Origin of the sequence: Spongiimicrobium sp. 3-5 (assembly GCF_046557915.1) — a bacterium.
In the GTDB taxonomy this organism is placed as follows: Bacteria; Bacteroidota; Bacteroidia; order Flavobacteriales; family Flavobacteriaceae; genus JBHEBG01.
Genome location: NZ_JBHEBG010000002.1, coordinates 630,931 through 688,601 on the forward strand (window position 1 = coordinate 630,931; position 57,671 = coordinate 688,601).

Sequence of the window (57,671 nt, forward strand, 5' to 3'; positions counted from 1 at the left end):
CTGAGGTTTGGGAAAACCGCACACCGCGGGTGTGGGGTGCAATACCTTTATAATTGGCCCTAGCACATCTTCCTTAACGGTTCCGTAAATTAAGTTCCGTAAATGCCATACCCCTCCGGCCCTAACAGATTCCAAGGGAGCCACGGTGAGGTCTGTCACCTTATCTTTTAAAACTTCCGTAATGTATTGGGTAACCAATTTTTGTTCTTCCAGTTCTTTTTGTCCCCATGTAGGTTCTTCTTTTTCCCTAAAAGGAACGGTACCAGCCAAGGACATGGTAGATAGTCTTTTGTTTTGAATGTGCAACAACATTTCTGGTGTAGCTCCTAACCAGGTGCCCACCTTGGGATGGTGCCATAAGTAGCAAAAAGCATCGGGATAACTGGCCAATAGATCTTGTAACAATACCAAAGGATCTTTGTTGGAAGGTACTTTCAGTTTTCGTGAAAGTACTACTTTGGACATATGTCCTTCCCTAATGGAGGCTATTGCCTTGTTTATTAAACCGGTATATAGTACCTCTTGTTCCTTTTGGGGCAGTAGTGTCCTTTTTTTACTGAAAACGGGCACCTCAATTTTAATTTGGCATCGATGGCACTGATCTGGTTTTAATAAAACTGCCGTTTCCGACGCATTAAAAGGTACAAACACAAAACCTGCTTCGTTGAAGTCTTTCAAATGGTTTAGTTTATCGTCCTTTTGAAAGATAGCGGTAACCATACTTTCTTTAGGTTTTCTGTAAACGACAAAAGGTAAGTTTGCCAAATATTGAGCCTCAATTTTAGAAAGTAAATCCGAAAGCATATTAGGTCTTAGGTAATGCTATGGTAGTAAGCTTACAAACCGAAACAAGTGCGCCTTCCGCATCGGTGATCTTTATTTCCCAAAGCTGGGTGGTACGACCTTTATGTAAAATCATGGCCTTGGCGAATACCTCCCCTTCCCGAATACCTTTTACATGATTGGCCGCAATTTCTATGCCCCGCACATAAAATTTTTGTGCATCCAAAAAGATGTAGGAAGCGGCACTGCCAACGCTCTCGGCCAATGCAACGGAGGCTCCGCCGTGCAGTACGCCATCTGGCTGATGTACCTTTGGTGTTACCGGCATTTTGGCCACTAAAAAATTTTCCCCAACATCTATATATTCAATTCCCAAGGTTTCCATTAAAGTACCCTTTGTAATATCATTACAGACCTTAAGGATTTTTTCTTTGTATTCGTTCATGTACCTATTTTTTGTAAAATTAAGCAATACTATCTCAATGGAATCTATTATATTTGATTTTATTTTAACGAACGTTCAATAAAATGCCAAGAATAAAAACATCCAAAGAAGCCGTACTGGAAAAAGTAATCCATACCATTCGTAAAAAAGGTATTGGTAATAGTAGTATGAGTGAGCTTGCACACGAGTGTGGCATTCAAAAATCGCATTTTTACTACTATTTTGACAGTAAGGAAGATCTCATAAAAGACGTGTTAGCCACAGTAAACAGCTATATGGGGTATAACATGAACAAAATATTGAGCAACAGTTCCTTGTCCACGAAAGAAAAATTACAAGCCTTGGACAAGCTGATATATAAACTTTTTCTTAAGAACGATGGCGGTTGCGTAATGGCCAATGCCGCCCTGGAATCTGCCCATGCCAATCCCCTATACTTTGATGAAATAAAGCTTTTTTTTGAAAATTTTATTGCTGGAATAAAACAATTATTGGAGGAGAACCAAGGGGTACAACAGACCCAAGAACTGGCCGAGCAGATTGTACAGGACATTGAGGGTGGTATTCTTTTGATGCGGGTCTATAACAACGCCAAGTACCTTAAGAATGCCATAGCACGAATGTATAATCTAATTCTTCAGTAGATAGGTCGCAATCAGTAAATTCTAAAAGGCATTCTTATATATTCCTTTCCGTGCACACGAACAAACAGTATGAAAAAAATCAAAATTATAACCGCAGATAATTACCAAATAACCGCACATAGGTTTGGAGACTTGCCACATACCGACAAGACCTTTGTAATTGCGGGTGGCATTGGCCTGCCACAATGGTTCTTCTTCAATTTTGCCGAATGGTTATCACACCAAGGATGCACGGCTTACATTTTTGATTATAGGGGAATTAGCATGTCCAAACCCCCTACCTTAAAAGGTATGCATGCTACCCTCCACGATTGGGCCACCAAAGATTTTGTCGCGCTAACGGATTATGTTAGAAAGGAACATCCAAATAGTACCTTGTTCCATGTTGGACATAGTTTTGGCGGTAATAGCTTGGGAATGGCAACTGCATATAGGCATTACACCAGATTTCTGATGGTAGGTTCGCAATATGGCTACTACAAGAACTTTCCCTTGCATATGCAACTGAGTATTTTTCTGGGATTTGGTTTCTTGGTACCTTTTCTATCCCCACTCTTGGGGTATTTCCCATCTAACCGGATAGGCTTGGGACACCCTTTACCTAAGCGAGTAGCATTGGATTGGGCGACACTATTACTAGATAAAGGCTCTGTTTTTACCGTAGCCGAACGTTATGGTGAAAACCACTACCACAATATTACGCAACCCATATTGGCCATAAGCATAGATGACGATACCTTTGCCCCCAAGAAATCGGTAGATGTTTTGGCGGAAAAGGGATTTGGAAATGCAGCTGTTACCCGCTTGCATTTGGTACCCGATGATTACGGAATAAAACGTCTGGGGCATAATAACTTTTTTAGAAAAAAATATAAAGAGCAACTTTGGCCAATAGTAACGGAGTGGTTTCAGATTTAATAATAACAACTATGGATGCAGTATATTTAGAACCAACCTATTTTATAGACAGTGATCACCCTAGAATTATTGCCTTTTCCGAGGCAATTACGAAAGATCGTATCACAGAACGAGAAAAGGTAATTGCACTCTTTAACGCAGTACGCGATGGTCTTTTTTATAATCCGTATTACTTGGATTTTAGAAAAGAAGCTCTTGTAGCAAGCGCTATCTGTAATAAACGTACCGCCTATTGTATAGAAAAAGCGATTTTGCTCTGTGCTTGTCTACGCGCTACAAAAATACCGGCTAGATTAAATTTCGGAAATGTGCGCAACCACATTGCGGTTGATAGGTTAACCGAGGTTTTAAAAACCGATGTTCTGGTTTTCCATGGGTGTACCGAAGTGTTTTTGGACGATAAATGGATAAAAATAACCCCCGCATTTAACAAAAGTCTATGTAACAAATTGGATGTTCCGGTATTGGAGTTTGACGGTTATACCGATGCCGTCTTTCAACAATTTGATAACGACGGACGTACATTTATGGAATATTTACACAGTTATGGTAGTTTTGCAGATATGCCTTACGAGCTAAGTCTTTCTGAAATAACCAAGCATTACCCTCATTTACCGATACCGGATAATTTAATTTGGGATTTTACCAATTAGGCAATGAAGCATCAAGAAAAACAGGTTACTTATACCACAACCAACTCCTACGCTACCTTAAACCAATTGTCCAAAAAAACAAAATACGTTTGGTTGGTTTGCCATGGCATCGGTTATTTAAGCAAATATTTTTTAAAGTACTTTGAAGGGTTACCACCTGGGGAAAACTATATCATTGCACCCCAAGCCCCATCCAAATACTATCTAAATGGCGAATATAGGCACGTGGGCGCCAGTTGGCTTACCCGCGAAAATACGGCTACTGAAATAACCAATGTGGTGACGTATATCAGTGCCGTATTGACTGCAGAGCGCCTTCCTCTACATTGTAAGCTTATTGTTTTTGGGTATTCGCAAGGGGCTGCCATAGCAGCCCGCTGGGTAGCCAGAACACAGCAAAAGTGTCATCAATTGGTATTACATTCTGGGAGTATTCCTAACGAGCTGGTACCTGCCGATTTCGATTTTTTAAAGGAAAACAATACCCAAGTTACCATCTTGGTTGGCAATAAGGACGAATATCTTAATCCGGAGCGTATGGAACTGGAATCAAAAAAAATAGATACCCTCTTTCAAGGAAGGGCAAAACAAGTTATTTTTGAAGGGAAACACGAGGTAAACAAAAAACTGATCAACTCCCTGATTTAATGCAAAATACCATTACCCTAGAAAACGATTTTGTAAAGGTATCGCCTTTAACCTTAGACAATTATCATCATTTAATACCTGTGGCCTCCCAACCTGGATTGGTGAAGTACTCCCCTACGGATATAGAAACACCCGAATCGCTCAAAGACTATACTGAAACAGCTTTACTGCACTATAAACAGGGTAGTTGTATTCCTTTTATCATTTATAATAAAACAGCCCAAGCCTATGCCGGTTGTACCAGATATATGAACATAGATCAAAGAAATAAGGTATTGGAAATAGGCTCTACCTGGATTGGTAAGGAATTTCAGGGCAGCGGGTTAAACGGCCACATAAAAAAATTGATGCTAGACCATGCTTTTGGCCCTATGGGTTTTGAGAAAGTTGAATTTAGAGTTGATGAAAGGAACATTAGGTCTAGAAAAGCCGTAGAGAAATTAGGATGTCGGTTAGAGGGAATCTTAGTTAAAAATGTATATCTGCTCGATGGTTTTAAGCGGAATACCTGTTGCTATGGTCTGTTGAAAGAAGAGTGGATTAAAAATAATACAGCTTAAAGGCCTGCTGCATGAAACAAAAAATAGCAACCATAAGTTTGGTAGTAGAGGATTATGATAAGGCGATCGATTTTTATACCAATAAGCTCAACTTTGATCTTGTAAGCGATATTGTCTTGGATGCGGGCAAGCGATGGGTAGTAGTAGCGCCAAAAGGATCGGAGGAATGTGGTTTATTGCTGGCGCAAGCTGCAAATACCACACAAAAAAAGGCTATTGGAAACCAAACCGGTGGAAGGGTTTTTCTTTTTTTGCATACCGATGATTTTTGGCGAGATTATGATCGTATGCTTAAAAAAGGTGTTCAATTTAATGAAACCCCGCGTGAAGAGGTATATGGTACTGTTGCCGTTTTTCAGGACCTCTATGGTAACCTTTGGGATTTGTTACAACCCAAATCCTAATCTTCGGCCTTTGCCTCTTCGGGCTCGTAGTATACAATCCTCCTTGTGGTATAGGCATTGTCCGGAGTAATAATCTGCTTTATCCAGTTTCCTGTTTCCCCGTTATCAAATTGATAGATATACTCTTTGGTTTCCGTTAAATCTCCTTTCTTTGTAGCTACTTTAGAAATTAGACCCCTATCATCATACACATAGGTAGTAAGTGTTTCCGGAACAAATGATTTTTTTGCGTTGTCATATACAAATTGCTGGGCCGAAACCAACTTTTCCTTGGCATCAAAGACTTCTTCCAAAGCTTTATGGGGTTGTCCTTCCAAAAACTCCTTGGTGAGTCGTATATGCCGAACACCATATCGCTTACTCTTTTTGGTAGAATTGCGAATGGATTTCTGAATAACCTCATTTAAAAAATAGGTCTTGGTGGTCTCACCTTTGTAGGCCGCATATTCTATTACAGTCTCATCATTTCCATCATTATTGCTGCGTCGTATCCTTGTTACCTTTCCTTCCTCATCGAACAGGTATTCGTATTGATCCAGAAAATCTTTGTTATAGGAGAATATCTTCTCTGTTATCTTTTTGGGGGCCGTAGTATCAATTTCATAAAAATTGGCAATTGAGGTTAGCTTATCAAAGGCGCCATCTCTATAATTTTCCAATCTTTTTTCCAGTATATCACCATCGTTGTATTTGTAATAGGTGATGTCGTAATCAGAATCATTATATCGGGTAACAGATTTGGTCAACATACCATTTCTATTAAAATCGAACTCCTCCTTACCATAATCGGTAACTACAAGGCAAGATTTTACGCTGTCCTTTAAATCAAAATCGTTTAAAGTGAAGACCTTGAGTTCCTGGGCATTGGTTGTAGCAGGTAATATACCGTTGGCAGCGGCAATTAAAAAAACGAAAATGTAGGTTAGGTAGTTTTGTTTCATATATTCAAAATTACTTTATATTCTTACAAGACAAAAACAAATAACATACCAAAAATAAAAAGGGACGGTAAATACCGCCCCTTTTCTATATTATGATACCATTATGGTAACATCATTTACTTTACCTCTTCAAAATCAACATCTTCTACATTGTCACCATCTTTGGCTTCTGCATCTGCTGTTGCTTCTCCGTTGGCGGAAGGATCTGCTTGTTGGGCTTCTGCCTGCGCTTTGTACATTTCTTCCGAAGCAACTTTCCAAGCTTCGTTGATTTTCTCCAAAGCAGGTTCTATTACTGCAAGCTCCTTGCTCTCATAAGCCTTCTTCAACTCTTCCAGAGCTTCTTCTATAGGCTTTTTCTTATCGTCCGATAATTTATCGCCAAACTCTTTCAGTTGTTTCTCCGTTTGGAAAATCATACCATCCGCTTCGTTTAATTTGTCGGCGGTATCCTTGGCTTTTTTATCGGATTCTGCATTGGCTTCGGCTTCGGCCTTCATCTTTTGGATTTCTTCTTCCGTTAAACCAGAAGAGGCTTCTATTCGTATATCCTGCGTTTTATTGGTTGCCTTATCCGTAGCAGATACTTTAATGATACCATTGGCATCGATATCAAAAGTAACTTCAATCTGAGGCGTTCCCCGTGGTGCAGGTGGAATTCCATCTAAATGGAATCTTCCTATCGTTTTATTGTCAGCTGCCATAGGACGTTCCCCTTGCAATACATGGATCTCTACTGAAGGCTGATTATCAGCGGCAGTAGAAAATACTTGCGATTTTTTTGTGGGGATCGTGGTATTGGCATCTATTAATTTGGTCATTACACTACCCATGGTCTCAATTCCAAGGGAAAGCGGAGTAACATCTAACAAGAGTACATCTTTAACGTCTCCTGTAAGCACCCCACCTTGTATGGCGGCGCCTACTGCTACTACCTCATCTGGGTTAACTCCTTTGGAAGGTTTCTTTCCAAAAAATTTCTCTACCGCTTCTTGTACGGCAGGTATTCTGGTAGATCCTCCAACAAGGATAATCTCGTCAATATCGCTTTTGGATAGGCTTGCAGCTTTCAAGGCTGTTTCACAAGGTGCAATAGTCCTTTTTACCAAATCTTCGATCAATTGCTCAAACTTGGCTTTGGTAAGCGTACGTACCAAGTGCTTAGGTCCAGAAGCCGTTGCGGTTACGTAAGGTAGGTTTATTTCTGTCTGTGCAGAGGAAGACAATTCTATCTTCGCCTTTTCGGCAGCTTCACGTAAACGTTGCAATGCCATGGCATCATCACGTAAATCAATGCTCTCGTCCTTTTTAAACTCTTCTGCCAACCAATCAATGATCTTTTGATCTACATCATCACCACCTAAATGGGTATCCCCATCTGTAGAAAGTACTTCAAAAACACCGTCGCCCAATTCCAAAATGGAAACATCGTGTGTACCTCCACCAAAATCGAATACTACAATTTTTTGGTCGGTATCTTTTTTGTCCATCCCATAGGCCAAAGAGGCTGCCGTTGGCTCGTTTATAATTCGCTCAACGGTAAGTCCGGCTATCTCACCGGCCTCCTTGGTGGCTTGTCTTTGTGCATCGTTAAAGTAAGCAGGTACGGTAATCACCGCTCTACTTACGCTTTGTCCCAAGTAATCTTCGGCGGTCTTCTTCATTTTTTGAAGAATCATGGCCGAAAGTTCCTGTGGTGTATACAAACGTCCGTCTATATCTACCCTTGGGGTATTATTATCTCCTTTAACCACTTTATAAGGTACCCTATCCGCTTCCTTTTTGGATTCGGAAAATTTGTTCCCCATAAAACGTTTAATAGAGTATATCGTGTTGTGCGGGTTGGTCACTGCCTGTCTTTTGGCAGGATCCCCTACTTTTATTTCACCACCTTCAACAAAGGCAATTACGGATGGTGTAGTTCGTTTACCTTCTGCATTTGGGATAACTACAGGCTCGTTACCTTCCATTACGGAGACACAAGAGTTGGTAGTTCCTAAATCTATTCCAATAATCTTACTCATTTTTTATAACTTAAATATTAGTGTTTGCATTTTCAAATCGCTTATTGAATGACAAACAACATGCCAAGCCGAAAAAACTGACAGGATGTCACGATACATCTTGTTCGTTCGGAGTTTAAGTCGAAGATTAATAACCACACCTTAGCATCCCCATTTTTGAAATAACACTTTATTTTGAACAAATCTCCTTACATTTATCCGAATTAAACGAAACCCAATGTCCGTAGTAAAAAAAGAATACAAAAGAGTTACCGTAAAATCCTTGGTAGACATGAAGCAGCAGGGCGAAAAGATATCGATGCTAACCGCCTATGACTATTCCATGGCCAAGATAGTGGATGCCGCCAATGTAGATGTTATCCTTGTTGGCGATTCGGCCAGTAATGTAATGGCCGGGCACGAAACCACCCTGCCCATAACTTTAGATCAGATGATCTACCACGCTTCTTCCGTTATCCGGGCCGTAAAACGTGCGTTGGTTGTGGTAGACATTCCCTTTGGTAGTTACCAGAGCGATCCCAAGGAGGCACTCCGATCCGCCATCCGTATTATGAAAGAAAGTGGCGCCCATGCCGTAAAAGTAGAGGGTGGCGCAGAGATTAAAGAATCTGTAAAACGTATCCTTGCCGCTGGTATTCCGGTAATGGGGCATTTGGGGCTTACCCCGCAATCTATCTATAAATTTGGAACCTACACGGTAAGGGCCAAGGAAGAGGAAGAGGCTAAAAAACTGTTGGAAGATGCCAAAATTTTGGAAAAACTGGGTTGTTTTGGCATTGTACTAGAAAAAATACCCGCAGCGCTCACCAAAAAAGTCTCCGAAAGTATCTCTATCCCAACAATAGGTATAGGAGGCGGAAAACATGCAGACGGGCAGGTACTTGTTATCCATGATCTGTTGGGAATGACACACGAGTTTAACCCAAGGTTTTTGCGCAGGTACATGAATCTGTACGAAGATATGAGCAGTGCCATTTCGCAATACGTAGATGATGTAAAAAGTAGGGATTTCCCAAGCGACGAAGAGCAATATTAATGGCCATACCAATGGTACGATCGCACCCAAATAACCTCCTTGTGCTCTATGAGGATAATCACCTAATTGCCATAAACAAAAGACCGGGAGATATTGTGCAGGGAGATAAGACCGGAGATGCACCCCTGAGCGAGGTAGTAAAACAATACCTAAAAGAAAAATACCAAAAGCCGGGTAATGTATATCTAGGGGTTGCCCATAGATTGGACAGGCCAACATCGGGCGTTGTAGTATTTGCCAAGACTTCCAAAGCCCTACCCCGCTTAAACAAACTTTTTGCCGACAAAGAAGCTAAAAAAACATACTGGGCCGTTGTAAAAAACCGACCCGATAACACCAACGATACCCTTGTGCATTGGTTGAAAAGAAACCAGAAACAGAACAAATCCTATGCGTACAAAAAGGAAATACCAGACAGCAAACGAGCCGTGTTGGAGTATAGCGTGATTAAAACATTGGAAAATTATTTTTTGCTGGAAATAGATTTAAAAACGGGCAGACATCATCAGATTAGAGCACAATTGGCTACTATGGGGTGCGCTATTAAAGGAGATCTAAAATACGGTTTTGACCGAAGCAATAAAGACGGGAGCATACACCTGCACGCCAGATCATTGGCATTCATACATCCTGTAAAAAAAGAACCTGTACAACTTACGGCACCACCACCATCCGAAGATGCCATTTGGAAAGCGGTTCTATAATGCCGTTATCGAATTAGTGCCACGGCCTTTTCACGGATGATCTGCCCTACGGGTTTGTTCTGCAAATGACTTTCTAACCAGGACAAAATATCTAGATATAGAAAAGCCCGCTTTTCATATGGGTGGTCTTCATATTTCTTTAGTTCCACATATAATTTTTGGAACTCGTTTTGTAATTGGTGTGGGTAAATATCCCCCAAATTTCTAAGGAATTTGATCATTTCCTTTTGTACGGCATGCAGGTCGTTCATCTTCAATAAGAACTTGTACGTACTTTTTAACTGTACCTCTAAATGGTAATCCATTCCAGCTTCGTAGTGCGCCACCAAACTCAGTACCCGCGCAAAGCACATAAGGTCTTCGCGCATTTTAAGGTTTTTGTTATTGATAATCTTTTTTAAGTACTGAATACAGGTTTTGTTATCCCCAATACCAAAATACAGACAGGCAATCTTATAATAAAACACCATAATGTGATGCTCATCTATTCTATCCTTGTGTTTACCAATACCGTATTCGATAATTTTTACCAAATACAGGCCCTTGTCAAAAGTACCTTCTAAAAAATGCAGGTTCAATTTATTGGAATTGATGTAAAGAAAAGCCAAGGAGGTAATGTTGTCGTTTTTAGGAAAATCCTTGGCATTCACTATGGTCTCTAACTTATCCAAGGTTTCCTTAAACTGTGAGCTATACTTCACATAAAACAGCGATTCTAACAAATAATGGTTGCCCTTAAGAAAAAATACCGGATTAAGGTAGATCATCTCTTTCTGCTCATAAAAAAGATCTACCCATTTACTGGCGTACCTATAACAAGATAAAAAGTCTTGTGTTAAAAAGCTATACCACAAATGTGCTTTGTACAACCAAAGTTTTTCCCTAAACCCTAGGTCTTCCAACTGATATTTTGGCAAGTGTTTCTCAAAATATTGCTGTACTTTTTGAAAATCCTCATCGTTTCTTACATAGCCCACTTTTAACATCATGCCGTATAATTGTAAGGATAGATTAGACAGTTTGCTGGTCATTACATTCTGCGCGGAAAGCGCTTTGGCCTGCACAGCAAGCTCATTGGCCCTATCGGGAATGCTACGCGTAATGTATTGGGTCTCAATTATCTTCTCTAACTCTACAATTTCATAGGCAATATTCTTTTCTTCATTTTCAATGGCGATGGCCTTAACCTTGTCCAAAATTTTAAGGCTTTGTTTATACAACCCTTTTTGATAGAGTATGGTAGCAAAATCTAATTGCTCGCGTATTTGTACCCTAATGTTCTGGTTTACGGGATTTAATCTTAGACTCACCAATATCTGTCTGTAGAGATGGGCTTTGAGGTTGGAAAGCTGCATTTTTTTAACGATTCCACTACCCAAAATCACCTTTTCATCATACCTTTTCATTTTGTCCAGTAAGTTGAACAAGGCCAGAAATTTAGCATCGGTATTTACCCCCAAACGACCTACATAAAGCTTAAACTGTCGTTTTTCGGATTTTGATAGTGATTTGACCAGCACGAACAAGGCGTCTTTATGGGCATTTGTCATCGTAAAAAATATAATTTAAATATTTGTAAATCAGCACATTGACTATTCCGAAAAGTAATTTAACGTTGTAAATGTTTTGAGGCATTTTGGGCCGTTCGCCCTGCTAAGTATATATTCGTATAGCGTACTTAAAATTACGTAAATATAATGAGCAAAGATAAGGTACAAATTTTTGATACTACACTTAGGGATGGCGAGCAAGTGCCCGGCTGTAAATTGGACACCACGCAAAAACTTGTCATCGCAGAACGTCTAGACAATCTGGGGGTAGATATCATAGAGGCAGGGTTTCCAATTTCCAGTCCTGGAGATTTCAACTCCGTGCAGGAAATTGCCAAATTGGTTAAGAATGCAACGGTTTGCGGCCTTACCAGAGCCGTAAAAAGGGATATTGAGGTTGCGGCCCAGGCCTTGGAGTACGCAAAAAAACCAAGAATCCATACCGGCATCGGTACTTCAGATTCGCATATAAAACACAAATTCAACGCCAACAGGGAATCCATCATAGAAAGGGCGGTAGCGGCGGTAAAATACGCCAAAACCTTTGTGGAGGACGTAGAATTCTATGCAGAGGATGCCGGCCGTACGGACAACGATTTTCTTGCCAAGGTATGTGAGGAAGTTATAAAAGCCGGTGCCACGGTACTCAACATCCCGGACACAACAGGCTACTGTCTTCCTGAAGAATACGGGGCAAAAATGAAATATTTGCGAGAAAATGTAAAGGGCATAGATAAAGCCACATTGTCTTGTCACTGCCATAATGATTTAGGACTTGCCACTGCTAATTCCATAGCTGGGGTAATCAATGGTGCCAGGCAAATAGAATGTACTATTAACGGCATTGGAGAGCGCGCAGGCAATACTTCTTTGGAAGAGGTGGTGATGATCCTTAGACAACATCCATATCTTAACTTAGATACCAATATCAATAGCAAATTACTGTACAGTACCAGCAAAATGGTTTCCCAAAAAATGGGTATGCCCGTACAGCCAAATAAGGCCATCGTAGGGTCTAACGCTTTTGCGCATAGTTCTGGTATTCACCAAGACGGTGTCATAAAAAACAGGGAGACCTACGAGATTATGGATCCGGAAGATGTTGGCGTGGACGAATCTTCTATTGTACTTACCGCTAGAAGCGGGAGGGCTGCGCTTGCCTATCGTGCTAAAAATGTGGGCTATGAGCTAACTAAACTACAGTTGGATAGGGTGTATCAGGAGTTTCTAAAATTCGCGGATCAAAAAAAGGAAATCGTGGATAATGATATTCACCAGATTATAGTAGCAAGCGACATCAATATTGAAAGCATTGCGTAATGAATTTGAAAATTGCCCTTTTACCTGGTGACGGCATAGGACCGGAAGTGTTGCGGCAAGCTGTAAAATGTCTTCAGGCCGTTGAGGAAACCTTTGATCATAGTTTTGTTTATACAGAAGCGCCAGTTGGCGCTATAGCCATAGATAAAAACGGTGTGCCTTTACCAGAGGATACACTAAAATTGTGCAAGCACTCCGATGCGGTACTTTTTGGGGCCATTGGCGCCCCAAAATACGATAACGACCCCAATGCCAAAGTTAGGCCAGAGCAAGGTTTGCTGCAATTACGCAGTGAATTGGGGCTCTTCAGCAATATAAGGCCAGTAAAAGTATTCCCAACGCTCATTGCCAAATCTCCACTAAAAAAAGAGATTATCTCAGGTACGGATTTTGTTATTTACCGAGAACTTACCGGAGGTATCTATTTTGGAGAAAAAAAGCTTAGCGAAGATGGAACGGTAGCCTCCGACCTCTGCGAATATTCCGAAAAAGAAATTAGCCGTATTGCCCATTTGGCGTTTAAAGCGGCCAAGGCAAGAAGAAAAAAATTAACCTTGGTAGATAAAGCCAATGTGTTGGAATCATCGCGTTTATGGCGTAAGGTGGTTACTAAGATAGGGGAAAGTTATCCCGAGGTAAACTTGGATTATTTGTTTGTTGATAATGCGGCCATGCAAATAATTTTAAACCCAAGTCAGTTCGATGTTATCCTAACAGAAAATATGTTCGGTGATATCATTTCCGATGAGGGTAGTGTTATTGGTGGCTCTATAGGGTTACTTCCTTCAGCTTCCATAGGTAATGACCACGCCATGTTCGAACCTATCCATGGTAGCTACCCACAGGCAAAAGGCAAGGATATTGCCAACCCAATTGCCTCCATCCTCTCCGCAGCCATGTTGTTGGATCATTTTGGGTTAAACGAAGAAGCAATGGCCGTTGTAAGTGCCGTTAACAAATCGTTGAAGAAAAATATTGTTACCCCGGATCTGAACGCTGAAAGTAAATACGGAACAGACCATGTGGGTGATTTTATTGCGAACAACATCGTAGATTCTGATGATAACCTCAATATAAACGATGAAAACATCGGTTTGGGAAAATCTACCATTATTTAATTAGACAGTATTTACTCTTCCAAAAGCATTGTTAGGAAATCGTGGAACATGGTTTTAAACGCAGTGTATTTAGCTCCGGTGGCCGGACCATTAAATCCGGTATGTATTTTTCTGACCACTCCTTTTTTATCGATAAATATGGTTGTAGGGTACGATAAAACATGATTAAGCATGGGTAGTTTTTCCTGTGCCTTTACCTTGTTGGAAGTTCCGTATTGGGCAAGCACCACAGGATAGGTTACCCCGATGCGATCTTTTAACCTTTGGATACCTGCAAAGGCTGCTTCCTTAGTTTTGGCATACTCAAAAGCTAAGGCCATTACCTGTAGGTCTTTATGGTGGTTTTCTTGTAGATAAGACGTTAGAAACCGGGTTTCATCCAAACAATTTGGGCACCATGTACCCATAATCTGTAGCAGTACCACTTTGTTTTTAAATTGTTCGTCCTGAAGCGAAATCATGGTGCCATTTTCATCGGGAAACGAAAATTCCAAGGTGTCATAACCTTCTTTTAAATAAGTAAGGGACTCCTCGTCCGGAAGTTCAAAATTTGTATTGCGTTTACTTTCAAAAATTTCTTTTGAATGGTTACCAGAATAAAAAATACCGTTTAAAGTGCTATCGGTAACTTTCGCCGTAAACAAAAACGCATGTGCCCCATCAAAAGTTGAAATTTTTAGGGAATCCCCAATAATCCTTCCTTCCAAATAACGATAATCTCCTGTAGTTGTGCGAAAAGTGCCGGTAACCCGGTCGCCCTTTTGATCAAAAATACCCTTCGCAATATAGGGTTTAGTTCCCCTAAGATTAAAAGTAGCTTCCCAAATTCCAGAAACATCCACGGATGCCGGTGCTGTGGAGGTAAACCTATCCAAATCCCCATAAGTGGCTGTAAATGGCACTACCCTATCCAAACTTTCTTTTATAAAGTCTCCGGCAATCCGTTCTTCCGTGAACACGCCGGCCAAATAACCTTCATAAACGGGCATTTTTATTATTACAGAATCGTTCTTAAGGTTAATATTCTCAATGGTTATTACCTCTTCTGCATTGTAGACCTCCATTTTAAAATCTGCTTCCCCGCTTTTTATCAATTTAAAATTGAAAGGCAATACTTCATCATCGGACACTTGTAATTCTGCCAACCACATTCCCGCTTTCGGCAATTCTTTTTTCGATTCAGAACAACCAGAAAAAACCAACAAAACAAGAAATAACAACGCTATCCTAACCATATCTTTTTTATCTATTTACATTATCGAAATAACTTATGGAAACTTACAACAAAAAATAAAAACAAATCGATTGTTCAGCTATTGAATGTCTTATTCCATTGTTTTATCTTTGGGTGCTTTAAAAAAAAGGGATGAAGATTTCATACAACTGGTTAAAACAGTTCCTTACCATTGATTGGGATGCCGAGAGAACGGCAGAACTTTTAACCGATTTGGGACTAGAAGTGGAGGGCATTGCCCCTTTTGAATCTGTTAAGGGCGGATTGGCCGGTGTAGTGGTTGGCCACGTACTTAGCTGTATAAAACATCCCAATGCCGACAAATTAAAACTTACTACGGTAGATATTGGTTTGGATGCACCCATACAGATTGTCTGTGGGGCTCCCAACGTTGCACAAGGGCAGAAAGTTCCGGTAGCCACCATTGGTACCACGCTATACTCGAACGATGGAGAAGCCTGGACCATAAAAAAAGGAAAAATACGTGGTGAAGAAAGTTATGGTATGATCTGCGCCGAGGATGAGCTAGGGCTAGGAACAAGCCATGAAGGTATAATGGTGCTGAGCGATGAACTTGAACCCGGTAAACCTTGCTCGGAAGTTTTTGAAATAGAAAATGATGAGGTTTTTGAAATTGGACTTACCCCTAACAGGGCCGATGCAATGAGTCATTACGGCGTAGCCAGAGACCTTAAGGCGGGTTTAATACAAAAGGAAATCCAAAAAGAACTGATTACCCCTTCTGTAAGTAATTTTAATGTAGATGCCCGGTCTTTAAAAATAGATGTTGAGGTAGAAGATAACGCCTTGGCGCCCAGATATTGTGGCCTCACCATTAGTAATCTTATTGTACAGCCCTCACCAGATTGGCTTAAGAACAGGCTTAGAGCCATTGGTATTACACCAAAAAATAACATCGTGGATGCTACCAATTATGTACTGCACGAACTGGGGCAACCCTTACATGCTTTTGACGCTTCCAAAATAAAAGGAAACAAAATAGTGGTGAAAACGCTTCCCAAAGGCACCAAATTTACCACACTGGATGATGTAGAACGAGAGCTGCACGAAGAAGACCTTATGATTTGCGATACCGAAAAACCTATGTGTATTGCAGGGGTATTTGGAGGAATAAATTCTGGGGTGACGGAGAATACCACGGCCATCTTTTTGGAAAGTGCCTATTTTAGTCCTGTGGCCATAAGAAAGACCGCCAAAAGACACGGCCTTAACACGGACGCCTCTTTTAGGTTTGAGCGGGGTATAGACATCAACAATGTACAATATGCCCTGCAACGGGCCGCCCTGCTGATTAAGGAAATAGCAAGTGGTGATATAAGTTCTGATCTGGTTGACCTATATCCTAACAAGAAAGATGACTATGAGGTATTTTTAACCTTCGATAAGGTGAACAAACTTATTGGAGAGGAAATCCCAACGGATACCATAAAGGCCATCTTGGCGTCGTTAGATATAAAGGTGAAAAACTTCACCGAATCTGGCTTGGGCCTTAGTATTCCCTTTTTTAGGGTGGATGTACAACGAGAAGTTGACGTAATAGAGGAAATCCTTAGGGTTTACGGTTACAACAACATTTCCTTTACAGAAAAGCTAAATGCATCCATGTCCCCAACTTCTAAGTACGAAGATTATAAGTTGCAGAACCTCATTGGAGATTTGCTGGCCGCCCAGGGTTTTTATGAGATTATGACCAATAGCCTTACCACCCCGGCACATAATGAAATGTTGGCCGAAGCTGAAAAAGGAGTGGGTGTAAATATGCTAAATCCTTTAAGCGCCGATCTTTCCGTAATGCGGCAGTCCATGCTGTTTTCCGGTCTGGAAACGGTATCGCACAATATTAATAGACAAAGGCAAAACCTAAAGCTTTTTGAGTTAGGGAAAACATATCATAAGTCATCCAACGAGTGGGTAGAGAACAAGCATTTGTGTCTTTTGATCAGTGGAAACAGGTTTGAGGACAGCTGGGCAACGGAGACAAGAAAAATGGATTTCTTTTATCTTAAGGCCATTGTGGAAAACATATTGGACAGGTTGGGCATTTCGGAAACCATTTCCTCCTATATCGAAAGTAATATATACTCGGAAGGCTTAACTCTGACAAAGAACAATAAGGAATTGGTAAGTCTTGGACCAATAGACATGGGCATTCTAAAGCGTTTTGATTTAAAGCAAGAGGTCCTTTTCGCTGATTTTAATTGGGACAATATTTTGGGTCTAGTGTCTAAAAACGAAGCTGTGTTTACGGAAATCCCTAAATACCCCGAGGTAAAAAGAGATTTCGCCCTGCTACTAGATCAGCATATCACTTTCAAACAAATACGGGAACTGGCATTACAGACCGAGAGAAACCTTTTGAAGCATGTTAACCTGTTCGATGTTTATACCGGCAAAAACCTGCCAAATGGTAAAAAATCCTATGCGGTAAGCTTTACGCTACAAAATAAAAGTAACACGCTAACAGATAAACAGATAGATAAAATTATGGGCAAATTAAGGTCTAAGTACGAACAAGAATTAGGTGCGGAACTACGTTAAAATCTAAATCTTCTTAGGCAAGATTACACTATCAATCTCGTGGATTACCCCATTACACTGACTAGAATCGGCAGTTATGATTTTAGCCGTATTTCCGAGATCATCGGACAAGATAATATCAATACCACGCATGGTGGCCCAAATTTTGTTTCCCTGGACCGTTGTAAAAGAAGCCTTCCCTTTACCCCTACACATAGCTTTTAGAATATTGGAGGCCGTTAAATTGCCCGCAACAATATGATAAGTTACCAAGGAGTGTAATTCCTTTTTGTTTTCAGGATCCAATAACGAGGCTACCCTTTCCGGTGACAGCTTTTCAAAGGCAGTGTCCGAAGGGGCAAAGACAGTAAATGGTCCGTCCTCATCTAAAATACGTTCTAAATCCGCTCCCTTTACAGCAGCCAATAAGGTCTTATGGTTTTTGGAATCTTCAGTACTTCTAATTATGGATTTGTCCTCCTGGGCATAGGTAAGCACCACGGTAAAATAACTAAGCAATATTACCAAGGGTGTCTTAAGGTTCATGTGTCTCGTAATTGGGGGATTATGTAGATTACCGATTAACGGTAACAATTCATCGACAATATACACTAAATACGGCGCAAGACCTATAGTCATTAGTGTCGTTCATAGAAATTAACATAATATTAACATATGATAGATTTTCACAAAATGCTTTTAAAAATGTAATTGCTTAATTTTGATGCAATTGCCATAAAAGAAAAGGAGTGTTACTACGCAAAACAAACATTGAAGAAAAGCTTTCCCGTTCCAAAAAGGACGTAGTTTCGCAAGAAAAAGTGTTGGATGAGGTTTATCTACTGCTGAATAAGGAAGCACAAAAAGAGGAGAGAATTGCAAAAACCCTTACGGAAAATAGGGAAACTGTGTATAACAACTTCATTTTTGATCTGTTAGAGACCGACAAGATCTTCCACATAAGCCAAATAAAGGAAATATGCATCGATTATCGGTTGCGCTTTTTAAACTCCAAATATTTTAAGGGAAAAATTCCTGACGAAGCCATCGCAAAAATTAAGCACTTGGAAAAACAGCATGGCATAGAAATTAAAGGTTTTAAAATTATTGCCCCTTCCAGACTTTTTAAATTGGAGGATAAGGACGATCCATTGTTATTGGTGCCCATAGGAAACGACTATTTTTATTTAATTCACAAGTGGGGTAACGATCTGCACCCGCTAAGAAAATTGTTGATGTGGCCTTTTAAAAATATTTCAAACCTAACCGCCCTAGTACTTTTGCTCAGCTATTTTATAACTTTAATGGTACCTCAGGGATTATTTTCCAAATCAGGGGCAAACACCGAATTCTGGATCATCTACTTTTTTATGTTCAAGTCCGTGGCGGCCGTGGTCATTTTTTATGGTTTTGCCAAGGGGAAGAACTTTAATCCTGCCATATGGAACAGCAAATATTTCAACGCCTAAATTCTGCGCCTACCAGAAAAAATAATCTTATTTAACAAAAATTGTATAGGGTACCCCGGGCAAATCGATATTGTCCACAAACTCTGGATCAGGAATTGGTTTAATTCGTAAAAGCCCGCCCTGTCCACTACTGCCAGATTTGCTATATCCAATTAAAATAAGGTTGTTCTTGGCATCGAAGGCAACCGTGCTGGTATCACCAATCTCAAATTGGAACTGACGCTGTTCTGGAGTAAGGAAGTTTTCATAAAAATAGAGAATGGCAGTATTAGAGCCAAAATCGTACACCGCCGGTACAGTAGGGTATTCGCTAGAGGAATCGGTGGTCCATTGGTAATACAAATTACCCAATATGTCAAAATGTGCGGTTTTGGAAGAACCAAATTTCGGTTCTTTACCATCATCATAACGGATTGTTGAAATTACACCCATAGTACTGCCGTTAATCTCTAAATGGAGTTCCGGATAACTAACGATAATATTTCCTTCCGAATTTTTGGCTATTTTTTCCACATCAACATCCAAATTAATTTCATGTATCAGCTCATTGCTATCGGTATCTAGTACAACCAGGGCATTTTTGCCATCATCTTCGTTGAATGTAAGAATAAATAGGTGATTACCGGATTGAACCAGTTGCAGTGGTTCTTTATCCAGAGCAATGTCTTCCCTGTCGTCATCGGAACCTATAGTTGCTAGTCTAACAAAAAAACGTTCATCCTTGCTTGCAGAAAGTACCTGATATGCTGCATACACATCCTGCATAGAATGAGCCACTGCCTTTACTAGGATATCGCATGGATCGCTGTTGGTAAAAATAGTCACTACCTCAGTACTATCATCCTCAAAATTGTGTTTGGTGATTTCGCCCGAACATGATGATGTTTCCTTATAGAAGGTAAAATGTCTTGCATCGATATAGGTCTGTTCCGGATTTAAGGTGCTCCCAAAGGGGCTACTGCCAGGGTTTAACGTAATTACATCTTTGTTGGCGTTAAGAAGCACACCAGATAGTGTGCCACTGGCGCTTACAAGCACCGTATAATCGGCATCTGCACCAGTTTCAGTTTCTCCCGGATTTTCCAATTCGGTATCGTCCGAAGAACTGCACCCCAGAATTACACATGCCAAAAGCATCCAAAATAGGCTGTAGGTTTTCATAATGTAAGAATTTGGGTTCTACATAACTCAAACAGGAACCGCGTACATCTTTTCGCGCTGTTCCTTTATTGTCTTATCAGACATATATTCATCAAACGTCAAATATCGGTCAATATTACCTTTTGGAGTCAGTTCTATGATTCTGTTTGCCACGGTTTGAGCAAATTCGTGATCGTGTGTTGTAAACAGTACTGTGCCCTTAAAGTTCTTTAGAGAATTATTAAAGGCCGTTATACTTTCTAGATCTAAATGGTTGGTGGGTTCGTCCAACATCAACACATTGGCCCTAAGCATCATCATTCTACTTAGCATACAACGTACTTTTTCACCTCCGGAAAGTACGGTACACTTTTTAAGGGCCTCTTCCCCGCTAAACAACATTTTTCCCAAAAAACCACGGATATGTACCTCTTCGCGCTCCTCTTCGGTCTTTGCCCATTGGCGTAACCAGTCTACCAGGTTTATGTTTTCGTTAAAAAAACGGGCGTTGTCAGCCGGCAGGTAAGATTGATTGGTTGTTATGCCCCACTGTACGGTACCTTCATCGGCTTTTTTTGCCTTATTGATAATTTCGTAAAATGCCGTGGTTGCCCTGGAATCCTTGGAAATTACCGCAATCTTGTCCCCTTTGGCCAAATTAATATTTATGTTCTGGAACAAAAGATCGCCATCATCGGAACTACCTGCAAGTTTTTCAATATTTAGAATCTGATCACCGGCTTCGCGTTCGCGTTCAAAAATGATGGCCGGGTACCTTCTGCTCGAAGGTTTAATATCGTCTATTTTTAATTTTGACAACATTTTTTTACGGGAAGTAGCTTGTTTACTCTTTGCAACGTTTGCGCTGAAACGTTGAATAAATTCTTGCAATTCCTTGGCCTTTTCCTCCGCTTTCTTATTCTGCTGAGCCCTTTGCCTTGCTGCCAACTGGCTACTTTCGTACCAAAACGTATAGTTACCGGAGTACAGGTTTAACTTTCCAAAGTCTATATCCGCTATACTGGTACATACCGCATCCAAAAAGTGACGGTCATGAGATACCACGATTACGGTATTGTCATAATCCGCTAAGAAGTTTTCTAACCAAGCTATGGTCTCATAATCCAAATCGTTTGTAGGCTCATCCATGATAAGTACATCCGGAGATCCAAAAAGTGCCTGTGCCAAAAGTACCCTTACCTTTAATTTGGAATCCATTTCACCCATGGAAGTATAGTGTAATTCCGCGTTGACACCCAGATTGGATAACAAGGCAGCTGCATCACTTTCCGCATTCCAACCGTTCATTTCTTCAAACTGCACTTGCAATTCCCCGATTTTATCGGCATTTTCATCATTATAGTCCGCATAGAGGGCATCAATTTCTTTTTTTATATCGAACAGAGGTTTATTTCCCATAACAACGGTTTCCAAAACCGGAAACTCATCATGGGAGTTGTGATCTTGTTCCAAAATTGACATTCGCTTTCCAGGTTCTAAATGTACATGCCCCGAAGTGGCTTCGATCTGACCCGAAAGTATTCTCAAAAACGTGGATTTCCCTGCCCCATTGGCACCTATGACCCCATAACAATTTCCTTCCGTGAAGGTAACATTGACCTCATCAAAAAGAATTCGTTTTCCAAATTGCACCGATAAATTAGATACGGATAGCATATATTGCTGTTTTAAAATTTCTGCAAAAGTAGCAAAAATTAACCCTAAAAACTAACAAACTCTAGCCGTTTAAAAACCCCGTGCGTTACGTTAAAATCCCAAGTTTTAACGCACAATTAACAGCTTTCGCCTATTGGTTTAATTAGTTTTGTGCAGAATACGGCAGATGTTATTGTATGAATAAAATTGCTATTTACCTGTTTCTTTTCTTGTTGGCAAGCTGCGGTGAAGAGAAAAAGAGTTCTCCAACTGTATATTTTGCCGGAGAAATTGTTAACCCTACCAGCGAGTATGTTGTGCTGTATAAGGACGATCAAATATTGGATTCGGCCAAGCTCAATGATCGCAATAGATTTAAATTCAATTTGGAATGCGTTACGGAGGGGTTGCATCATTTTAGCCACCAACCAGAATCGCAATATGTGTATTTCCATGAGGGCGACAGTTTACAGATTCGCTTAAACACCATCGACTTTGATGAATCCCTGGTTTTCTCAGGTGTCGGAGAGGAGATCAACAATTTTTTGATTGAAATGTTCCTCATCCATGAAGACGAGGAGCCATTAATGTACTCCTCTTACAAGTTGCACCCCGATGAGTTCACTGCAAGGATAGATTCGCTTAGGGAGTTAAAAATGGGATTGCTGGCGGACCTTATAGAAGAGACGGAGTTGCCCAATAAAACTTTGGAAATAGCCAAGGCCAGTATAGATTATGGCTGCTACATCTATAAGGAGAAGTATCCTTTTTATCATAAAAAGAAGACCAAGGAGAAAAAAATGCACGCCACCCCGGAGGATTTCTATGGGTACCGAAACAAGCTGGTCTTTAACAATAAGGACCTAGCCTACTACAGGCCCTATTATAATTATATGAGGTATCATTTCGGGAATTTAAGTTATATGTCTTGTGCAGAAGCATGTGGCACCCATGAGCATACCCTTAAGAACCACTTACATTTTACGCGCCATACCCTTGCCCTTATAGATAGTTTGGTAAAACAAGAAGATTTAAGGGACAATCTCTTTAGGCATGTGGCCATGGATTATTTACTTAAGGTAAACGATACCAAGGAGAACAATAAAAAGTTCATAGACCTTTTTCATAAGCTATCTGGCAACAACAGACATATAGCGGAGATCGACGGTTTATACGAAGGTATCAATAGAATGCAACCCAATAGCGAACTACCAGATGTAACGGTCTACGATACGGAAGGCAATGCCGTATCCATTAAGGACATTGCTAAAAAAGGAAAAGTTGTTTTCTATTTTTGGTGGGGAACGCAAAAAGGTCATTTTAGGAACATTACCCAAAAAGTTGAGGAGCTTAGTGCAGCTAATCCGGAATACACCTTTATAGGTATTAATTTTGATACCGACAATCTTAGGTGGCTTTCCATGATAGAATCTGGAAAGCTCGACAGAACAAAACAGTATAAATCCGACAATACCAAAGAGCTTAGACGGTCTCTGATCGTTGATCATCTTAACAAGGGTATTATTACCAACGATGGGCTAATTGCAGATGCCTTTGCCAATATTTACACTTCCTTTAAAGAATAGTAGTATAATCCCAGCGTACAAAAAAACCAGGACCGAAGCCCTGGTTTAATTATCAATTCAATAAGCTTATCTAGCTAGTTTCCCTTTTCATAATCCGCCAAAAACTTGGCCAAACCACTATCGGTCAATGGGTGTTTTAACAGGCCTTCAATTGCGGAAAGTGGTCCTGTCATAACATCCGAACCTAATTTGGCACAGTCTATAACGTGCATGGTATGCCGCACGGAAGCTGCCAATATTTGAGTTTCAAAACCATAGTTGTCATAAATATGTCTAATTTCGGAAATTAGGTTTAGCCCATCGGTAGAAATATCATCTAACCTACCAATAAAGGGGGAAACGTAAGTAGCCCCTGCTTTGGCGGCCAACAATGCCTGCCCAGGTGAAAATACCAAGGTGCAATTGGTGCGTATACCTTTATCAGAAAAATATTTTAATGCCTTTACGCCATCTTTGATCATAGGAACCTTTACAACAATCTGTTCGTGCAACTCAGCAAGCTCTTCCCCTTCTTTTACCATCTCATTAAAAGTGGTAGAAATAACTTCGGCAGAAACATCACCATCCACAACATTACAGATGTCCACATAGTGTTTTAAGATATTGTTTCTTCCTGTTATCCCCTCCTTGGCCATCAACGACGGATTGGTGGTTACACCATCCAAAACGCCAAGTGCCTGTGCTTCTTTAATCTGATCTAGATTTGCAGTGTCTATAAAAAATTTCATGTTTTTGCCTATGTTTTAGATTATCTGGTAAAATTACAACTTATAGTGGTTTAATAGAAGCTTCTCATACATTATATCCGGTAATATTTTTTTGAGAAATAAGGAAAATTTCTGCATGGGCTGTCCAACCTTGTAATGTATCCTGGCTTTTTTGGTGTGTATAATGCGTAAAACCATTTTAGCTACCGCTATCGGATCTTGAGCGGTATCCACATGGTCGTTTATTTGTTTAAGGGTGTTCTCATACGGCTTTTTATATGCAGAGCTTTCCGATATGGGTGCATGGTAGCGGCCAGCGGCAATATTGGTAGCAAAATCCCCAGGGGCCAAATTGGTGATCTGTACGCCAAAATCCTTGGTCTCCATGCGCAATGCCTCTGTGATAAGTTCCAGGGCTCCCTTGGAGGCGGAGTAGATACCTCGGTACGGCAAGCCCATATACCCGGCTATGGAGGTAATATTGATTATAAGTCCGGCCCTTTGCTTCCTCATTTGTGGCAGTACAGCCTTTATCATATAAATGGGGCCATGAACATTGGTATCAAAAGCACCCTGTATTTCTTCGTACGGCGTTTCCTCAATAGGTCCGGTTATGCCAACGCCTGCATTATTTACAAGAACATCTAATCTACCCTCATTTGCCACCACTTGTGCCACAGCGGTAGCAATAGTTTTTGGATCTTTTACATCTAACGCCAACAAATGAAATGCGTTAAAATTAGGGTGCTTGGATAAGTTGCGTGTAGTACCGTATACAATAAAACCTTTGGATGTTAGGTATTCCCCAATGGATTTCCCTATTCCGGAAGATCCCCCGGTGATCAATACTACCTTACGTTCCATAGTGGTTGAATAAGATTACAAATAAACAAATAAAAAGGATAAAAACAGAAATCGATCGGTTCACTTTTGGGTACAAAAAAAGGCAAGCTACCTACATCGCACCGCTACAACCGCTTACCCTTGCTGCGTTCCCACCCTGGGGGATTCTGCAGGAGCTGGTCGTGTAGGACTTGCCAAATGCAAAGATACAACCTTTTAAATTTTGGACAATCTTTTCTGCATTCCAAAATGTTTATTTTTTCCGCTCCCTGGCAAATACCCTTTCAATTTTTATCTATTCTCAGTTTACATTCTTAAATTTAACCCTCAAATAACTTAACCTTACATCATCTTCCAACCTTTTGTAACGATGGTAGCAGGTTAAAAAATGAACTTCATCTATGAATACTTTTAAGCTAGTCTTTGCGGGCGTTTATATGTTAATGTTCTTGGCGTGCGGTGGTGGAAACACCTCTAAACTTTTTGACATGCAACTGGAGGGTAATAAAACAAAATTTCAACAAAACCAGACAGTAACGGTAAACCTTAAAAACAAGCAAAACAAGACCATAGAAAAGGTAACCTATTACCTAAATGATGAAGAATTATCCGTAACCAACAACAGCTTAAAATTAGTTACACCAAAACTTGGTAATCTAACCCTAAAGGCCAAGGTAGATTATGAGGGTGTTACCGAGGAGGTATCGAAAAAAATAAAAGTGCTTGCCCCCAAGGGTCCTGAAGTTTATACTTACGAAATACTTTCTGAGTTTCCGCACGATCCCAAAGCCTTTACCCAAGGATTGGAATTCCATAACGACACACTATATGAAAGTACCGGACAAAAGGGAAAATCCTCCTTGCGCAAAGTGGATTACAAAAGTGGAAAGGTGCTAAAAAAAATAGCATTGGAAGATACTTTTTTTGCGGAGGGTTTAACGGTAATGCGCGGAAAAATATATCAGCTTACCTGGCAGAGCGGAACAGGTTTTATCTATGACCTTAAGAGTTTTGAAAAAATAGGTAGTTTTCAGTACAACCAAAGCAAGGAAGGATGGGGCCTATGTAACGATGGGGAAAAATTGTACAAGAGCGATGGTACGGAAAAAATATGGTTCCTAAATCCACAGACCCTGGCAGAAGAAGGATATATAGAAACGGTAACCAACAAATCCATTTTTAACAGAACCAATGAGTTGGAATACGTTGACGGAAAGATCTACGCCAACGTGTGGCAGAAAGAAAGCATGATGATCATTGATGCCCAAAGTGGTGCCATAGAAGGCGTGGTAAACTTTGGCGGGCTAAAGGGCAAGGTTACCCAGGTAGAAAACCTAGATGTACTTAACGGTGTGGCCTATCATCCGGAAAGAAAGACGTTCTTTGTTACCGGTAAACATTGGGATAAACTTTTCGAGGTCAAAATAAAGAAAAAATGACGAATACCTATGAGATGGCAGTACAGGTGGCGAAGGACGATCTTGATGAGCTTCATCATGTAAATAACGTACGCTATGTACAATGGGTGCAAGACATTGCCAAAGAACATTGGATCAGCTATGCCCCTAAAGAAGTTCAGGACAACGTGGTTTGGGTATTGCTAAGGCATCATATAAATTACAAGAGCGAGGCCAAATACAAAGATCTCGTAAAAATGAAGACCTACGTGGCAAAAACCGAAGGAGCCAAATCTATAAGGATCGTGGAAATGTATAACGATACTACCAAGGAACCTTTGGTACATTCAGAAACCGAGTGGTGTTTGCTCAATGCCAAAAGTTTAAGACCTATTAGGGTCTCCGAAGAAATTAAAAAAGTTTTTGAAAAGAAAAAAAGTACGGCCAATTAGGTTGTAACCATAACAATGCGCCCATACCTATATCTTATACCTATTTTGCTCCTGTGCGTGCTGTGGGGATCTTGCCGCAAGGATTTCGATTATCCACCTAGTATAGGTAGGTTGGAGTTTTCTAGGGACACTGTTTTTTTAGATACTGTTTTCACCAATATAGGAAGCAGTACCTACACCCTAAAAGTTTACAACAGAACGGGAGACGATTTTAATATCCCAGAAGTACGTTTGGCAGATGGCCAGGCCAGCAGCTATAGACTTAATGTAGATGGTATTGCAGGTAAGGAGTTTACGGACATCCCTATCTTGGCCAGAGACAGTCTTTTTATATTCGTGGAGACCACTTTTGATATCTCCCAAACTTCGGAAAACGAATTTTTGCATACCGATGCCATAGAATTTAATTCCGTGGGAAGCCAACAACTGGTTCAGTTGGTAACCTTGGTAAAAGATGCCGTATTCCTATTTCCCAACGAGGCCCCGGACGGGAGTAAGGAAACCATATCTTTAGGCTTGGACGAAGAGGGGAATGAAATACGCGTGGAAGGGTTTACCCTAAGCGGAACAGCGCTAAATTTCACCAATGAAAAGCCCTATGTAATTTTTGGTTATGCCGAGGTACCCAACGGAGAAGTACTTACCGTAGACGCCGGTAGCCGGGTACATTTCCATAAAAACTCTGGAATTTATGTTGCCGAAGGAGGCACAGTACGGATAAACGGCCTATTAAGTTCGGATACGTTGTTGTTAGAGAACGAGGTAATCTTTGAAGGGGACCGTTTAGAACCAGAATTTTCGGATACGCCCGGGCAATGGGGAACTATTTGGTTGGCTAACGGTAGTGGGCCTCATGAAATAAACTACCTAAGTATATTGAATGCTACCGTAGGCCTTTTGGTAGAAGGGCAAACAGCGGTAGCACCCCCTAACCTTATTATTAGAAATTCTAAAATATATAACAGTGCCAATATAAATCTCTGGGCGAGGACAGCGGTAATAAATGGTGAGAATTTGGTATTGGGAAATGCAGGCAATGCCTCCCTATATTGTAATTTGGGCGGTAACTACAGTTTTGTGCACTCTACCATCGCCAACTATTGGAACAATGGCTTTAGAAGTGGATCCGCTTTGCAAATAGATAATTTTGGTACAACGGGCATGGCGGCAGATCTTTCCGGAGCCAATTTTATAAATTGCGTTGTTGATGGCAATAACAATTTAGAGCTGTCCTTAAGAAGTAACGGAGCAAACACCTTTAATTTTAATTTCACCAATTGTCTGGTAAAGTTTGATGACAATAGAGGGCAGTTTACAACAGACCCTTTCTATGATTTTGGCAATACCAGCTTGTACAATACAATTGTGTTGAACGGTACCACCGATTTTGTAGATCGAATAAACAACGATTTTCGTATCGGACCCCTTTCCGATGCCATTGGCAATGCGGAAATAAACACAGCGCTATTGGTACCGTTAGACGTATTGGGAACCGATAGAACGATATCCCCAGATGTGGGAGCCTACCAATTTATCCCTGACAGGTAGTTCATCGATTTTAATGAACCTGAAGAAGGAATTTTCTTTCAAAAGAATTCATTTTCAGTACATTACACAGAAAAACCCTAGAAATCCTACGGTTTTTTTGTAATGGTGTCTAATTTACTATCCCTAATTTTGTTTAACACCCAAAGGCTGATGGAATATACCTATACCATAATCGACTCTGATGCCACTTCCAATTTGCAACTACAGCACCATTTGGAGGAGTACGGGGAATTTGTGTGCACTGGTTTGGCCAAAAACAGTGTCAGTGGCCTCAACGCCATACTTAAACATTTGCCAGATGTGGTCTTCGTAAATCTAAACGAAAAGGCCAACGAATATTTCCAAATGGTAATGGAGTTACACCAGTACATGAACACCATGCCCATCTTCATAGGCATATCCAAAAGTAAACAATATGCCTACGAAGCCATTAAGAACAATTTTTTTGATTACTGGTTGCAGCCCTACAATGAGTTCGATATTAGAAAATCAATTCTGCGCTTGGTAAAAGATGCCCCAAAAGACACCGATTCGCATACGCTCTGTTTAAAGTCGTACAAAGATTTTCAGTATTTGGACACCAATGAAATCTTATATCTGCAGGCAGACAATAACGCTACGGACATTGTAATGAAAGATGGTAATACCATAAGTGCTTTTAAAACGTTAAAGACCTTTGAAAACCGTTTGCCAAAGAATTTTATCCGTGTACACCAAAGTTATATCATAAACACCAATTACGTATCTCGTATAAATTATGGCAAATCTATCTGTTCATTAAAAAACGGAAACCGTCAATTGCCCTTCTCAAAAACGTATAAGGAAAACATAGACGGGCTTAAAAATATCTTGTCAAAAAGCACCATTTCTACCCTCAATTAATAGAATCCTCTCAAAAACCGTGTAAATACTCTCAAAAACCTTAGTTCCACTAAGGTTTTTTTTATGTAACCCTTCCAAAGCACTGCCTTGCTTAGTTTAGCTACTGAACAAAATAAATAACTAATTAAACATTAAGAAGATGAAAAAGGCAGCAAGTATTTTAGCGGTAGTGGTAATGAGCATTGGAATGTTTTCATGCGAATCGGAGAGCAGTCTAGAAGAGACACAAGCATTGTACCAAGACTTAGGGGATGAAAATGCAACTGATGGACAGAGCACTACTACTGATGGAAGAAATTAATTAAATATCCCAAAATAAATAGAAGCCTCGGACAAATTGTTTGGGGCTTTTTTTTATATCTTGTAGTTAATGGGTACACTCTACACTATAATAAAAGTCTTTTTGGTAAAAGGGATATTTCTTCTTTGCTTTTTGTCCGCGTTTAATGCTTGTAAAAAGACCGCACCCCAAGGTGCCGATTTTGCAGAACTTGAACGAAATGACAGTATTTTTGTTTGGATAGCGGAAGGAAGAAATTCTGCCAACCCTTTGGAAGAAAGAAAGGCCTTGCTGCAAAAGGCGTATAGAGGGGCCGTTTTAAGTGCCAACGATTCCTTAAAAGCAAAATACTTTTCTAGATTGTCGCTCGCCTATTTACGGATAGACGATTCTTTGTTATTTAGAAATACCAATAGGGAAGCCATGAAAATGGCGCAAAAAGTATCGGATACCACCACCCATGCCGAAGCTCATTGGGATTTGGCCGAATTTTTAAGAGCAAAGACCGTAGAGGACAGTGCTTACTATCATTTTGCCGAAGCGGAAAAGCTATTCATTCATTTAAACGACGATTACAATGCAGGCCGTATGTTGTATAATATGGCCATTGTACAGGCAGATGTAAAAGATTATACCGGTAGTGAAATTACTACCATACAAGCTGTGGAACTGCTGACGCCCTTTAATCAAAAACAACAATTGTACAATTGTTATAACCAATTAGGTTCTGTAACTACTTCCTTGAAAGAGTACGATAAGGCGGTAGAATATTTTCAAAAAGCCTTGGATTATTTAAAACCAATTGGGCGTTATAATAGCCATGCCCTGGAGGCTTACAACAATTTGGGGGTAGTATTTCTAGAGCAAGGTGAAAATAAAAGGGCCCTTCAGTATTTTACCATGGTATTGGATCGGGACAGCTTGTTACAGGTAAATCCAAAACTATTCGCTTTGGCCAAGAGCAATTTGGCCTACAGCAGACTTCGCTTGGACGACAAATCCGAATTGCCGCAACTATTTAATACCGCTGTAAAAATACAAGATAGCATAGGCGATAATTTTGGGATATCTAGAAGTTATTACGGCCTGGCAGAATACTACCTCTGCGAAAAAGATACGGCAAAGGCTCTTGCCAATGCGCAGCACGCCAAACTATACGCGCAACGGAGCAGTAATAACGAACGCTTGTTAGAGACACTTAAACTCTTCACCAGTATAGATCCAAAAAACGCCACAACTTACACCAGAGAGTATATTGCCCTCAACGATAGCTTGCAACAAGAAGAACGCAAAACAAGAAACAAATTTGCGCGTATCCGTTTTGAAACCGATGAGTTTATAGCCCAAAACCAACTGTTGGCACGGCAACGGCAATTGTGGATAGGGATAGCCATTGGCGTGTTTCTCTTGGCAGGATCTATCTTTATAATAATTTCGCAACGCGTAAAAAACCAAAAACTGAAGTTTGAACAGCAACAGCAAGAAAGCAATCAAGAGATCTTTGACCTTATGTTGGCCCAGAAACGAAAGGTAGAAGAAGTTAAACAAGGAGAACAAAAAAGAATTTCGGAAGAACTGCACGATGGTGTTCTTGGTCAAATGAACGGTATACGTATGGTATTACTGGGGCTTAACAAGAAAACGGACGACAAAGCGGTGTCTTTAAGACAAGAGGCCATCACAAAATTACAGGACGTTCAAGAAGAGGTAAGGGCAATTTCGCACGAATTAAGCTACGCTTCTTATCAAAAAATTCATAACTTTATCGATTCAATTGAAGAGTTGTTAAAAAGTATTGGCGATACCGCCAAATTGGAATACCAATTTAACTACGATCAAGAAAACGATTGGGATCTTCTCAATGGGGAGATCAAGATCAACCTGTACAGAATAGTACAAGAAAGTTTGCAAAATTGTGTTAAACATGCCAAGGCAACCAAAGTTACCCTAGATTTTGATGCCACGGAACATATTTTGCATGTACGTTTAACAGATAACGGCAAAGGATTTGATGTAAAAAAAGGAAAACGGGGCATTGGCCTCAAAAACATAACCTCCCGGGTGCAAAAATTAAACGGAACCTGGGATATTAGGAGCGCAATCGGGGACGGTACAACCGTTTCCATCAGCATTCCAAATACAGATAAACAACCCACCCCACCATTTAACATAGAACAAACCGCTTTGCAAAAGGCATAACACAACTATTCCATGAAGACCATTCGGGTTTTAGCAGTAGATGATCATGAGATGACCACCTACGGGTACAAGTACATTCTAGAAGATACAGATTTTGGGGATTTTAAAGTTCAGGTAGATACCGCCAAAAGCTTTGAACAAGGCAGACAAAAAATTGAAGATTCTGCCAGATCCTTCCATTATGATATTATTTTGCTCGATATACAATTGGCACAAGGTGCTGCCCAACACCAGAGTGGTGAAGACTTGGGTATTTTGGCACGCAAAGTTGTGCCAGAATCCAAAATTGTATTTATGTCTTCCTTTAGCGATAACTTTAGAATAAACAGCATTTTAAAAACCGTAAATCCGGAAGGCTATATGGTAAAATCGGAGATCGATCAAAAATCCCTGGAGGCTATGGTAACCACGGTTACCACTTCCCCACCCTACTATACACAAAAGGCTTTGGCGGCGATCCGAAAAAAAATGTCCAATGATCTTTCGTTGGACGAGAACGATAAAAACATACTTTATTACCTGTCCATTGGTACCAAGACCAAGGATATGGTAAACCACGTTTCCCTCTCATTGGCCGGCATAGAAAACAGAAAACGACATCTAAAAACGTTATTCGGTATAGAAAAGCAAAACGATCAGGCGTTGATCACCGAAGCAAAAAACCGGGGTTTTATCTAAAAATTGGCATACGGAATTTAGCTTAGTAGATAGTCTAAAACATCTAAAAAAGCATTTTTCACAACATTTTTTGTGATAAAAATAAAAACCTTATTTTTTCTATGGTTTTTGTGTAATTCACATTTATCTTTTACTGTTAAGTTTGTAGGCATATAGTTATCCAAAACAGTAGAATACATGCCGATACCCAAAGATAGCTCTGAAGAAAGGATGCGTTTGGAGTTTGATAACAAACTCAAAATCGCCGGATTGGACACTTTTAAAAAGAGTCTTGAAAAAGGTTTTTTTTCCGAGGTGACAATACATTGCTCCGCCTCGGAAGAGTCCATTGGCAATTTGATCGTTGAACTCGACTGTAATTTTGGGCTTCATGAGATTCTATATCATATGGAGAGCGGTACTTGGGGCAATACATCCCAAGAAGAATACAATACCGACAATTCTTCCTTGTTTCTACAAGCACTTACAGCACTTAAGAAAAAGAACGAAATGGTATTGGATGTAGAGGAACTATCTATATTCTTAAAGGATACCACAATAATCATAAACAAAATATTCGATCAGAGCATCCCTTACCAACTAGAAAACATTCTATCTAAGTTGGCAGAACATTACGTTCATTTCACCAAGGGCCTGACCGAGATCCCTTTTGAAATATATGTCCCTGTATTTGAAGAAGGTCCATTGGGAAACGATACCACTTTGCTGGATATTGAATCTGACAATAACAACGAGAACGACTTCTTTAAATATTGGGGTTTATACTTTTATTCAGAGGACGATGCCGTAGTTTACGAGTTGGCCAAAAGGTCCATTGTTATGGGCGATTTGTACATGCTAAACCAGTAAACAACACAATGGGAAACCAATTTTAAGGGCTAGTTGGTTTTCCATTAGCGGCTATCGGTGTTAAACATTATACAGCGCCCTACCCTTCATTAAATCGTTAACTTTTTGTTTTACACCTGCTATAACCGTCTCGTTTTCGGCATTGGTAAGTACTTCATCAACAAAATCAACAATAGCACCCATATCATCTTCCTTAAGACCCCTAGTTGTAATTGCCGCGGTTCCAAATCGAATACCCGACGTAACAAAGGGCGACTTATCATCAAAAGGCACCATGTTTTTATTGGCGGTAATATCTGCCTTTACCAGCACTTGTTCTGCATCTTTACCGGTGATATCCTTGTTGCGAAGATCTATCAACATCATATGGTTGTCCGTGCCGTTGGAAATAATTTTATAGTCCTTGGCCATAAATGCCTCCGCCATGGCCGCCGCGTTTTTCTTCACCTGAAGCATATAGTGCAAAAAGTTATCGGATAAGGCCTCACCAAAAGCTATTGCCTTTGCAGCTATAATATGCTCTAACGGACCACCCTGGTTCCCAGGAAAAACGGCCAAATTCAATAATCCCGACATTTTACGCAAGTTGCCGTTCTTTAGTCGGATTCCAAAAGGATTCTCAAAATCCTCGCCCATCATTATCAGGCCACCTCTAGGGCCTCTTAAAGTCTTATGCGTTGTTGTGGTAACGATATGGCAATGTGGAATAGGATCGTTCAATATTCCCTTTGCGATTAGCCCCGCCGGATGTGCAATATCTGCCAATAAAAGAGCTCCAACACTATCGGCGATCTCGCGAAATTTCTGAAAGTCCATATCCCGGGAATATGCCGAAGCCCCAGCAATGATCATCTTAGGTTTTTCCTTATCGGCAACCTCTTTTATTTTATCATAATTTAAAACTCCCGTTTCCTCATCAACACCATAAAAAACAGGGTTGTACAACTTACCCGAAAAATTAACGGGAGACCCGTGTGTAAGATGCCCACCATGGGAAAGATCGAAACCTAAAATAGTATCCCCGGGATTTAAACAGGCAAAATACGCCGCGGAATTTGCTTGCGAACCAGAGTGCGGTTGCACGTTGGCATAGGCCGCTCCAAAAAGTTCTTTGGCACGATCAATGGCAATTTGCTCTATCTCATCAACAACTTCGCAACCTCCATAGTAGCGCTTACCCGGATATCCTTCGGCATACTTGTTGGTAAGTACCGAACCCGCAGCCTCCATCACCTGTGGGCTGGTAAAATTTTCGGAAGCGATAAGCTCTATTCCTTCTGTTTGTCTGTCCTTTTCGGCATCTATAAGTTCAAAAATCCGCTGGTCTCTTTGCATAGTTGATGAATTCTGTTAAATGAGGCGTAAAAATACAAATTGCCAATCGTTAATTAGAAGAAAATAATATATTTGATCAGTAATTTATCAAACATAAATTAACAATTGCCATATGCCTATAAAAACTAATGATCCTGCTAGAAAAACATGGCTAGATGTAGCCCCAAACTCTGATTTTCCAATACAAAATATCCCTTTCGGGGTTTTTTTGACCAGGGACGATATTGTTACCATTGGAACAAGGATTGGAGACTACGCCATAGATTTGGGGGCCTTGCATCAATTGGGATATTTTGAGGGCATTCCGCTTACCGATGATATCTTTTTACAGGATACCCTAAACGATTTTATCTCCGACGGTAAGAAAACATGGCGAGCGGTACGTAACAGAATAAGTGAAATTTTTAAAAAGGACAACCCTGCCTTACAAGACAATGAGGAGCATAAAAAAATTGTTCTTTTTACTATGGATGAAATTGAGATGCAACTGCCTGTCCATATAGGTGATTACACGGATTTCTATTCCAGTAAGGAACATGCCACCAATATTGGCACTATGTTCCGCGATCCAAAAAATGCCTTAATGCCCAATTGGTTGCATATACCTGTTGGCTATCATGGTAGAAGTTCTACCATAGTACCTTCTGGCACACCAGTATATAGGCCTATGGGGCAAACACTGCCAGCAAACGAAAAAAAACCCATTTTTGGCCCCTCTAAATTGGTAGATTTTGAATTGGAGACCGCCTTTATTACCACAGATGCCAATGTTTTAGGGGAACCTATTGCTGTAAGTGAGGCAGAAGACTACATTTTTGGCATGGTACTTTTTAACGATTGGAGCGCCAGGGACATTCAAAAGTGGGAATACGTGCCCTTAGGACCCTTTTTGGCAAAGAATTTTGCATCCTCTATTTCACCTTGGATAGTCACCTTGGACGCATTGGAACCTTTTAGGGTGCCCAGTCCTGCACAAGACCCACAACCGCTACCCTATTTGTTGCAAAATGGAGATCATAGTTTTGACATACACTTGGAGGTAGACCTTGCCCCGGAAGGTGAGGCACCCACGACGGTTACGCGGTCTAACTTTAAATATATGTATTGGACCATGGCACAACAATTATCACATCATACCGTAAACGGATGCAAAGTAAATAGCGGGGATATGATGGGCAGCGGTACAATCTCTGGCCCTACTCCAGATTCTTATGGATCCATGTTAGAACTTGCTTGGCAGGGGACCAAACCTGTGCCCTTAAACAATGGGGAAACAAGAACATCCATTCAAGACAATGATACCGTAACCATAAGAGGGTATTGTAAAAATGACCAAATCAGACTAGGTTTTGGAGATGTTACTTCCAAATTACTGCCGGTGTATAAATCAAAGACAAAGCGGTAAAAAAAGGCCTAAAAGTGTTTTTCATCGATATTATACGATATTTCATCGTTTTTCGTTATGTGTTAGAACGAAATTGGCACAGCTATTGGAACTGACCATATTGAACCTTAAAATCTAACATCATGAAAAAAGCACTACTCTATGGTATCCTTTTTGTTTTTTTAATTTCCTGTGGAGGAGTTAAGAAAACTCAGGAAGCGCTAAATACAGGCAACTATTCGGCCGCCATTGGTAAGGCGCTGAAGAATTTAGCGGACAACAAAACCAAAAAAAGCAATCAGCCCTACATCTTACTTTTAGAAGAAGCGTTCGCCAAGAATATGGAACGAGAGCTGCAGCAAATTTCTTTTTTGGAAAAAGATGAAAATCCTGCACATTATGAAACTATTTATAAAAGTTATACCCATCTTAGATCTATTCAAGAACGCATAAAGCCGCTTTTACCTTTACGGATTTATGATGAGAACAGGGAAGCCAGATTCTCCTTCAAAGACTATGAGGACAACCTGCTAGATGCCAAAGATCAACTTTCCGAATACCTGTACGACAATGCTTCGGACTTATTGGAAAACGCTACGAACAAGCGCGATTTTAGAAAGGCGTATGAGGATTTCACGTACTTGGATCAGATTAATCCAGGATTTGATGACACTAAACAAAAAATAGAAGAGGCCTATGCCAAGGGCTTAGATTATGTAGCGGTAAAGGTTATCAACGATACCGAACAAATTGTTCCCGAAAGGTTAGAGGAAGAGTTGCTAAACTTTAATGCCTATGGTCTTAACGACCTATGGACCGAATACCACACTACCCCAATAAATAATCTAAAATATGATTATCAAATGCAGGTGGCCTTTAGAGATATACAAATTTCTCCGGAACAAGTCAGTGAAAAGCAGATTATTAAGGAGAAACAGATAAAGGACGGTTATAGATATGCCGTAGATACCAATGGAAATATTGTGAAGGATAGTCTTGGTAACAAAATAAAGGTTGATAAATTTAGAACCGTAAGATGCGATTTCTATCAGTTTACACAATTTAAATCTGCACAGGTGGTAGGTAACGTAAGTTTTACGGACCTTCGTACAAAACAACAATTAAACTCTTACCCCTTGGCCAGTGAGTTTGTCTTTGAGCATATTTATGCCAATTATGATGGGGACAAGAGGGCTTTGGACAACGACCTTGTTGGACTTTTGAACCTTAGGGCCGTTCCTTTCCCTTCCAATGAACAAATGGTGTACGATGCCGGTGAAGATTTAAAGGCCAGGTTAAAAGGAATTATTACCCGCCACAAGTTTAACTAAGAAAAATATAAAAGCCCCATTATCCGGGGCTTTTTTTATAAGTAGTCTTCCAAGTTAATTTCGGTAATTGCCCCGTGGGACGAATGTGCTACGGCTACCCCATTCTTTATTACCAATAATTGTGGAGATTGGTGCATCACCTGAAATTTATAGCCAGTTTCATTGGAAACTTCCCTAAAGGCATGTAAATCCAAATAATAAAGATCTAACTGTGCTTCTGTAAAACCGTAGCTTTCTACAAACATATTAATGACCATTCTGCTAATACCACAGCTTGTGGAATGCTTAAAGATTACCTGTGTTTTGGTTTTGGATTTTTCTTCGATCTCTTCTAACTGAGAAACAGATGTAAGTGGAATCCAAGGCAATGCCTTTTCTTCCTTTTCCTTGTTTGTGTCCTTCTTTCCGAACAATGTGTCCAATAATCCCATAATCTCCTTGTATTAAAATATTTCTTTAAACAGATAAGCCATGCACAATCTGTTTGCATGATAAGTCGTACTAGAACCGCATACTTACAAACTGTCTAAATGTCCGATTATTCTTGCGATAACCCGACATTTTGTCCGCTTCAAAGCGTTGGTAAGATTGTTGACCTATACTATGCAAAAGTAAACAGCAATGGAAAATAAAACATATATGAACTTCAATAATTTCACTATAAAATCGCAAGAGGCCATACAGCAAGCACAAGAGCTTGCCCAGAGCCTGGAGCATCAGCAAATAGAAAACGAACATCTCTTTAAGGCTATTTCCTTGGTAGACGAGAATGTATTGCCCTTTATTCTAAAAAAACTGAACGTTAATAGCGGTATGGTTATGCAGATCTTGGAAAAGGAACTCGAACGTTTTCCCAAAGTTTCCGGAGCAGATATTATGTTGTCTCGTGAAGCCGGCAAAACCCTTACAGAGGCCACCCTCGTCGCCAAAAAAATGGAAGACGAATTTGTTTCCATAGAACACCTGATACTAGCGGTATTTAGATCCAAAGGGAAAATTGCACAGATATTAAAAGATCAGGGAGTTACCGAAAAGGATCTTAAAACCGCAATTTCGGAATTGCGAAAAGGAGGTCAGGTTACTTCCCAAAGCGCCGAAGACACGTACAATTCCCTAAACAAGTATGCCAGAAATCTTAACCAACTAGTAGACGATGGCAAATTGGATCCGGTTATTGGGCGCGATGATGAAATTAGAAGAATCCTACAGATACTTTCTCGTAGAACAAAAAACAATCCCATGCTGGTTGGTGAGCCAGGGGTAGGAAAAACAGCAATAGCAGAAGGTTTGGCACATAGGATAATTCAAGGTGACATTCCAGAAAATTTGAAGGACAAAGTTATCTACTCCCTAGATATGGGTGCCCTAATTGCCGGTGCCAAGTATAAGGGCGAATTTGAAGAGCGCCTAAAAGCAGTAATCAAAGAAGTAACCACATCTGACGGAAACATAGTATTATTTATAGATGAAATTCACACTTTGGTAGGTGCCGGAGGCGGCCAAGGTGCCATGGATGCTGCAAATATCCTTAAGCCGGCCTTGGCACGTGGAGAGCTAAGGGCCATTGGTGCAACCACCCTTGATGAGTACCAAAAGTATTTTGAGCAAGACAAAGCCCTAGAGCGAAGATTTCAAAAGGTAGTCGTGGACGAACCCGATACCGAAAGTGCCATTTCCATACTAAGAGGTATAAAGGAAAAGTACGAGGCGCACCATAAGGTAAGAATTAAGGACGAGGCCGTTATTGCGGCCGTAGAACTCTCCCAAAGGTATATAACCAATAGATTTTTACCGGACAAAGCTATTGATCTTATGGATGAGGCCGCTTCTAAATTAAGGATGGAAATAAACTCCAAACCAGAAGAACTAGATGCGCTAGATCGTAAAATAATGCAATTGGAAATTGAGATTGAAGCCATTAAACGAGAGAACGACAGCACAAAGCTTAAAACCTTGAACATAGATTTGGCCAACTTGAAGGAAGAACGTAATGAAGTTTTCGCAAAATGGGAGAGCGAAAAAATCGTAGTGGACAATATTCAAAAGACCAAACAAGATATTGAAAATTACAAAGTGGAAGCCGAACGTGCCGAAAGAAACGGTGATTACGGCAAAGTTGCCGAAATACGCTACGGTAAAATTAAGGAGGCCCAAGAAAAATTGGAAACCCTACAAAAAGAACTGCAAGTACAACAAGAAGCGGGCACTTTAATTAAGGAGGAAGTTACCAATGAAGACATTGCTGAAGTGGTTGCAAAATGGACTGGTATACCGGTAACTAAAATGCTGCAGAGCGAACTGGACAAATTACTGAAATTGGAAGAAGAGCTTCACAAACGTGTCATTGGACAAAACGAGGCCATAGAAGCCGTGTCAGATGCTATAAGGAGAAGTAAGGCCGGATTGCAGGATGCAAAACGCCCAATTGGTTCCTTCTTATTTCTTGGGACCACAGGTGTAGGTAAAACAGAATTGGCAAAAACCTTGGCGGCTTATCTATTTGCTGACGAAAATGCCATCACCCGGATAGATATGAGCGAATATCAGGAACGCCATGCCGTTAGTAGATTGATAGGCGCACCTCCCGGATATGTTGGTTATGATGAGGGAGGCCAGCTAACCGAAGCCGTTAGACGTAAGCCCTATTCTGTAATTCTTTTGGACGAAATTGAAAAAGCACATCCAGATACTTTCAATATTTTATTGCAAGTGTTGGATGAGGGAAGGCTAACGGACAATAAAGGCAGGGTAGCCGATTTTAAAAATACCATTATTATTATGACAAGTAATATGGGCAGCCATATTATTCAGGAGAAATTTGAAGACACCAAAGACATTTATAGTGCAACGGAAGCGGCTAAAGTAGATGTTTTGGGATTGTTGCGCAAAACCATACGACCCGAGTTTTTAAACCGTATCGATGATATTATCATGTTTACGCCCCTAAGTGAGCAAGACATTGTACAAATTGTAAGGCTGCAGTTAGATCAACTCAAAAAAGGAGTTGCTAAACAAAATATATCATTGGACGCCACGGAAGAAGCGGTGCAATATCTTGCAAATAGAGGTTATGACCCGCAATATGGAGCACGACCAATAAAAAGAGTAATACAAAAAGAAGTGCTCAACAGTCTGTCCAAAGAACTGTTAAAAGGTAAAATTAAAGCAGAGAGCATTGTGCTGATCGATGCTTTTGATGATGAGTTGGTATTCCGAAATCAGAACGAACTGGTAAATTAAAAGGAATAATTGATATTGAAAAGGCATCCCGGTCAAATATAAAGACCGGGATGCTTTTTTTATTACAAAATATATACCATGCAGTATATAGTTTTTTTTATATTCGTAATAAAATATACCGCCATGTCTACCAAAGCCGAAAGAACTACCGCTTATATTATTGAGACTGTTGCGCCAATATTCAATAAACATGGTTACGTAGGCACAAGTATGAGCGATCTTACAGAAGCTACCGGGCTCACCAAAGGAGCCCTTTACGGAAATTTTGAGAACAAAGAGGCCTTGGCATTAAAAGCTTTTGAATACAATAGCCGTTTACTCCTTACAGAAATCGACAACAGATTAAATGTGCCGGGAACGGCTTTGGAAAAACTTTTCTCATTCACAGGCTTTCATAAACATTATGATGATTTTACCGCAGAGATAGGAGGATGTCCAATTCTAAACGTAGGTGTAGATGCGCAACACAATAATTCCTTGTTGGCAGCAGCAGCCAAGGAAACAGCTAAAACCATAGAAGGCAAAATTGCGCTTACATTGGAAGATGGCGTTAAGAATAACGAACTTAGACTACCGGTAACACCCTTGCAATTTGCCAAACAATTATACACCATGCTGCAAGGTGCAATAGCCATGGCCACAATTACGGGCGACAGAAAATATTTACTAAATACAGTTGCCTATCTAGACCAACTTATCACCAAGGAAATAAAGAAATAGTATTGCCTACTCCCCTACCACTCTAAAAATCCAGGTCTTTCCTTCGTACTTTCCAAAAAACTTGCTGTCCCTTGCCCTTCGGGCCTCTTGCATGGTATTATAACGTCCCAGGTAAACATAATTATATTTGTTTACGCTGCGATAGAAAGATCCGGGTTGCATACCGGCTTCCCTCAGCGTTTTCATAAAACCATCGAAATATTTTTTTGTGCCAAATACGTTAGCTATCAAATAATAGCCCGGAGATAGCCCGTCTTCGGTTGCCACTTCCTCGTACCTTTCATTTGCCTTAGGTCTTGCGGCCTCTTCTTGCTGTGCAATTTCTTGTTGCGCTTTTTCCAGGGCTTCTTTTTCTTGCTGTGCTATTTTTTGGAGTTCGGCCTGTTTCTTGGCCGCTGCAGCTTCTGCCAGTTGTACTTTCGCAACGGAATCTAACCTTCTTTGCTCCGCTAGCCTCCTAGCATCCGCAGCTGCCTTAATTTTTTGGGCGTATTGTATGGAATCTTGCTCCCTTTTCTTTCTCTGAGCCCTTGTTTCTCTTTGTGGTTTTTGCGTCTTGTCCTCAACAATGGGTGCTATCTCCTTAATGGGCTCCTTAATTTCCTCTTTTGGTTTCGATATTACCACCTCTTCCTCCGGAATTATTACCTCTTCGTCATCCACATCAAATCCAACTATTTTCTTTCTAGTGTCTTGCTGTCCAAAATTATAAGCGGCTATAAGCTCAAAGCTGGGGTCCTGATCTCCAAAATCGTCATTACCACCAAATTCAATAAGGGCTCCCAAAGCCAAACTTTTTAAAAGTTTAGCTCCTGCACCACCAGAAATACCATAAAAACTATTATAACCCGCCTGTGCCCAAAACTTGGATGTGGACAACAACGTATTTAGTCCAAACTGGGTATCCTGATTCGGTACGGTCTTTAAATAAACCGTAGGTCGTAAGACTACATCATCCAAATTGCCCAGAAGCAGTGGAAAGTCATAACTGGTCATGGCCAAATAAATTTTGTCTTCCCCTTTTGAATCACTTTCACTGGTAGAAAAATTATAATTGAAAATATTTTCCGATGCAAAGCCAATGCTAAAACCGTTAGATACGAAACGTACGCCTGGGGCGAATTGAACAATAAAATCTGTGGAAACTTCTAGTTCTGGTAATATAATATCCGGATTGGGCCTAAAATTATCATCGGCCAATTCTTTTTGAAATCCGAACAAGTTTAGTCCTACGGCTATGGCCATGTTGTTTCCGAGATCGAAGGAATATGCATAATTTATAACCGCGCCAGTATTTAAAAAAGTACCTGTATTATGCTGAAAAAAACCCACTCCTATGGCCGATTCCGCATTTAACCTACCATTGTAATTTAAAAATACTGTAGTGGGATCTCCATCAATGGATTGCCACTGCCATCTAGACCAAACACCTATAGAATGGCCTCCGTTTATATCCAAGGACTTTACAGGGGTTAAAAAAGACCCATTTAACTCCGTTAAATTGTGTTGCCTAAAATCAGTGGGGAGTTCCGTTTCTTGTGCATACGAAACACCAAAAAGAGTTAAAAAAAATAATAGTGCATTGGGTTTTAACATATACAAAAAAACAAAAAACTAGTGGTGAAACATACTTTTTTACTTTAAATTTAGTTCGTATTTTAAGAATTATTAATCGTAAGCCAAACAATTCCGTTATGAAAATCGCCAAGTTTCTTTCCATTGTTCTTTTGTTGACTGTATTTACCGGTTGCAAAGAGGATAAAACCGTTCCTGAGGAAATTGGGGATAACGTAGTCTCAACCTTCTTTTTTATAAGACATGCGGAAAAGGATAGAAGCAACCCGGACAACGTTGATCCTGAGTTGAACCAAGACGGTTTGGGCAGGGCCATGAAATGGGCAGAAGTATTGGACAACGTGCCTTTAGATGCCATTTATTCAACTGATTTTGAAAGAACTACCATGACCGCCGCACCGGCAGCTGTTAAAAAAGATATTACCGTACAGTATTACGATCCCGATCAGATAGATATAGAACAGTTTAAAGCTGTTAACCAAGGCTATAACGTACTGGTAGTAGGACATAGTCATTCCACACCAGAATTTGTAAATAAAATGATAGGGATAGAAAAGTACAATGCCTTGGACGATTCCGACAATGCAAGTTTGTTCATTGTACAAATCGTAGGAAATCAGACCACCGATCTACAAATTAGGGTTGACTAGCCGTTCTGTGAACAGTAATGTCGTTCAGTTCAATTTTTGAGAGCAGTTTTAATTGCCCAGCATCAAATAGGCTATCTATGGATAACACGGAGGCATCTTTGTCCTCAGGTTTATAATTTTTGTAGTCAACAAAACGTATTCCATTTACATATCTTTCGTTATATGCTTCCCTAAACCGAACACCACCTCCGTTAACATGAAAATCATATGCCAAATAATCTGGTTTGGCCGTGTTCTTATTAAACCAATATACATAAGTATCGTCAAAATCGTCGCCCCCTCCTTCTTCACTAAATGTTACTTTAATCTTGTAATAATCTGCTCCTTTTACCTTTACCTCTCCCAAAAACTCTTTTTTTACAGCAGGCTCATTCAGTCCAAAAGGTAAGTTGGCAAAGTAATGCACGGAATTTACAGAATTGCCAAACGCAGTGGCCAAAGTGTCTGGTACAATTACCAAGCTGTCGTTTACATAGCGGCAAAATGCTCTAGATTCCCTAATATCCACAACCTTGTTGGAATCTACTTCAAATTCTCGCTGTAAGACCTTTTCGTTTCCGTAACGAACGGAGTGGTACAAACGGTCCCTAAAGGCAAACGAAATATTACTGTTTTCATAGAGGTCTCCTCCACTAACCGCTATGGCGTCATCAACCAGCTTTTGCGCAGTAGGTCTTTCCTTGGTAACTTCTTTACAGGAAGTTAGGAAAACGAGAAAGGTGAATGTAAGCAAGACTTTCATAAACATATACTTTAAACAACCCGATGGCTTTATCGGGTTTTACAAAGATCAACATAATTATTATAATTTCCCTCAATTGCATATCCCATTTTTGTTGCTACTTTTGCCCTGCAATGCAGAAAACCATCAACATTAAGAACAAAAAAGCCAAGTTTGAATACGAATTCTTGGAAACCTATGTGGCCGGATTAGTGCTTTCGGGGACCGAGATAAAATCTATTCGCCTAGGTAAAGCTTCCATTACCGAAAGCTTCTGTGAATTTAATGATCTTGGAGAGCTTTTTGTAATTAACATGCAGATAGATGAATACTCCCACGGTAGTCATTACAACCACAAACCCAAGGCCGAACGCAAATTGTTATTGAATAAGGGCGAACTAAAAAAGCTGGGGAAAGAAGTGAAAAATACCGGCCTTACCATTGTTCCCCTAAATTTGTTTATAAACGATAACGGATTCGCCAAAGTTAAGATAGCCCTTGCCAAGGGTAAAAAACTATACGATAAGCGTGAAAGTATTAAGGATCGGGACAATAAGCGAAACCTAGACCGTATTAAGAAAAACTTTAATAATTAGGGATTTGAAATTTACGGTATAACTTCTGGAGGGTTAGTTTTTATCTTCCAACAAGGGTACAAAACGAAAAGAGCCGAACTCTTTTTTTTCAAACTCCTTCTCGGATTTCCTTAAATAGCAGGTCATAATCTGATCGTCTTCGCCTACAGGTATTACCAATCTTCCCCCAACTTTCAATTGAGCCATTAAGGCCTTAGGCACCTGAGGTGCTCCTGCGGTAACCAAAATACCATCGAACGGGGCTTCTTCGGGCATACCCTTGTAACCATCGCCAAAAACCGTTTTTTTTGGTCTGTATCCCATCTTTTCAAAAAACCGCTTTGTTTTCTTAAAAAGCTGTAGCTGCCTTTCAATGGTATAAACTTTCACATTTAAGTGTAGTAATACTGCTGTTTGGTAACCGCTTCCCGTACCTATTTCCAAAACCTTATGGTTTGGTGCCACCTCTAATAATTGCGTTTGAAAAGCCACCGTATAAGGTTGGGAAATTGTCTGCTCGGCCCCAATTGGAAAAGCTTTGTCCTGATAGGCATGATCTTCAAAACCGCTGTCCAAAAACAGGTGCCTGGGGATGGTTCTAATGGCATTTATGGCCTTCTTGTCAGTGATTCCCTTGGCCACAAGGGAGTCGGCCAACTTGTTGCGCATGCCTTTATGTTTTAAAGTATCTTTCAATGGCTTGGTTTTGGATTACGAAGGTAAATAATTCAAATCGAAAAAATAAGGACAAGGTCGATCACATTTTACGTCCAAAACAGTGCAACCCGTTAAAATTAATCTCACTATTTTTGAAAAAACAAAATTTATGCTCAAAGTTGGAGTTTTAGGAGCAGGTCATTTGGGTAAAATCCATTTGAGGCTTCTTAACGAATCGGACAAATACACCCTCCTCGGTTTTTATGACCCAGATGCCATAAATGGCAAAAAAGTAGCCGCAGAATTTGGATACCCCTTTTATGACAATATCAACACCCTTATGGATGCGGTGGATGTGGTAGATATTGTTACCCCTACCCTTTCACATTTTGATTGTGCAAAAAAGGCCATGGAAAAAGGGAAGCACGTTTTTATTGAAAAGCCCATTACCAACACCCTGGAAGAGGCCACGGAATTATTGGAGCTTGAAAGAAAGTATAGCGTAAAAGGACAGGTTGGACATGTAGAACGATTTAACCCAGCCTTCAGTTCCGTTAAAGACAAGATTGAGGATCCCATGTTCATAGAGACCCATCGTTTGGCAGAATTTAATCCTAGGGGAACAGACGTTCCGGTGGTATTGGATTTAATGATCCATGATATCGATGCCATTTTGAGCGTAGTAAATTCCGAGGTAAAACAGATTAATGCAAGTGGGGTTTCGGTCATTAGTAAATCCCCGGACATTGCCAATGCCAGAATCGAATTTGAAAACGGATGTGTAGCCAACCTTACCGCCAGTAGAATTTCGCTGAAGAACATGAGAAAATCTCGATTCTTTCAGCGCGACGCATATATTTCGGTAGATTTCCTGGAGAAAAAAGTAGAAGTGGTAAAAATGAAGGACGCACCGCAAAATCCCGGGGATTTCGACATGATATTGCAGAATGCCGAAGGCGAAAAAAAACAAATCTACTTTGAGAACCCCAGTATTGAGACCAATAATGCCATTTTGGACGAATTGGAAACTTTTGCGGATGCCATCAACCACGATTCAGAACCAATAGTAAGTCTGCAACAAGGGACCAACGCATTAAAAGTAGCCCTACAAATCATAGAATCTTTCAAAAAATAATAGCATGAAACAAATAGCTGTCATAGGCGCAGGAACCATGGGAAATGGTATTGCCCATGTCTTTGCCCAGAACGGTTTTAAGGTAAACCTCGTGGATATTTCCCAGACCGCTCTAGATAAAGGCCTTGCCACTATCACTAAAAATTTGGATAGAATGGTTGCAAAAGAGGTGCTTACAACTGCGGAAAAAACCAATACCCTAGAACGCATCAACGGGTACACATCAATGGTTCAGGGCGCAGAAGGGGTAGATCTTATCGTGGAAGCCGCTACGGAGAACCTAACATTAAAGCTCGATATTTTTAAACAACTCGATGAAATTTCTGCCAGCAACACTATTTTAGCCACTAATACCTCCTCCATTTCCATTACACAAATAGCAGCGGTCACCCAAAGACCTGATAAGGTAATTGGAATGCACTTTATGAACCCGGTGCCTATTATGAAATTGGTAGAAATAATACGGGGGTACAGTACTTCGGATGAGGTAACCAAAAGTATAATGGATCTTTCCGTTAAACTGGGCAAAACCCCAACGGAGGTAAATGACTATCCCGGATTTGTGGCCAATAGAATACTTATGCCAATGATTAACGAAGCCATAGAAACACTTTATACCGGCGTTGCCGGAGTGGTGGAAATTGATACGGTAATGAAACTGGGTATGGCCCATCCTATGGGGCCACTACAATTGGCAGATTTTATTGGTCTGGACGTTTGTTTATTTATTCTAAACGTTATGTATGATGGATTTAAAAATCCAAAATATGCACCCTGCCCACTTCTGGTAAATATGGTAGCCGCTGGCAAACTGGGGGTTAAATCCGGGGAAGGCTTCTACGATTACGCAAACACAAGAAAGGCTGAAGTGATAGCCTCACAATTTAAATAATACCCTGTGGCGATAATACAACCTTTTAAGGCAATTAGACCAACCAAGGATAAAGTACCTTTTGTGGCTTCTAGATCGTACGAGGAATACTCAAAAAAAGAGTTGGAAGCAACTCTTAGTTATAATCCCTTTTCTTTCTTACATATCATAAACCCAGGTTTTAAATTTGATAAAAAGGTAAAGGGAAAGGAAAGATTTAGTTTGGTGCACAACCGGTATCTGGAATTTCTGGAAGACAATATCCTTTTGAAAGATGCCAAGGACAGTTTTTACCTGTATAAGGTTCAAAAAGGCGATGTCAGCTGCTGTGGCCTTTTCTGCGGTACCAGCACCGTGGATTATGAAAATAATGTAATAAAAAAACACGAAAATACATTGCAGCAAAGAGAACAGCTTTTTGCAGACTACCTTGATACGGTGGGGTTCAATGCTGAGCCTGTTTTAATGACCTATCCCAATAATACTGAAATAAGCACAATTATAGAAGAGGAAACCGAAAAACATCCTGAGTATGAATTTACTACTACGGACAAGGTTACCCATTACTTATGGGTTGTTTCCAAAGAAGAAACCATAAAAAGACTTCAATCGGCTTTCCAAAAAATTGAATCGCTTTACATAGCCGACGGACATCACAGAAGTGCTTCTTCCTATCTACTGGCACAACATTCCAAGAAAAATAATCCTGATCATAACGGAAAAGAGCCCTATAATTTCTTTATGAGCTATCTAATCCCAGAAACGGAAATTAAGATCTATGAGTTCAATAGAATGGTGAAAGATCTCAACGGACTTTCAAAAGAGGAGTTCCTTATAAAGCTAGACAAGTTCTTTAGGATAGAGAATAAAGGGAATATGCTTTATAAGCCTACCAAAAAGCACCATTTCAATATGTATCTAGATGGCCAATTCTACTCCTTATACCTCAGAAAAAAAGTATATCAATTCACCGATGCCCTCAGTCAGCTAGACACTCAAATATTATTTAAGACCGTTTTGGAACCGGTTTTGGGAATTGCAGATTTACGCAATGACAAACGCATCCGTTACGGTTATGGTAAGCATAACATCATTAAAATGAAAGATGAAATTGATAAAGGCAACTTTGCGGTTGGGTTTAGTCTGGTTCCTATAGACATTGAAGAAATTAAGGCCATTGCCGATGAAGGTATGGTGATGCCTCCTAAGAGCACATATATAGAACCTAAATTAAGAAGTGGTATAACAATCTACGAATTTTGATATGTCCATAAAAAATCAGCTTCAACAACTTCGCAAAACCATTCCTCCCCACGTAACCTTGGTTGCCGTTTCCAAGACCAAACCCGTTACCGATCTGCTGGAGGCCCATGAAGCTGGGCAGCGGGTTTTTGGCGAAAACAAAATACAGGAGATGACCCAAAAATGGGGAGAGATGCCTAATGATGTGGACTGGCATATGATTGGGCACGTGCAGCGTAATAAGGTTAAGTATATGGCGCAATACGTATCCTTAATTCATGGTGTGGATAGCCTAAAATTATTAATAGAAATAAACAAACAGGCCCAAAAACACAATAGGATAATAAATTGTCTTCTACAAATCCATATTGCCACTGAAGAAACCAAATTTGGATTAAATGAAACAGAGGCCGCAGAACTGCTACAATCACCCATTTTTAAAGAATTGACCAACGTGCGCGTGCTAGGGTTTATGGGCATGGCCACTTTTACCGACAACAAGCAACAGATACGTAAAGAATTCCGGTATTTAAAATCGATATTCGACAATTTTGCCGAAGACCATCCGCAACTTACCATTTTATCTATGGGAATGAGTGGAGACTATCAAATCGCAATTGAGGAAGGTAGTACCATGGTGCGGATAGGAAGTAGTATATTTGGGGCAAGGAACTATCACTAACAATACCTAGAAAGGCTTAATGTACGCCATACTCGATATAGAGACCACCGGAGGAAAATACAATGAGGAAGGTATAACGGAAATTGCCATTCACAGATTTGATGGTCATAAGGTAGTAGATAAGTTTATCAGTCTAGTAAACCCTGAAAAGGAAATTCAGCCTTTTGTGGTTAACCTTACCGGAATAAATAACAAGATGCTCCGCACGGCACCCAAATTTTATGAGGTGGCCAAGAGAATTATTGAGATAACCCAAGATACGGTCGTAGTGGCACATAATGCCCAATTTGATTATCGTATCTTAAGAACAGAGTTTCGACGCTTGGGTTATAATTTTGAAAGGAAAACCCTCTGCACCGTTGATCTTTCCAAAAACCTTATCCCAGAAGCAGATTCGTACAGTTTAGGTAAGTTGGTCCGATCTCTCGGCATACCTGTAAGTGACCGTCATAGAGCCAATGGAGATGCTCTGGCCACACTAAAATTGTTTAAACTTCTATTGACCAAGGACACGGATAAATCCATAATGAAAAGTGTTATTAGGAGGGAGACCTTGGGTGAACTTTCTCCTAAGCAGTTAGACATTGTTGAGAGCTTACCTTCGGAAACCGGTATTTTTTATATGTACAACAAGGATGGGGAAATTATTTTTCTGAGTAAAAGCAGCAATATTAAAAAAAGGGTAAATCAGCATTTCATAAAAAGTGGGGACCAAGCGAGAAAAATTCAGAAGGAGACCAAAAAAGTAACCTTCGAAAAAACGGGAAACGAACTGGTGGCAATTCTTAAGGAAAATGAGGAATTGGCCAAAAATAAGCCCAAATACAACACCCGAAGGAGAAAAAAATTGGTTTCCCATGCGCTATATAAAATCACGGATCAGCAAGGGTACATTACATTAAAAGCAGGTCCTTTAAACGGTTCTACCTCCTTAGTAACCACATTTGGGAGTATACATGCCGCTAAAAATCTACTCTATAAAATCAATTCCGAATTTAGGTTATGCGATAAATTGAATGGGCTATCGGAAGCAAAAAAAAATTGTGCAAAGTATAACGAAGGAGATTGCACCGGGGCATGTATTAACAAAGAAGACGTTACCGTGTACAACAAAAGAGCGGAAGCGGCCATTGAAAAATACGGTCTTGGCAATAAGAATATTGTGGTGGTCGATAAGGGTAGGGAAATTGGGGAAAGAAGCGCTATCCTGATAAAAAATGGAACCTTTACCGGTTTAGGGTTCTATGATTTAAACCATCAAATAAATAATATTCATATCTTAGAAACAATGATTACCCCTATGGAGGGAAGTTTAAACATTAATCATATGATATCGGCCTACCTAAGAAAAAGAAAAGTTTTAAAAATTATTCAGCTTTAACAACGTGTTTTGATAAAAGAAGCTACAAATAAAGGTTGGAGACATAAGATCCACGAAGTTATCTATGGTACGCATACCCGTGCGGGAAAACTTTTCGATATCATTCTATTGATCGTTATAGTCTACAGTATCATTGTGGTAATGTTAGAGAGCCTCCCTAGATTCGATGTTAAATACCATAGGTTTTTGGACATTTCGGAGTGGGTAGTGACCGTACTTTTTTCAATTGAATACATCCTACGCATCGTATGCATAAAAAAACCAAGTAAATACATTTTCAGCTTTTTCGGCATTGTTGACTTTCTTTCCACAGTGCCAAAATACTTATCTTTTTTCCTTGTTGGATCTCAGTATCTCACCGCATTTAGGGCATTGCGCTTGTTACGGGTTTTCAGGATCCTTAAATTGGTACGCTTTGTGGGCGAATCCAATAACTTGGTCAGGGCCATGAGTGCAAGCAGGACAAAAATTATGGTTTTTGTCTTCTTCCTTGTCATTATTTCTGTCCTTTTGGGTACCACTATGTATTTGATAGAGGGGCCAGAACATGGGTTCAACAGTATTCCCCATAGCGTATATTGGACCATTGTAACCCTTACTACCGTGGGTTATGGTGATATTTCTCCGGAAACCGCTCTAGGGCAGTTTATAGCAACCGTGATTATGATCATAGGTTATGGTATTATTGCCGTACCAACTGGCATTGTCTCCGCAGAATACGCTTCCGCCAAAAAAAAGAACGAAGGAAATAGGAATACGGACAGGTTTTGCGAAAGCTGCGGAACGCAAATACATAGGGAAGATGCTGAATATTGCAGAAAATGCGGATATAACCTATCCGAGCATCAATGAAAAAGAAAATACTTATTTCGGTGGTTGGACCTACGGGCATTGGTAAAACCTCATTGGCAATTAAACTGGCACAACATTTTAAAACGGAAGTCCTATCTGCCGATTCTAGACAGTTCTACAAGGAAATGTCCATTGGCACCGCGGTACCCACCTTGGACGAATTGAACGCAGTTCCCCATCATTTTATTCAGCACAAAAGTATTTTGGACGACTATTCCGTTGGTGATTTTGAAAGGGATGCCATGGACCAATTGGAGTTGCTCTTCAAAAAGAAAGATGTTGTATTGTTAGTTGGCGGTAGTGGACTCTATATTGATGCCGTTTTGAAGGGATTGGATGAGTTTCCCAATATAGATCCGAGGGTTAGGCAGGATCTTAACAAAAAACTTGAAGCGGAAGGTCTAGAAGCCCTCCAAAAGCAATTAAAGGAGCTTGATAAGGTTCAGTACAAGAAAATGGACGTAGATAACCCCCACAGGTTAATCCGGGCGCTAGAAGTCTGTATCGGCACAGGGAAGCCTTATTCATCCTTTCTATCCAATACGAAGAAATCCCGCCCGTTTGCCTCCATAATCTTTGGGTTAATGGCCGATAGGGAAATAGTTTATGACAGAATCAATCAAAGGGTAGATCAAATGATTGAAAACGGTCTTTTGGAAGAAGTAAATACATTAAAGGAATACCGCGGGTTAAACGCCCTGCAAACCGTAGGCTATAAAGAGCTTTTTAATTATATTGACGGAGGGTATACCCTAGATTTTGCCATTTCAGAAATTAAGAAGAATACGCGTCGGTTTGCCAAACGACAAGGGACATGGTTTCGGAAAAACGAGCATATACATTGGATAAATTACAACAGCCCTACCAACAATGTTATCGCTAAAGTAGAGCAGCAAATAAAAGATCTATAAATGAAAAATAAAAGAGGTATCGTTTTCTTCGTAATGGGTGTATCGGGCTGTGGAAAATCTACCATTGGAAAAGGTTTGGCGCAGGCGCTTACTATTCCTTTTTTCGATGGCGATGACTACCATCCAAAATCAAACATCATCAAAATGCAATCTGGGAAGCCTTTAAATGATGACGACCGCCATGATTGGTTGGTAACATTGAACAAACTTGCCCATGAACATATTGAAAAAGGTGCGGTGATTGCCTGTTCTGCGCTAAAGGAAAGTTATAGAGCTTTATTAAGCACCCATATCGAAGAACACGTTCATTGGGTGTATTTAAAGGGTTCCTTCGATGAAATCCTAGCAAGGTTACAACAACGCGAAGGTCATTTTATGCCCGTTGATTTGCTTAGATCCCAATTTGAAACCTTAGAGCCACCACTTATGGCCACTACCGTTTCCATAAACCTATCGCCAAAAGATATTGTTGACCATATTTTGAATAGACCAGCTTAGAAAGCAAAAAACCATCTCGCCTAGGCAAGATGGTTAATTTATATCGTAAATATGGTGCTTACTCGGTTTTAATTACCAATCTAAACCCTTCACCGTGAATATTGAGAATTTCTACCGTATCATCTCTCTTGAGATACTTCCTTAATTTGGCGATGTACACATCCATACTTCTGGAAGTAAAATAATTATCGTCCCTCCAAATCTTGGTTAGGGCCAACTCACGGGGCATTAAATCATTTTCATGCAATGCCAGAAGTCGTAATAATTCATTTTCCTTTGGAGAAAGTTTTATAGCCTCTTCCTCTTTGTATTTTAAAAATCTAAGCTTGGAGTTTAGATGAAATCCGCCAATAACGAACTCAAATTGCTTGCTATCTGCCAGCGTATTGGAGGCTTTTCTTTGAAGTATTGCTTTAAGCTTCATCAACAGCACTTCCGAATCAAACGGTTTGTTAAGATAATCATCGGCACCGGCCTTATATCCTTTAAGGACATCTTCTTTCATTGTTTTGGCCGTTAGGAAGATAATAGGTACGTGTTCGTTTTTCTCCCTAATTTCTTTCGCCAAGGTAAAACCATCTTTGTAGGGCATCATCACATCCAAGATGCATACATCAAAGTTGTCCTTTTTAAATTTTTCAAAACCTTCCATTCCATTTTTGGCCAAAGTAACGTCAAAATCGTTCATGGATAGATAATCCTTAAGAACTATTCCAAAATTGGGGTCGTCCTCTACCAATAATATTTTCTTGTTCGCTGTTTCCATATTTTTTTTAAATTAAGGGTAGTTTTATATAAAAAGTGCTGCCTTTACCTTTTTCACTTTCCGCATAGACCTCCCCTTGGTGATCTTCAATAATTTTTTTTACGTAGGCCAGTCCTAATCCGTGCCCTTTTACGTTATGTATATCTCCTGTATGTTCTCTATAAAATTTTTCAAAAACCTTCTTTACTACTGCTTTCCCCATCCCTGCTCCTTGGTCCTGAACCTTGATAATTATAAAATTCTTCGCAAGCTCCGTGTACACATCTATTTTGGGCGCTTCTGGCGAATACTTTACTGCGTTGTCCAAAATATTGACCAATACATTTGTAAAATGCATACTGTTTGCCAAAATATCCGACCTACTGGCATCCAAATGCGTATTTACATAGCCTCCCCTATCATCAACAATAAGTTCAATATGCGTTACGGCATGCTCAATTATTTCGTGTACATCCACCCTGTCCTTACTGATGTCCAATTGGTTCTTTTCCAATTTGGAAATCCTCAAAACGTTCTCCACCTGGGCATGCATGCGTTTATTTTCATCCCTGATCATTTGCAGATACCTTTTTACCTTGCTCTGATCATCAATTATTTTTGGGTTCTTAATGGCTTCAACAGCTAGGTTAATAGTAGCTATGGGTGTTTTAAACTCATGTGTCATATTGTTTATGAAATCGGATTTAATCTCCGATATCTGTTTTTGTCTTATCAATTGATAAATGGCCCCAGAATAAGCCACTACTATAACAAGAATAAACAACACCGACAATACGGCCATACCCAAAATGGATTGCAGCAGAAACTTTTCCTTTTTGGGAAAAGCTATCAATAGGGAAAAATCTGTAATACCCTCACTATCCTTAAAAATGGGAGATTTATAAGCACCCTCAGTGGTACTTTTAAATCTTTTGGATTTTACCTTGGTGGGGAGTCCTTTACTATATACCCCATATTCATAATCCAGATTCAATCCCTTATCCTTAAGTTCTCTCTCCAAAAGTAGTTCTATTTCTTGTTTGGAAACCCTCTTATGTATGGGCACAGTTTTGGCGAATTCACCAAAAACGTCTTCATATTGAGCTTTTTCCAAAGCAGATAAACCTCCTATCTTCTCTAGCTTTTGAACCGGTGTAAGCTTGTACTGCTTGCCGTCCAAACCATAGTCTTCCTTAAATATGGTTTTGGTACGCTTGCTTGTATAACTTTTAATGGTTGTGGTATCGGAACCAGAACCATTGTCAAAGAACGTGGATGCTATATTATAATCCTCTTCGAGTATACCATGCGAATAAAAAAGTATCTCGTTGGAATTAATATCCCTATCAACGAAAAAGAAATTACTTAGATGGGAACTCTGGGGTTTGCCAACGCTATCTTTGAGCTTAAAATACCGCTCAAAATAATCGTTCCTTTCACTCAGCTCAATCTTATCGGCAACTTTACCCAAGACCTCTGAAACTACGTTGGAAAACTGTTCTTCCTTGTCCTCCCAAGACTGCTTTATCCAATATCCCTGAACAAAAATGATACCAATAAGGGACAGGCTCATTAATATAACCAAAAGGACAAATAACCTCTTATTCATATTTTTGTAAAATTAGAACTTTAACATTTAGTGTTTCCTCTGTTTAACCTAACCTTAACAAAAATGTTAAAATTATTGGTTCAGTTCGAAATTTTAAGAAGCTGGACATGAATATCATTAACCATATTTCTTGTTTTCTCCAGGTCGGTATTGCTAACAATAAAATCTGCTAACACTATTTTTTCCTCGTCTGGCCATTGATTGTTGATCCGGTTAAGCACTTTTTCCCTTGTACTGCCGTCTCGATCAATAACTCGCTGTATACGAGTGCTTTCCGGTGAAGTAACCAGAATTATCCTGTCATAGTTGTTTTGGGAACCAATTTCAAAAATAATAGCTGCCTCCTGAATAACGTAAGGTGATTTTTGCCGCGATTTCCATGACAAAAAATGTTTTCTTACTGCCGGATGCACTATTCCATTAAGCTGTTCCAAAAGGTTGGGGTCTTTGAAAACTTTACTGGAAATGTACGTTTTGTTTAACTTTTTGTCTAAATAGGCCTCATCCCCAAACAATTGTAGAATTGCCTTTTTTACTTTCTTGGAGGACCGCATAAGGCGCTTGGCTTCCTTATCAGAATTGTAAACAGGCACTCCTAGTGCTTTAAACATTTTTGCGACCGTTGTTTTTCCACTACCAATCCCCCCTGTAAGCCCAACTATCATTGTTCCCTTCTTAGAATAAACTCTACCTGCTTTTCCAACAGCACGGCACTTTGAATATCAACCGGTTTTCTTCGTAACTCCAACATCAACGTTTTAACATCGTTTCCTTTAATGGAACCGTAGTCGGCAATAAGTTGAAAGTCCGAAGCACTTAAGTCCTTCAATTTATCAATTTTGGCCTTGCATAGAATAGATACCACATTGGGAAAGGTCTTAATCTCCGTACCTGCTGGAAAATTTACCACCTCCACAGGGACTTCTATGACCTTTTCTGAAAATCTGGATACCTTCCCGGATACTTGGACGCGCCTAACGGAAAAAGAAGTGTTTTCCATACTCTCTAGCAGTTCTAGACCTATTGTTTCCGAAAAGTCGGACGACAAATTTGAAAAAACTTTTGGTTGGGTGCGCACCACGGTTATGGAATCAATTTCACTTTTTGGCCCTGTTATGGTTACTTTTTGGGGTTCAACATGCAGTACGCCGTCCAATAGATAGTTTTGGGACATATTAATTTCAACATTGGGCGTTATGGGAACTTCTTTGGAATAGATTTTTTGAAAATCAAAAAACAGCGTATCCTGATCAATTTCCAACAAATTCATAGAACTGGAAAGTTGTTTTTCGATCTGTTTTATATAGCTATCTTGGGAAATGAAATATTGTGAGCCCTTTTTTTCCAATACGGACAAATCTACCTTTACATTTTTGGGGTCAAACCCAAACCATAAAAATTGAAATCCACTGGCCCTCAATTTTACATCTATTTCTTGTTTGGAGGCCTTGCTTAGAAGTAAACTATCCGGAACGTTTATATAGCGTAACTTAAATTGTGCCCTATTGGTATAGGGTTCGGACAAATTGCTGAGGAACCATAAGAATCCCGAGCATACCAAGAACAGTAAAAATATCTTTACTTTTCTTTTGCTCAATCCATTTTTTATCCTTTGTATCACACTACAAATTAGTTTTAAAAAACAACTTGGGAAACAATTCTTGCGGATTCTTTTTACTAAAGCTCAATAAGGTGGTAGCTTTTAGAAATCCATATCCATATCCAAAAAACTGAATGGCCACAGCTACTAATGATAGGAACGCAATGGACAGGCTTTTATTATTTATGAGGGCATGCACTAAAATGAGTGCAAAATAACAAGCATAGCACCAAAGCGGATAAGTTGCATAAACTGCGTTGCCCCAAACTGCAAGAACCACTGACGCTATTAGGCCCAAACAAAACAGGGAAGGAAACCAATACGTTATTTTCCTGGTTTTAGGGTGCCATTTATTTAGTATAGGACGTACCATCCCAAATTTATTGACCTGTACATAGAATTTTCTCCAATCTATGCGGCGTTTATGGTATACGAAAGCTTCGGGTATCAATTTGGTGTCAAATCCCTTTTCCCATATCCGAATGGTAAGATCCGGATCTTCACCGGGGTGTATGTTACCAAATCCTTGGGTATCGGTAAAGGCTGCTTTGGAGATACCCATATTAAAACTTCTGGGCTGAAACTTATCCACCGTTGCCTTTCCTCCCCTAATACCACCGGTGGTAAGGAATGAGGTCATGGCATAGTTTATAGCCTTCTGAACTTGGGAGAAAGATGGGTGCGCTGCATCTGGCCCTCCAAAACAATCCACATAATGCCGAGAAAGTGATTGCTCTACGGCTTCTAAATA

At 40.1% G+C, this 57,671-nt stretch carries 56 protein-coding genes and 1 other RNA gene (2 of these 57 only partly in view); 35 read left to right on the top strand and 22 right to left on the bottom strand.

Going from position 1 to position 57,671, the window contains the following annotated elements; genetic code table 11:
- Both ACEQ81_RS10975 and ACEQ81_RS10980 read right to left on the bottom strand, forming a co-directional pair.
- Nucleotides 1-804 carry the 5' portion of a chorismate-binding protein gene (locus tag ACEQ81_RS10975; protein ID WP_411030936.1) on the bottom strand. It extends 315 nt beyond the left edge of the window, so 804 of the gene's 1,119 nt are visible here — the first part of the coding sequence; the start codon lies at nucleotides 802-804; its stop codon lies off the left edge, out of view.
- Between the two features lies 1 nt (nucleotide 805).
- Entirely contained in the window at nucleotides 806-1,228 is a 423-nt protein-coding gene (locus ACEQ81_RS10980; RefSeq protein WP_411030937.1) for a PaaI family thioesterase, read from the bottom strand.
- A gap of 83 nt (nucleotides 1,229-1,311) precedes the next feature.
- Here ACEQ81_RS10980 and ACEQ81_RS10985 point away from each other — a divergent pair, with 83 nt between their 5' ends.
- The 6 genes from ACEQ81_RS10985 to ACEQ81_RS11010 all read left to right on the top strand — a co-directional run bounded on the left by ACEQ81_RS10985 (nucleotide 1,312) and on the right by ACEQ81_RS11010 (nucleotide 5,055).
- Nucleotides 1,312-1,872 (top strand): TetR/AcrR family transcriptional regulator, encoded by a 561-nt coding sequence (locus ACEQ81_RS10985; protein WP_411030938.1) that lies wholly within the window; start codon nucleotides 1,312-1,314, stop codon nucleotides 1,870-1,872.
- Nucleotides 1,873-1,941: 69 nt separating this feature from the next.
- Nucleotides 1,942-2,790 (top strand): alpha/beta fold hydrolase, encoded by an 849-nt coding sequence (locus ACEQ81_RS10990; protein WP_411030939.1) that lies wholly within the window; start codon nucleotides 1,942-1,944, stop codon nucleotides 2,788-2,790.
- Nucleotides 2,791-2,801: 11 nt separating this feature from the next.
- Nucleotides 2,802-3,443 (top strand): transglutaminase-like domain-containing protein, encoded by a 642-nt coding sequence (locus ACEQ81_RS10995; RefSeq protein ID WP_411030940.1) that lies wholly within the window; start codon nucleotides 2,802-2,804, stop codon nucleotides 3,441-3,443.
- A gap of 3 nt (nucleotides 3,444-3,446) precedes the next feature.
- Nucleotides 3,447-4,091 (top strand): alpha/beta hydrolase, encoded by a 645-nt coding sequence (locus ACEQ81_RS11000; protein WP_411030941.1) that lies wholly within the window; start codon nucleotides 3,447-3,449, stop codon nucleotides 4,089-4,091.
- Nucleotides 4,091-4,651: a GNAT family N-acetyltransferase gene (locus ACEQ81_RS11005; protein WP_411030942.1), complete on the top strand. Its 561-nt coding sequence runs from the start codon at nucleotides 4,091-4,093 to the stop codon at nucleotides 4,649-4,651. The genes ACEQ81_RS11000 and ACEQ81_RS11005 overlap by 1 nt, the downstream gene beginning before the upstream one ends.
- Nucleotides 4,652-4,662: 11 nt before the next feature.
- Nucleotides 4,663-5,055 carry a VOC family protein gene (locus ACEQ81_RS11010; RefSeq protein WP_411030943.1) on the top strand — a complete coding sequence of 131 codons (393 nt, stop codon included), beginning with the start codon at nucleotides 4,663-4,665 and terminating at the stop codon, nucleotides 5,053-5,055.
- On the opposite strand, the gene ACEQ81_RS11015 is transcribed toward ACEQ81_RS11010, so the two are convergent.
- Nucleotides 5,052-5,996 (bottom strand): hypothetical protein, encoded by a 945-nt coding sequence (locus tag ACEQ81_RS11015; protein WP_411030944.1) that lies wholly within the window; start codon nucleotides 5,994-5,996, stop codon nucleotides 5,052-5,054. The genes ACEQ81_RS11010 and ACEQ81_RS11015 overlap by 4 nt on opposite strands.
- 116 nt (nucleotides 5,997-6,112) lie before the next feature.
- The gene (dnaK, locus tag ACEQ81_RS11020) at nucleotides 6,113-8,020 is read right to left on the bottom strand and encodes a molecular chaperone DnaK (protein ID WP_411030945.1); all 1,908 of its coding nucleotides are present in this window, start codon (nucleotides 8,018-8,020) and stop codon (nucleotides 6,113-6,115) included.
- Nucleotides 8,021-8,237: 217 nt separating this feature from the next.
- On the opposite strand from dnaK, the gene panB reads away from it, so the two are divergent.
- Complete coding sequence (panB, locus tag ACEQ81_RS11025) at nucleotides 8,238-9,056, top strand: 3-methyl-2-oxobutanoate hydroxymethyltransferase (RefSeq protein ID WP_411030946.1); 819 nt, start codon at nucleotides 8,238-8,240, stop codon at nucleotides 9,054-9,056.
- Nucleotides 9,057-9,067: 11 nt separating this feature from the next.
- On the top strand, nucleotides 9,068-9,760 hold the full coding sequence (locus tag ACEQ81_RS11030; RefSeq protein WP_411030947.1) for an RluA family pseudouridine synthase: 693 nt from the start codon (nucleotides 9,068-9,070) through the stop codon (nucleotides 9,758-9,760).
- A 5-nt stretch (nucleotides 9,761-9,765) separates the two neighbouring features.
- On the opposite strand, the gene ACEQ81_RS11035 is transcribed toward ACEQ81_RS11030, so the two are convergent.
- A complete protein-coding gene (locus tag ACEQ81_RS11035; protein WP_411030948.1) occupies nucleotides 9,766-11,310 on the bottom strand; it encodes a hypothetical protein in 1,545 nt (514 codons plus the stop codon).
- Nucleotides 11,311-11,457: 147 nt separating this feature from the next.
- Between ACEQ81_RS11035 and ACEQ81_RS11040 the strand changes: the two genes are divergently transcribed.
- On the top strand, nucleotides 11,458-12,630 hold the full coding sequence (locus tag ACEQ81_RS11040; RefSeq protein ID WP_411030949.1) for a 2-isopropylmalate synthase: 1,173 nt from the start codon (nucleotides 11,458-11,460) through the stop codon (nucleotides 12,628-12,630).
- Nucleotides 12,630-13,748, top strand: coding sequence for a 3-isopropylmalate dehydrogenase (leuB, locus tag ACEQ81_RS11045; protein WP_411030950.1), 1,119 nt, complete (start codon nucleotides 12,630-12,632; stop codon nucleotides 13,746-13,748). The genes ACEQ81_RS11040 and leuB overlap by 1 nt, the downstream gene beginning before the upstream one ends.
- 11 nt (nucleotides 13,749-13,759) lie before the next feature.
- On the opposite strand, the gene ACEQ81_RS11050 is transcribed toward leuB, so the two are convergent.
- Entirely contained in the window at nucleotides 13,760-14,983 is a 1,224-nt protein-coding gene (locus ACEQ81_RS11050; RefSeq protein ID WP_411030951.1) for a TlpA disulfide reductase family protein, read from the bottom strand.
- Between the two features lie 131 nt (nucleotides 14,984-15,114).
- Here ACEQ81_RS11050 and pheT point away from each other — a divergent pair, with 131 nt between their 5' ends.
- Nucleotides 15,115-17,541, top strand: a complete 2,427-nt coding sequence (gene pheT / locus ACEQ81_RS11055; RefSeq protein WP_411030952.1) for a phenylalanine--tRNA ligase subunit beta — start codon at nucleotides 15,115-15,117, stop codon at nucleotides 17,539-17,541.
- A gap of 3 nt (nucleotides 17,542-17,544) precedes the next feature.
- Here pheT and ACEQ81_RS11060 read toward each other — a convergent pair whose 3' ends face one another.
- Nucleotides 17,545-18,066, bottom strand: coding sequence for a fasciclin domain-containing protein (locus ACEQ81_RS11060; protein ID WP_411030953.1), 522 nt, complete (start codon nucleotides 18,064-18,066; stop codon nucleotides 17,545-17,547).
- 203 nt (nucleotides 18,067-18,269) lie between these two features.
- Here ACEQ81_RS11060 and ACEQ81_RS11065 point away from each other — a divergent pair, with 203 nt between their 5' ends.
- Nucleotides 18,270-18,989, top strand: a complete 720-nt coding sequence (locus ACEQ81_RS11065) for a hypothetical protein (protein WP_411030954.1) — start codon at nucleotides 18,270-18,272, stop codon at nucleotides 18,987-18,989.
- 27 nt (nucleotides 18,990-19,016) lie between these two features.
- Here the strand turns inward: ACEQ81_RS11065 and ACEQ81_RS11070 are convergent, their stop codons facing one another.
- Together ACEQ81_RS11070 and ACEQ81_RS11075 are read right to left on the bottom strand one after the other, a co-directional pair.
- On the bottom strand, nucleotides 19,017-20,150 hold the full coding sequence (locus tag ACEQ81_RS11070) for a hypothetical protein (RefSeq protein ID WP_411030955.1): 1,134 nt from the start codon (nucleotides 20,148-20,150) through the stop codon (nucleotides 19,017-19,019).
- Between the two features lie 27 nt (nucleotides 20,151-20,177).
- Nucleotides 20,178-21,806 (bottom strand): ABC-F family ATP-binding cassette domain-containing protein, encoded by a 1,629-nt coding sequence (locus tag ACEQ81_RS11075; protein ID WP_411030956.1) that lies wholly within the window; start codon nucleotides 21,804-21,806, stop codon nucleotides 20,178-20,180.
- 176 nt (nucleotides 21,807-21,982) lie between these two features.
- Here ACEQ81_RS11075 and ACEQ81_RS11080 point away from each other — a divergent pair, with 176 nt between their 5' ends.
- Entirely contained in the window at nucleotides 21,983-23,371 is a 1,389-nt protein-coding gene (locus tag ACEQ81_RS11080) for a transaldolase (RefSeq protein ID WP_411030957.1), read from the top strand.
- Nucleotides 23,372-23,445: 74 nt separating this feature from the next.
- Here ACEQ81_RS11080 and fsa read toward each other — a convergent pair whose 3' ends face one another.
- The 3 genes from fsa to ffs form a co-directional block, all read right to left on the bottom strand.
- Complete coding sequence (gene fsa, locus ACEQ81_RS11085) at nucleotides 23,446-24,099, bottom strand: fructose-6-phosphate aldolase (RefSeq protein ID WP_411030958.1); 654 nt, start codon at nucleotides 24,097-24,099, stop codon at nucleotides 23,446-23,448.
- 33 nt (nucleotides 24,100-24,132) lie between these two features.
- Complete coding sequence (locus ACEQ81_RS11090) at nucleotides 24,133-24,942, bottom strand: SDR family oxidoreductase (protein WP_411030959.1); 810 nt, start codon at nucleotides 24,940-24,942, stop codon at nucleotides 24,133-24,135.
- A 77-nt stretch (nucleotides 24,943-25,019) separates the two neighbouring features.
- Nucleotides 25,020-25,118, bottom strand: an RNA gene (gene ffs, locus ACEQ81_RS11095) — signal recognition particle sRNA small type.
- Nucleotides 25,119-25,322: 204 nt separating this feature from the next.
- Between ffs and ACEQ81_RS11100 the strand changes: the two genes are divergently transcribed.
- From ACEQ81_RS11100 to ACEQ81_RS11135, 8 genes are all read left to right on the top strand, one after another.
- Nucleotides 25,323-26,360, top strand: coding sequence for a glutaminyl-peptide cyclotransferase (locus ACEQ81_RS11100; protein WP_411030960.1), 1,038 nt, complete (start codon nucleotides 25,323-25,325; stop codon nucleotides 26,358-26,360).
- Nucleotides 26,357-26,770, top strand: a complete 414-nt coding sequence (locus ACEQ81_RS11105) for an acyl-CoA thioesterase (protein ID WP_411030961.1) — start codon at nucleotides 26,357-26,359, stop codon at nucleotides 26,768-26,770. The genes ACEQ81_RS11100 and ACEQ81_RS11105 overlap by 4 nt, the downstream gene beginning before the upstream one ends.
- Before the next feature lie 15 nt (nucleotides 26,771-26,785).
- Nucleotides 26,786-28,318: a hypothetical protein gene (locus ACEQ81_RS11110; RefSeq protein ID WP_411030962.1), complete on the top strand. Its 1,533-nt coding sequence runs from the start codon at nucleotides 26,786-26,788 to the stop codon at nucleotides 28,316-28,318.
- A 150-nt stretch (nucleotides 28,319-28,468) separates the two neighbouring features.
- Nucleotides 28,469-29,200 (top strand): LytR/AlgR family response regulator transcription factor, encoded by a 732-nt coding sequence (locus ACEQ81_RS11115; RefSeq protein WP_411030963.1) that lies wholly within the window; start codon nucleotides 28,469-28,471, stop codon nucleotides 29,198-29,200.
- A gap of 139 nt (nucleotides 29,201-29,339) precedes the next feature.
- Nucleotides 29,340-29,501: a hypothetical protein gene (locus ACEQ81_RS11120; RefSeq protein ID WP_411030964.1), complete on the top strand. Its 162-nt coding sequence runs from the start codon at nucleotides 29,340-29,342 to the stop codon at nucleotides 29,499-29,501.
- Between the two features lie 69 nt (nucleotides 29,502-29,570).
- On the top strand, nucleotides 29,571-31,679 hold the full coding sequence (locus ACEQ81_RS11125) for a tetratricopeptide repeat protein (RefSeq protein WP_411030965.1): 2,109 nt from the start codon (nucleotides 29,571-29,573) through the stop codon (nucleotides 31,677-31,679).
- Nucleotides 31,680-31,691: 12 nt separating this feature from the next.
- A complete protein-coding gene (locus tag ACEQ81_RS11130) occupies nucleotides 31,692-32,357 on the top strand; it encodes a response regulator (RefSeq protein ID WP_411030966.1) in 666 nt (221 codons plus the stop codon).
- A gap of 177 nt (nucleotides 32,358-32,534) precedes the next feature.
- The gene (locus ACEQ81_RS11135) at nucleotides 32,535-33,206 is read left to right on the top strand and encodes a hypothetical protein (RefSeq protein ID WP_411030967.1); all 672 of its coding nucleotides are present in this window, start codon (nucleotides 32,535-32,537) and stop codon (nucleotides 33,204-33,206) included.
- A 60-nt stretch (nucleotides 33,207-33,266) separates the two neighbouring features.
- Here ACEQ81_RS11135 and glyA read toward each other — a convergent pair whose 3' ends face one another.
- Nucleotides 33,267-34,541 carry a serine hydroxymethyltransferase gene (gene glyA / locus ACEQ81_RS11140; protein WP_411030968.1) on the bottom strand — a complete coding sequence of 425 codons (1,275 nt, stop codon included), beginning with the start codon at nucleotides 34,539-34,541 and terminating at the stop codon, nucleotides 33,267-33,269.
- Between the two features lie 112 nt (nucleotides 34,542-34,653).
- Between glyA and fahA the strand changes: the two genes are divergently transcribed.
- Together fahA and ACEQ81_RS11150 are read left to right on the top strand one after the other, a co-directional pair.
- On the top strand, nucleotides 34,654-35,946 hold the full coding sequence (gene fahA / locus ACEQ81_RS11145; RefSeq protein WP_411030969.1) for a fumarylacetoacetase: 1,293 nt from the start codon (nucleotides 34,654-34,656) through the stop codon (nucleotides 35,944-35,946).
- 122 nt (nucleotides 35,947-36,068) lie between these two features.
- Nucleotides 36,069-37,256 carry a hypothetical protein gene (locus ACEQ81_RS11150; protein WP_411030970.1) on the top strand — a complete coding sequence of 396 codons (1,188 nt, stop codon included), beginning with the start codon at nucleotides 36,069-36,071 and terminating at the stop codon, nucleotides 37,254-37,256.
- Nucleotides 37,257-37,291: 35 nt separating this feature from the next.
- On the opposite strand, the gene ytxJ is transcribed toward ACEQ81_RS11150, so the two are convergent.
- Nucleotides 37,292-37,687, bottom strand: coding sequence for a bacillithiol system redox-active protein YtxJ (ytxJ, locus tag ACEQ81_RS11155; protein WP_411030971.1), 396 nt, complete (start codon nucleotides 37,685-37,687; stop codon nucleotides 37,292-37,294).
- 208 nt (nucleotides 37,688-37,895) lie between these two features.
- Here ytxJ and clpB point away from each other — a divergent pair, with 208 nt between their 5' ends.
- Complete coding sequence (gene clpB / locus ACEQ81_RS11160) at nucleotides 37,896-40,496, top strand: ATP-dependent chaperone ClpB (RefSeq protein WP_411031045.1); 2,601 nt, start codon at nucleotides 37,896-37,898, stop codon at nucleotides 40,494-40,496.
- Nucleotides 40,497-40,619: 123 nt separating this feature from the next.
- A complete protein-coding gene (locus ACEQ81_RS11165) occupies nucleotides 40,620-41,216 on the top strand; it encodes a TetR family transcriptional regulator C-terminal domain-containing protein (RefSeq protein WP_411031046.1) in 597 nt (198 codons plus the stop codon).
- A 6-nt stretch (nucleotides 41,217-41,222) separates the two neighbouring features.
- On the opposite strand, the gene ACEQ81_RS11170 is transcribed toward ACEQ81_RS11165, so the two are convergent.
- Nucleotides 41,223-42,812 carry a PorP/SprF family type IX secretion system membrane protein gene (locus ACEQ81_RS11170; RefSeq protein ID WP_411030972.1) on the bottom strand — a complete coding sequence of 530 codons (1,590 nt, stop codon included), beginning with the start codon at nucleotides 42,810-42,812 and terminating at the stop codon, nucleotides 41,223-41,225.
- 98 nt (nucleotides 42,813-42,910) lie between these two features.
- Between ACEQ81_RS11170 and ACEQ81_RS11175 the strand changes: the two genes are divergently transcribed.
- Complete coding sequence (locus tag ACEQ81_RS11175) at nucleotides 42,911-43,441, top strand: SixA phosphatase family protein (protein ID WP_411030973.1); 531 nt, start codon at nucleotides 42,911-42,913, stop codon at nucleotides 43,439-43,441.
- Here ACEQ81_RS11175 and ACEQ81_RS11180 read toward each other — a convergent pair.
- On the bottom strand, nucleotides 43,428-44,183 hold the full coding sequence (locus ACEQ81_RS11180; RefSeq protein ID WP_411030974.1) for a DUF6503 family protein: 756 nt from the start codon (nucleotides 44,181-44,183) through the stop codon (nucleotides 43,428-43,430). The genes ACEQ81_RS11175 and ACEQ81_RS11180 overlap by 14 nt on opposite strands.
- Before the next feature lie 113 nt (nucleotides 44,184-44,296).
- Here ACEQ81_RS11180 and smpB point away from each other — a divergent pair, with 113 nt between their 5' ends.
- On the top strand, nucleotides 44,297-44,758 hold the full coding sequence (gene smpB / locus ACEQ81_RS11185; protein WP_411030975.1) for an SsrA-binding protein SmpB: 462 nt from the start codon (nucleotides 44,297-44,299) through the stop codon (nucleotides 44,756-44,758).
- Between the two features lie 33 nt (nucleotides 44,759-44,791).
- On the opposite strand, the gene ACEQ81_RS11190 is transcribed toward smpB, so the two are convergent.
- Nucleotides 44,792-45,433 (bottom strand): protein-L-isoaspartate(D-aspartate) O-methyltransferase, encoded by a 642-nt coding sequence (locus ACEQ81_RS11190; RefSeq protein WP_411030976.1) that lies wholly within the window; start codon nucleotides 45,431-45,433, stop codon nucleotides 44,792-44,794.
- A 130-nt stretch (nucleotides 45,434-45,563) separates the two neighbouring features.
- Between ACEQ81_RS11190 and ACEQ81_RS11195 the strand changes: the two genes are divergently transcribed.
- Genes ACEQ81_RS11195 through ACEQ81_RS11230 form a run of 8 tightly spaced genes read left to right on the top strand, consistent with a single transcriptional unit; the run spans nucleotide 45,564 to nucleotide 52,966 of the window.
- Nucleotides 45,564-46,529, top strand: a complete 966-nt coding sequence (locus ACEQ81_RS11195) for a Gfo/Idh/MocA family protein (protein ID WP_411030977.1) — start codon at nucleotides 45,564-45,566, stop codon at nucleotides 46,527-46,529.
- Nucleotides 46,530-46,533: 4 nt separating this feature from the next.
- A complete protein-coding gene (locus ACEQ81_RS11200; protein WP_411030978.1) occupies nucleotides 46,534-47,421 on the top strand; it encodes a 3-hydroxybutyryl-CoA dehydrogenase in 888 nt (295 codons plus the stop codon).
- A 6-nt stretch (nucleotides 47,422-47,427) separates the two neighbouring features.
- Nucleotides 47,428-48,663, top strand: a complete 1,236-nt coding sequence (locus ACEQ81_RS11205) for a DUF1015 domain-containing protein (protein WP_411030979.1) — start codon at nucleotides 47,428-47,430, stop codon at nucleotides 48,661-48,663.
- Nucleotide 48,664: 1 nt separating this feature from the next.
- Nucleotides 48,665-49,324 carry a YggS family pyridoxal phosphate-dependent enzyme gene (locus ACEQ81_RS11210; RefSeq protein ID WP_411030980.1) on the top strand — a complete coding sequence of 220 codons (660 nt, stop codon included), beginning with the start codon at nucleotides 48,665-48,667 and terminating at the stop codon, nucleotides 49,322-49,324.
- A gap of 19 nt (nucleotides 49,325-49,343) precedes the next feature.
- Nucleotides 49,344-50,705 (top strand): exonuclease domain-containing protein, encoded by a 1,362-nt coding sequence (locus tag ACEQ81_RS11215; RefSeq protein ID WP_411030981.1) that lies wholly within the window; start codon nucleotides 49,344-49,346, stop codon nucleotides 50,703-50,705.
- Nucleotides 50,706-50,717: 12 nt separating this feature from the next.
- Entirely contained in the window at nucleotides 50,718-51,557 is an 840-nt protein-coding gene (locus ACEQ81_RS11220) for an ion transporter (RefSeq protein WP_411031047.1), read from the top strand.
- On the top strand, nucleotides 51,554-52,468 hold the full coding sequence (miaA, locus tag ACEQ81_RS11225) for a tRNA (adenosine(37)-N6)-dimethylallyltransferase MiaA (RefSeq protein WP_411030982.1): 915 nt from the start codon (nucleotides 51,554-51,556) through the stop codon (nucleotides 52,466-52,468). The genes ACEQ81_RS11220 and miaA overlap by 4 nt, the downstream gene beginning before the upstream one ends.
- The gene (locus ACEQ81_RS11230) at nucleotides 52,469-52,966 is read left to right on the top strand and encodes a gluconokinase (RefSeq protein WP_411030983.1); all 498 of its coding nucleotides are present in this window, start codon (nucleotides 52,469-52,471) and stop codon (nucleotides 52,964-52,966) included.
- Between the two features lie 58 nt (nucleotides 52,967-53,024).
- Here ACEQ81_RS11230 and ACEQ81_RS11235 read toward each other — a convergent pair whose 3' ends face one another.
- The 5 genes from ACEQ81_RS11235 to ACEQ81_RS11255 all read right to left on the bottom strand — a co-directional run.
- Nucleotides 53,025-53,732, bottom strand: coding sequence for a response regulator transcription factor (locus ACEQ81_RS11235; RefSeq protein ID WP_411030984.1), 708 nt, complete (start codon nucleotides 53,730-53,732; stop codon nucleotides 53,025-53,027).
- A 7-nt stretch (nucleotides 53,733-53,739) separates the two neighbouring features.
- Nucleotides 53,740-55,320 carry a sensor histidine kinase gene (locus ACEQ81_RS11240; protein WP_411030985.1) on the bottom strand — a complete coding sequence of 527 codons (1,581 nt, stop codon included), beginning with the start codon at nucleotides 55,318-55,320 and terminating at the stop codon, nucleotides 53,740-53,742.
- A gap of 80 nt (nucleotides 55,321-55,400) precedes the next feature.
- Nucleotides 55,401-55,985 carry a dephospho-CoA kinase gene (gene coaE / locus ACEQ81_RS11245; RefSeq protein ID WP_411030986.1) on the bottom strand — a complete coding sequence of 195 codons (585 nt, stop codon included), beginning with the start codon at nucleotides 55,983-55,985 and terminating at the stop codon, nucleotides 55,401-55,403.
- Nucleotides 55,982-56,941 carry a YbbR-like domain-containing protein gene (locus ACEQ81_RS11250; protein ID WP_411030987.1) on the bottom strand — a complete coding sequence of 320 codons (960 nt, stop codon included), beginning with the start codon at nucleotides 56,939-56,941 and terminating at the stop codon, nucleotides 55,982-55,984. The genes coaE and ACEQ81_RS11250 overlap by 4 nt, the downstream gene beginning before the upstream one ends.
- A gap of 1 nt (nucleotide 56,942) precedes the next feature.
- On the bottom strand, nucleotides 56,943-57,671 hold the 3' portion of the coding sequence (locus tag ACEQ81_RS11255; protein WP_411030988.1) for a glycosyltransferase. 294 nt of this gene lie beyond the right edge of the window; 729 of the gene's 1,023 nt are visible here — the last part of the coding sequence; the start codon falls outside the window, past its right edge; its stop codon occupies nucleotides 56,943-56,945.

Excerpts from the sequence above, each read along its gene's own strand:
- ACEQ81_RS10980 (WP_411030937.1), bottom strand. The coding sequence starts at position 1,228 with ATGAACGAATACAAAGAAAAAATCCTTAAGGTCTGTAATGATATTACA.
- ACEQ81_RS10985 (WP_411030938.1), top strand. The coding sequence starts at position 1,312 with ATGCCAAGAATAAAAACATCCAAAGAAGCCGTACTGGAAAAAGTAATC.
- ACEQ81_RS10990 (WP_411030939.1), top strand. The coding sequence starts at position 1,942 with ATGAAAAAAATCAAAATTATAACCGCAGATAATTACCAAATAACCGCA.
- ACEQ81_RS10995 (WP_411030940.1), top strand. The coding sequence starts at position 2,802 with ATGGATGCAGTATATTTAGAACCAACCTATTTTATAGACAGTGATCAC.
- ACEQ81_RS11000 (WP_411030941.1), top strand. The coding sequence starts at position 3,447 with ATGAAGCATCAAGAAAAACAGGTTACTTATACCACAACCAACTCCTAC.
- ACEQ81_RS11005 (WP_411030942.1), top strand. The coding sequence starts at position 4,091 with ATGCAAAATACCATTACCCTAGAAAACGATTTTGTAAAGGTATCGCCT.
- ACEQ81_RS11010 (WP_411030943.1), top strand. The coding sequence starts at position 4,663 with ATGAAACAAAAAATAGCAACCATAAGTTTGGTAGTAGAGGATTATGAT.
- ACEQ81_RS11015 (WP_411030944.1), bottom strand. The coding sequence starts at position 5,996 with ATGAAACAAAACTACCTAACCTACATTTTCGTTTTTTTAATTGCCGCT.
- dnaK (WP_411030945.1), bottom strand. The coding sequence starts at position 8,020 with ATGAGTAAGATTATTGGAATAGATTTAGGAACTACCAACTCTTGTGTC.
- panB (WP_411030946.1), top strand. The coding sequence starts at position 8,238 with ATGTCCGTAGTAAAAAAAGAATACAAAAGAGTTACCGTAAAATCCTTG.
- ACEQ81_RS11030 (WP_411030947.1), top strand. The coding sequence starts at position 9,068 with ATGGTACGATCGCACCCAAATAACCTCCTTGTGCTCTATGAGGATAAT.
- ACEQ81_RS11035 (WP_411030948.1), bottom strand. The coding sequence starts at position 11,310 with ATGACAAATGCCCATAAAGACGCCTTGTTCGTGCTGGTCAAATCACTA.
- ACEQ81_RS11040 (WP_411030949.1), top strand. The coding sequence starts at position 11,458 with ATGAGCAAAGATAAGGTACAAATTTTTGATACTACACTTAGGGATGGC.
- leuB (WP_411030950.1), top strand. The coding sequence starts at position 12,630 with ATGAATTTGAAAATTGCCCTTTTACCTGGTGACGGCATAGGACCGGAA.
- ACEQ81_RS11050 (WP_411030951.1), bottom strand. The coding sequence starts at position 14,983 with ATGGTTAGGATAGCGTTGTTATTTCTTGTTTTGTTGGTTTTTTCTGGT.
- pheT (WP_411030952.1), top strand. The coding sequence starts at position 15,115 with ATGAAGATTTCATACAACTGGTTAAAACAGTTCCTTACCATTGATTGG.
- ACEQ81_RS11060 (WP_411030953.1), bottom strand. The coding sequence starts at position 18,066 with ATGAACCTTAAGACACCCTTGGTAATATTGCTTAGTTATTTTACCGTG.
- ACEQ81_RS11070 (WP_411030955.1), bottom strand. The coding sequence starts at position 20,150 with ATGAAAACCTACAGCCTATTTTGGATGCTTTTGGCATGTGTAATTCTG.
- ACEQ81_RS11075 (WP_411030956.1), bottom strand. The coding sequence starts at position 21,806 with ATGCTATCCGTATCTAATTTATCGGTGCAATTTGGAAAACGAATTCTT.
- ACEQ81_RS11080 (WP_411030957.1), top strand. The coding sequence starts at position 21,983 with ATGAATAAAATTGCTATTTACCTGTTTCTTTTCTTGTTGGCAAGCTGC.
- fsa (WP_411030958.1), bottom strand. The coding sequence starts at position 24,099 with ATGAAATTTTTTATAGACACTGCAAATCTAGATCAGATTAAAGAAGCA.
- ACEQ81_RS11090 (WP_411030959.1), bottom strand. The coding sequence starts at position 24,942 with ATGGAACGTAAGGTAGTATTGATCACCGGGGGATCTTCCGGAATAGGG.
- ACEQ81_RS11100 (WP_411030960.1), top strand. The coding sequence starts at position 25,323 with ATGAATACTTTTAAGCTAGTCTTTGCGGGCGTTTATATGTTAATGTTC.
- ACEQ81_RS11105 (WP_411030961.1), top strand. The coding sequence starts at position 26,357 with ATGACGAATACCTATGAGATGGCAGTACAGGTGGCGAAGGACGATCTT.
- ACEQ81_RS11110 (WP_411030962.1), top strand. The coding sequence starts at position 26,786 with ATGCGCCCATACCTATATCTTATACCTATTTTGCTCCTGTGCGTGCTG.
- ACEQ81_RS11115 (WP_411030963.1), top strand. The coding sequence starts at position 28,469 with ATGGAATATACCTATACCATAATCGACTCTGATGCCACTTCCAATTTG.
- ACEQ81_RS11120 (WP_411030964.1), top strand. The coding sequence starts at position 29,340 with ATGAAAAAGGCAGCAAGTATTTTAGCGGTAGTGGTAATGAGCATTGGA.
- ACEQ81_RS11125 (WP_411030965.1), top strand. The coding sequence starts at position 29,571 with ATGGGTACACTCTACACTATAATAAAAGTCTTTTTGGTAAAAGGGATA.
- ACEQ81_RS11130 (WP_411030966.1), top strand. The coding sequence starts at position 31,692 with ATGAAGACCATTCGGGTTTTAGCAGTAGATGATCATGAGATGACCACC.
- ACEQ81_RS11135 (WP_411030967.1), top strand. The coding sequence starts at position 32,535 with ATGCCGATACCCAAAGATAGCTCTGAAGAAAGGATGCGTTTGGAGTTT.
- glyA (WP_411030968.1), bottom strand. The coding sequence starts at position 34,541 with ATGCAAAGAGACCAGCGGATTTTTGAACTTATAGATGCCGAAAAGGAC.
- fahA (WP_411030969.1), top strand. The coding sequence starts at position 34,654 with ATGCCTATAAAAACTAATGATCCTGCTAGAAAAACATGGCTAGATGTA.
- ACEQ81_RS11150 (WP_411030970.1), top strand. The coding sequence starts at position 36,069 with ATGAAAAAAGCACTACTCTATGGTATCCTTTTTGTTTTTTTAATTTCC.
- ytxJ (WP_411030971.1), bottom strand. The coding sequence starts at position 37,687 with ATGGGATTATTGGACACATTGTTCGGAAAGAAGGACACAAACAAGGAA.
- clpB (WP_411031045.1), top strand. The coding sequence starts at position 37,896 with ATGAACTTCAATAATTTCACTATAAAATCGCAAGAGGCCATACAGCAA.
- ACEQ81_RS11165 (WP_411031046.1), top strand. The coding sequence starts at position 40,620 with ATGTCTACCAAAGCCGAAAGAACTACCGCTTATATTATTGAGACTGTT.
- ACEQ81_RS11170 (WP_411030972.1), bottom strand. The coding sequence starts at position 42,812 with ATGTTAAAACCCAATGCACTATTATTTTTTTTAACTCTTTTTGGTGTT.
- ACEQ81_RS11175 (WP_411030973.1), top strand. The coding sequence starts at position 42,911 with ATGAAAATCGCCAAGTTTCTTTCCATTGTTCTTTTGTTGACTGTATTT.
- ACEQ81_RS11180 (WP_411030974.1), bottom strand. The coding sequence starts at position 44,183 with ATGAAAGTCTTGCTTACATTCACCTTTCTCGTTTTCCTAACTTCCTGT.
- smpB (WP_411030975.1), top strand. The coding sequence starts at position 44,297 with ATGCAGAAAACCATCAACATTAAGAACAAAAAAGCCAAGTTTGAATAC.
- ACEQ81_RS11195 (WP_411030977.1), top strand. The coding sequence starts at position 45,564 with ATGCTCAAAGTTGGAGTTTTAGGAGCAGGTCATTTGGGTAAAATCCAT.
- ACEQ81_RS11200 (WP_411030978.1), top strand. The coding sequence starts at position 46,534 with ATGAAACAAATAGCTGTCATAGGCGCAGGAACCATGGGAAATGGTATT.
- ACEQ81_RS11210 (WP_411030980.1), top strand. The coding sequence starts at position 48,665 with ATGTCCATAAAAAATCAGCTTCAACAACTTCGCAAAACCATTCCTCCC.
- ACEQ81_RS11215 (WP_411030981.1), top strand. The coding sequence starts at position 49,344 with ATGTACGCCATACTCGATATAGAGACCACCGGAGGAAAATACAATGAG.
- miaA (WP_411030982.1), top strand. The coding sequence starts at position 51,554 with ATGAAAAAGAAAATACTTATTTCGGTGGTTGGACCTACGGGCATTGGT.
- ACEQ81_RS11230 (WP_411030983.1), top strand. The coding sequence starts at position 52,469 with ATGAAAAATAAAAGAGGTATCGTTTTCTTCGTAATGGGTGTATCGGGC.
- ACEQ81_RS11235 (WP_411030984.1), bottom strand. The coding sequence starts at position 53,732 with ATGGAAACAGCGAACAAGAAAATATTATTGGTAGAGGACGACCCCAAT.
- ACEQ81_RS11240 (WP_411030985.1), bottom strand. The coding sequence starts at position 55,320 with ATGAATAAGAGGTTATTTGTCCTTTTGGTTATATTAATGAGCCTGTCC.
- coaE (WP_411030986.1), bottom strand. The coding sequence starts at position 55,985 with ATGATAGTTGGGCTTACAGGGGGGATTGGTAGTGGAAAAACAACGGTC.